This is a genomic window from Pseudomonas juntendi, from assembly GCF_009932375.1.
Lineage (GTDB): Bacteria > Pseudomonadota > Gammaproteobacteria > Pseudomonadales > Pseudomonadaceae > Aquipseudomonas > Aquipseudomonas juntendi.
This window is the reverse complement of record NZ_BLJG01000001.1, coordinates 1-56,009: the sequence shown is the minus strand read 5'-3', so window position 1 is coordinate 56,009 and position 56,009 is coordinate 1. Positions and strand designations below refer to the sequence as shown.

Below are 56,009 nucleotides of genomic sequence, written 5' to 3'. Positions count from 1 at the left end.
GCGGTGCACCAGCAAGCCAGCCGCCACCACACCAATGCTCAGCAGCGCCGTTGCGATAATCTCGGCACGGTGGTCCTCGCGCAGGGCCATCACCACCAGAATCGCCACGATGAAGGCAATGGTCGCCCAGGTCAGGCCCGGGAACAGCCACATCTTGAAGGTGATCTTCTCACCACGGGCCTCACGCTGTGCGCGCATGCGCAGTTGCGACACGGCAATCACCAAGTACACCAGCAGCGCAATCGCACCCGAACTTGCCAGCAGGAACTCGAACACCTGGGCCGGGGCCACGAAGTTGGCGAACACGCACAGGAACGCCGCAGCCGTGGACAGCAATACCGCCACATGCGGGGTAGCGGCCTTGGTGGTGCGCTGGGCAACAGCCGGGGCATCACCGCGCTTGCTCAACGAGAACAGCATGCGCGAAGAGGTGTACAGCGCCGAGTTCAGGCAACTGGTCACCGCAACCAGCACCACGATGTCGACGATCAACTTGGCATTCGGCACGCCGATGCGGCTGAGCACGGTCTGGTAGGAACCGGTTTCGGCCAGCGCCGGGTCGTTCCACGGCACCAGAGCCACCACCAGGAAGATCGAAACCAGGTAGAACAGGCAGATACGCCAGATCACCGAATTGGTCGCGCGGCTGATCTGCTTGCCCGGGTCTTTCGATTCGGCAGCGGCGATAGTGACGATTTCCGTACCCATGAACGAGAACATGGTGGTGAGCATGGCCGCCAGCACCGCACCCAGGCCGTTCGGCATGAAGCCTTGGGTATCGAACAGGTGGCTGGCACCGCTGACCTGGCTATTGGGCACAAAGCCGAACATGGCCGCGCAACCCACAGCAATGAAGCCGATGATGGCCAGCACTTTCAACAGGGCGAACCAGAACTCGAACTCACCATAGTTCTTTACGCTGCACAGGTTGGTCAGGGTCAGCGCCAGGGTGATGACCAGGGAGAACGCCCACAGGTCTACGGCAGGGAACCAGGCATGCAGAATGGCCGCAGCGGCGTTGGCCTCAAGCGGGATCACCAGCACCCAGAACCACCAGTACAGCCAGCCAATGGTGAAGCCGGCCCAGCGCCCGATGGCACGGTCGGCATAAGTAGAGAACGAACCGGTGTCAGGCGAGGCGACCGCCATTTCACCCAGCATGCGCATTACCAGCACCACCAGCGTACCGGCGGCGGCATAGGCCAGCAGCACGGCCGGGCCGGCGGCCGCGATGGCGTGGCCAGAGCCTACGAACAGGCCGGCACCGATGACGCCAGCGATGGACAGCATGGTCACATGCCGTTGTTTGAGCCCCTGAGCGAGGTCATTGGAATTGTTACCGCTCATTGAAACTACCTTTGTAAGGAGTGGACCACTGCGACTGCGGTTACGGAGCGCGCCTGGGGTTGGACTAGGCGTCGCTGCAATCGGCGGTTTCCTGCTGGCAATAAGCGCGCCAGGTGCGCACTGCATTCGTCAGAATGCTCGCAGGGCCTTGCACGGCGTGGTTTGGAGGGCATTCGGCCAGTAAGTGACCAAAAGGCCGTTAACAAGGCAGATTACTGAAATACCCACTTACAAACGCACCAAAGGTGCCCCTCGGTAACACCCGTGCACCGCTGCAATGCAAAAAAGTGCAACCCACAGGTACAACCAGGAATGCCGGATGGGTCTTCGCGGTCAAACCCGTGACTGCGAGGAGCGCGCAACCTGGAACGTCGGGTTTACCGGCGAATGGTCTAAAACCGCTTCCATGAGCTGCCCAAAGCTGGCACCATCGCGCCTTTTTTCATCAAGGCACTGGTGCTGGGCGACACCTTCGCAGACATCTGCGCGACGTTACGCTGTAGCGATGCGACAAACTGCCCCACCAGCGCCCACAGTCCCCGGCGACCCTGTTGGCCGTCATAATGCCGCTATGCTAGCTTGGCGCACGCCAGGAAGGCCGCCAACAGCTGGGAACGCACCCGTACACATGAGGACCGCACATGGCTCAGGCCACGCCCGCGCTGGAAATCCGCAATCTGCACAAACGCTACGGCGAGCAGGAAATTCTCAAGGGTATTTCGCTGACCGCTCGCGACGGTGACGTGATCTCCATCCTGGGGTCGTCAGGCTCCGGCAAGTCCACCCTGCTGCGCTGCATCAACCTGCTCGAAAACCCGCACCAGGGCGAAATCCTGGTCGCTGGCGAAAGCCTCAAGCTCAAGGCCGCCAAAAACGGCGACCTGATCGCCGCCGACAACCGCCAGATCAACCGCCTGCGCAGCGAAATCGGCTTTGTCTTCCAGAACTTCAACCTGTGGCCGCACATGTCGATCCTCGACAACATCATCGAGGCGCCACGCCGTGTACTCGGCCAAAGCAAGGCAGAGGCTGTAGAAGCCGCCGAAGCGCTGCTGAACAAGGTCGGCATCTACGACAAACGCCACAGCTACCCCGCCCAGCTTTCCGGTGGCCAGCAACAGCGCGCCGCCATTGCCCGTACCCTGGCCATGAAGCCCAAGGTCATCCTGTTCGACGAGCCAACCTCGGCGCTCGATCCGGAAATGGTCCAGGAAGTGCTTAACGTTATCCGCGCACTGGCCGAAGAAGGCCGTACCATGCTGCTGGTGACGCACGAGATGAGCTTCGCCCGCCATGTGTCCAGTGAAGTCGTCTTCCTGCACCAGGGCCTGGTAGAAGAACAGGGATCGCCGCAACAGGTCTTCGAAAACCCGACCTCGGCGCGTTGCAAGCAATTCATGTCCAGCCACCGCTAATGGAGCAATACATGCACACCTACAAGAAGTTTCTCCTGGCAGCTGCTGCCACGCTGGTGATGTCGGCGAACGCCATGGCCGCAGAAAAACTGCGCATGGGTATCGAAGCCGCCTACCCACCGTTCAACAACAAGGATGCCAGCGGTAATGTGGTCGGCTTCGACAAGGACATCGGCGACGCCCTGTGCGCCAAGATGAAGGTCGAGTGCTCGGTCGAGACCTCCGACTGGGACGGTATCATTCCGGCCCTCAACGCCAAGAAGTTCGACTTCCTGGTGTCGTCGTTGTCGATTACCGACGAGCGCAAGCAGGCTGTCGACTTCACCGACCCGTACTACTCCAACAAGCTGCAGTTCATCGCACCGAAGAACGTCGACTTCAAGACCGACGAGGCCTCGCTCAAGGGCAAAGTCATCGGCACCCAGCGCGCCACCCTGGCCGGCACCTACCTTGAAGACAACTACCCGGGCGTAGACGTCAAACTCTACGACACCCAGGAAAACGCCTACCTGGACCTGGTGTCCGGCCGCATCGACGGCATCCTGGCCGACAAGTACGTGCAGTACGAGTGGCTGAAAAGCAAAGACGGCTCCAACTTCGAGTTCAAGGGCGAGCCGGTCATGGACAGCGACAAGATCGGCATTGCCGTGCGCAAGGGTGACACCCAGCTGCGCGACAACCTGAACAAGGCCCTGGCAGAAATCAAGGCCGACGGCACGTACAAGAAGATCAACGACAAGTACTTCCCGTTCAGCATCGAATGATCCGCCCTGACCTGCGCGCCCCCGCGGCGCGCAAGTCCCTAGAATGACCTGCCCATGAATATCGACCTGCACGGATTCGGTCCGGCCATGATGGCCGGCACCCTGATGACCGTAAAACTGGCGCTATGCGCCTTGCTGCTGGGCCTGGTTTTGGGCCTGCTTGGCGCCCTGGCCAAGACCTCTTCGATCAAGCCGCTGCAATGGCTTGGCGGTTTCTACTCGACCCTGGTGCGCGGCGTGCCCGAGCTGCTGTGGGTACTGCTTATCTATTTCGGCACCGTCGGGCTGATGAACACCCTCGGCGAAGCCCTGAACATGCCGGGCCTTGAGCTCAGCGCCTTCGCTGCGGGGGTGATTGCCCTGGGCCTGTGCTTCGGCGCCTACGCCACCGAAGTGTTCCGCGGGGCGATCCTGGCGATCCCCAAGGGCCACCGTGAAGCCGGCCTGGCGCTGGGCCTGTCCAAGGGCCGCATCCTGTCGCGGATCATTCTGCCGCAGATGTGGCGCATCGCCCTGCCCGGCCTGGGCAACCTGTTCATGATCCTGATGAAAGACACTGCCCTGGTGTCGGTGATCGGCCTGGAAGAAATCATGCGCCACGCGCAAATCGGCGTGACCGTGACCAAGGCACCGTTCACCTTCTACATGGTCGCGGCCTGCATCTACCTGAGCTTGACGGTCATCGCCATGACCGGCATGTACTTCCTGGAAAAACGCGCCGCTCGCGGCTTTGCGAGGGCCGAATAATGAACTGGGAAGTCATCTTCAAATGGCTGCCACGCCTGGCTGAAGGCGCCGTGCTGACCTTGGAGCTGGTGGCCATTGCGGTGGTTGCCGGGTTGATCCTGGCCATCCCCCTGGGCATTGCCCGTTCCTCGCGCCGCTGGTATGTGCGCGCCGTGCCGTTCAGCTATATCTTCTTCTTCCGTGGCACGCCGCTGCTGGTACAGCTGTTCCTGGTGTACTACGGCCTGGCGCAGTTCGATGCCGTGCGCTCCAACGCGCTGTGGCCGTACCTGCGCGATCCGTTCTGGTGCACGGTGCTGACCATGACCCTGCACACGGCGGCCTACATTGCCGAGATCCTGCGTGGCGCCCTGCAATCGATACCCAAGGGCGAGATCGAGGCGGCACGGGCGCTGGGCATGTCGCGGGGCAAAACGCTGTTCTACATCATGCTGCCGCGCGCTGCGCGCATCGGCCTGCCGGCGTACAGCAACGAAGTGATCCTGATGCTCAAGGCCAGTGCCCTGGCCAGTACCGTGACCCTGCTGGAACTGACCGGCATGGCCCGCACCATCATCGCGCGCACCTACCTGCCAGTGGAGATTTTCTTCGCGGCCGGGGTGTTCTACCTGGCGATCTCGTTCTTGCTGGTGCAGGGCTTCAAGCTGCTGGAGCGCTGGCTGCGCGTGGATGCCAGCCAGGGCCGTTGATCGCTCACCGACTGCTTCGCGGGCACGCCCGCTCCCACAAGGTATAGCGCCATATTCAAGGCTGGCGCTGTACTTGTGGGAGCGGGCGTGCCCGCGAAGAGGCCCTTAAAACCTACACACATCTACCCATGGCCAACTACCTCCACAGCGACCAGCTAAGCACCCGCTTCCAGGCCCTCGACCAGTTCCTGATCGAGCACCAACAGCTGTGGAAACCGCGCCCCTTCACCACCCTGCAACTGGACTGGGAAACCACCCACCCCGAGCTCGCCGCCCACTTGCGCAAGTCCTCCTTGGCAGATGCAGAACACCCCGACGCTGCCGATGTGTTGCCGGCCCCGTTCCCGCAACTGGCCCGGCAAGCCGAACAGCTATCCGCCCTGGGCAACCTCCCGGCAACTGACCTGCCCCCCGCCGCCCACCGCTTGGACGTAGCGGTCCCCGGCCGCAAGTGGCAGCAGATCGAAGCCTTCGCCAGCCACCTGGCCTTCCGCAACCAGCCCCGCCACTGGCTGGACTGGTGCTCGGGCAAAGGCCACCTCGGCCGCCGCCTGCTGCAACCCGGCCAGCAACTGACCTGCCTGGAATACGATGCCGAGCTGGTCGCCGCTGGCCAAGCCCTGAGTGCGCACCATCACCTGCCAGCCATGCACGTACACCAGGACGTGATGGCCGGCGACAGCGCCCGCCACCTTGATGGTGCAAAAAGCGTGGTTGCCCTGCACGCCTGTGGCGACCTGCATTTACGCCTGTTGCAGCTGGCCAGCCAGCAAGGTTGTCGGCAACTGGCCGTGGCGCCGTGCTGCTACAACCGGATCGCGCAGCAGCAGTACCAGGCGTTATCCACAGCCGCGCAAGCCTCCCGCCTGCAACTGTCGCTGGACGACCTTGGCCTGCCCCTGAGCGAAACCGTGACAGCCGGCGCCCGCGTGCGGCGCCAGCGCGACGCCTCCATGGCCCGCCGCCTCGGTTTCGACTTGCTGCAACGCCAGCAACGGCAACATGACGAATACCTGCCCACACCTTCCCTGCCTGTGGCCTGGCTGGAGAAGCCCTTCGAGCACTACTGCCGTGACCTGGCGCAGCTCAAAAACCTGCCGCTAAGCGGCAACCCTGATTGGGCAGCGCTGGAAGCCGCAGGCTGGCAACGCCTGGCCGAGGTACGCAACCTGGAGCGGGTGCGTAACCTGTTCCGCCGGCCGTTGGAGCTGTGGCTGGTGCTCGATCGCGCCCTCTTCCTGAAAGAGCAGGGTTTCGACGTGCGGCTGGGGCTTTTCTGCGACTATCCACTGACCCCACGCAACCTGTTGATCCTTGCTGAACGCGACCGTTAGCCGCAGCACAACCTGTGGATAACTCTGTGAACAAGCTTGTGATTACCTGTTGGAGCCAAGCGCTATTTCAAACGCTTGGCTTATTCCGCCGCGCACCTGCAGCCCAGCAAAAACAGGCATTTGCGCAAAGACAGGCGGTGTTGCGATGCGGCATGGCTTTCGCTAAAGCTGCGAATGCCACTTGTGCATAAACATTTCTTGTGGTTAGCACAGAGAGCGTTTGCGGGGCCCTAGTGCGCCTTGTTCTTGGCGATCTCGATATCGTTCATCAGCGCCTTGGCCATGTCGCACAGGTAATCGGCAGCACCCAGGAATTTATGGTCGTCTTCCATATCGCCCTCACGGACCAAGTGCTTGATGTAGCCCATCAGGATGGAGACATGCTCATAGGCGGCATCGACCGGGATACCGGGCTCGACGCGGAGCAGATTGAGGGAGGGGTTGCCGGCGGGGAGGAAGGCTTCTACGCCTGCGGTGGTGATGGGGTCAGTAATTTCTTTCTTCATGGCAAAACCTTATTCGGGGAAAAGGGACTGCCAAAAATCTTTCTCACGGATTTCAGGTGGCAGCCGTACGCGGGGTGAGAAACCGGTCGAATAAGGAAGCCCGGCCAGACCGAAGTCTGCCCACGTACGGCCGCCATAAAGGGGTAGCGCATTATTCGAAGCAGGGTTCTCACACCCGGTCGCCTGAGCGACCCGGAAACGTTATCCGTGAGCCATTTTCCCGACAACAGCGATACTTCGGCGGCGCGCGTAGGATACGTCTGAAGCCTACAGATCCTGAAGCCTTCAGGTCCCAGGTTCAGAATTTTCGTACCTGCAGGCTAATCGATAAGTGTAGGAGCGGGTTCACCCGCGAAGAGGCCCTCCCAGGCAACCCCATGCTAAACCCACCCTCATCGGTGTATCATCCGCGCCCCAAATCATTAAAAAGTGAATCGCGCGCTGCCCAGCGGCCCTGCGATCTTCTGGCATTGCGCCAGATTCGACATTGGACCCACCCCATGCCACTAACCAAGCCCCTCGCCCTGCTCAGCTTCGCCCTGGCCCTGACGGCCTGCTCCCAACACCCAGCGTCGCACCCCAGCGACAACCTGGGCTGGAACCACCCCGGCATGCAGCTGGGCGGTGACAACGGCCTGCCCATGCGCACCGAAAGCCCCTGCCGCAAGCGCGGCTGCGACAACGACAAGCTGTTTTTCAACCCAGGTAAAAGCGAGCCAAGCGTCACCACCCTGCACCGCGGCTGGTAAGAAATTTCTTCTTTTAGGTCGGTGACTTAGCTCTTTTACGAACAATCGCAACGAAGTGGTTTACAGGCGCCAACCGATCGCTATAATGACGCCCCATTGCCGGTATAGCTCAGATGGTAGAGCAACTGACTTGTAATCAGTAGGTCCCGGGTTCGATTCCTGGTGCCGGCACCATAAAAATCAAGGGCTTGCAGCGATGCAGGCCCTTTTTTATGTGGCTTACGTAACAACCAGCGTAACAAGATGGCATAGCATTACCTTTCCAGCAGTGCAGGATGACTCAGCGATGGCAGGTAAAGAGGTCGAAGCTCCAGACTCCATTTTTTCCAAGAGGAACGGAGAGCTCTTCAAAAAGCATTTTCCTTCTGGGACTGATGAGGAGACCGCGGTGCTGAAAGGCCATCTCCTGGTTGAGTCCATGCTGAGAGACTTCTGCATGAACTCTGTTCCCAATCCTGCCCACCTGAAAGGGGCACGGCTGACGTTCAAGCAGATTACGCTGCTGGCAAGATCCTTGTGCAATCTGCCGGTACCGGGGCTCGAGTACATCTGGACGCTGGTATCGAAGCTGAACCAGCTCCGAAATTTGATGGCGCATGAGCTGGAACCAGATCAGGCGAAGAAAGACAGCCTCTGTAGCAGTCTGATCAAGACGGTAAATGAGCATAAGGGCAATTCCGAATACAGCTGCAACAGCCTTGAGAATGCGATCTGCTACATGTGCGACCTGCTGGATGCTTATCTGCAGATAGGTTTGGCGATTGAGCGTCCTGAATTCAAGCAGCCTGGACAGCAAGAGATCGAGTCAGAGTGAGTACGTGCTCATCAGGAGAAGGTAAAGCGTCATCCTCGACCACCCTTCCCTAGAGCGGGACCGCCGTTTGATGTTGACCCATCGGAAAAGGGTTAGGTCGGTTAGGTTTCATGCGAACAGGCTGCATCCCTCTCCATTTCTGGCCTCCAGAAGACCTCTAAAAGTTAGGTTTTGGTTAAGAAGTAGTAATTTCCTTACCTTTAACCATCGTCAGCTTCCAAAAAATAAATCCCTTTAAAATCAGGAACTTGAGAATAAATAACCTCAATCCTAACCCTTCCTAACCATCAAAAGTTAGCGACCAAGCCCAGTAAATCCGGGCTTCTGAGATCCCCAAGCCCCCTCCTCACGAGAACTTACCTTTTTCCGGCGGCTCCCCCAGATTCACAGAGCCCAATCCCCGTTCGCCACAGAAAACCTTGCCGCTGCAGGGATTCGCAGAACGCCGGCACCCCTCACCACCTGCCCAATCCCAGTTACTGGGCGGCTTGGCCCTGGCTGCAGGGGCGCAGAAATTCCAACACGTTTAGCCCGCAGGCGTGGCGGGGGGACGAGGGCGCGCGCCGGGACGCGACTGAAGAGGGTCACCATTTGTTTACTTTCGTGTATAGTTTGCATGGTAGGAATCCCCTTTATTTTCGGATCCAATCCAATGACGAAACGCACCGGCATCCTGTCTAAGTCGCCCTTAAAATACGTCCTCGCATCTGTACGCTTTGCGCCGTGGCCTTTAGTGGCCAAGAAAATGGATGAAATTCAAGACGAGCTGCGAGACGTGCTTCCGTTGATGCATCACATCAAAATGGAGGCGCCTGAAGGGCAGCAACAGGGGGCCGGGCAGACTCATGAAGCATGGATGTTGGCGGATGCCGATAAGGATTACTGTGTCCAGTTCTCGAAAGATCAAATAATATTTTTCACCACCACATACAGTAGTTATCAAGATTTCGCCGCAAAGAATAGTCGCGCCCTTAAAGTGCTCTATAAGTACATGAATTTTATAGATGTGCATAACGCTGGGGTTAGATACTTAGATCACATCAAGCCAAAGATTGGTGAGACGAAGTCTCAATATATTTCCGAGCGATATCTTTCTCCCACAGCCGAAGACTTATCAGCTGTCGGGGGGCATGTAATGTCCATATATAAATTTGGCGCACACAACCTTAGAGTTAACGTCTTGGCGCTTCCAGGCGCGTTTCCAATCCCACAAGAGATGGTGTCAATACCTCTAATATTGAATGGACCTGAAAAACAGTTTGAAGTTTCCCCTCTAGGGGCTGAGGAATTTATCGTAGACATGGACGCCGTGGCTATGTATGAAAATCCTAAACGTGTGAAACAAGAAGAGCTCGAACAAGTACTTAATGATCTTCACAATCTAGCAAACAAATTTTTCAGGCAAGCTGATATTTTTACTGAGCACGCGTTCAACGTTTGGAAAGGAGAATCCTAATGTTTGCCGCCGACGCAGTTGCAGCGCCATCTATTCAAGCACCCTTATATGGTTGCAAGGCAGGCCGATCATACTCTTCATCTGCGGCCTATATTGCGAAAGCCAGGTCTAGGTTTTTAGTTGGCGACACACAAAGAACCTTCATTGATAGTGAACCTTTTCAAACTAAAATTGGTGCTATCTTTGAAAACAGCTTGCCTCAAGACGTAACTGGATTGCTTCGCAAGACTCCAGCACTTATTATTACAGTGGACGGCAGCCCTACCGAGCTCACCAGAAACATAATTTCTGTAGCAAATACAGCTTCTAAAGAGGAAAGACCCGCAGCTATTTCCTTCAAAAATCAAATTGAATTTATTCAGTCTGAGCTTGGACTCTCAATCACCCAACTCGCCCAGCTGTTTGGTGTGACTCGTAAGTCTGTATATGATTGGCTTGATAACGCCGCACCAAGGGCGAATATCTCCAATCGAATGGAACTTATCTCAACATTAGTCAGACGCAATAATTCGAAGCTAGATCTGAAGCGTTTGAAAGGGGTCTGGCTGATGACTTTAGATGGCCGTTCCTTTCTTGACGTGATTCTCGATGATGCTCTAGATTATGACTCGCGTATGGCCGCTGCTATCGCGAAGCTGGATGAACTAGCCCCTCGACTTGGAGAAGGGCTTCCTAAATTGGGCAAAACCTACGTAGGTAATGCACACGCTAGTGACGTGGAGCGAGTAGCAGATCTTGGCTGAGAATGACGAGGCATTGGTTGAAGCAATTAAAAGGGCAGGATGGTGGCAAGGCTCCATTTTGCCTGCTTCCCGCTTTGACGATGACGTACAAGAGGATGTGGAGCCTACTTGGTGGGTAATCACTTCGCAAACTTGCAACCTTTACAATCTTGACTTTGAAAGAATTCCTGTCTTCGAAATGGTAGCCGCCAAGAAGATTGATATCATTGATATTGATCCGGCCGTTTCGAAAGGAAACAACCCAAGAATCTTGCACACTAAGGCTGAAGGGTCCGGCGAAACGGTCGCGTTTGAAATTGATATTCAGAAGCGAACTTGGATCAGTCGAAGGAAACTAGCAGACCTAGGGCAACCCGCGTACGAAATTTGTGATACTAATCGAGAAACCGCTGACTGGCTGAATAATCAATGGCTTGATAATTTTGCGGGCTGGCTCTCCAGAAGCTACACACGCGTAACGCTCCCAGATGACTTCAACGACATATTGAAACTCAGCAAAATCCAGTCATCTCTTGATAGCAAGCTGCGTAGCAATGGACTATATGGAATTTACTTCTCTCTCAGTTCAGCAGCAGAAGACGAATGGACAGGGGTGTTGGGGCTGATGCCTGCACCTTATTTCCTTGAGGTTCTCTTGGTCTCTGACGAAACCGTTGACCCTGCGCCTTTTGTACAAAAACTCAAGGGACAGTTATTCGAAAGTAAGATCACCGTCAAGATTGGTGAAAAAGAGCTAAACGGCAGTAGAGCGGAAATTGCTAAAAGCCTTGGCTTGACTATTGTATCCGCAGGGATAACGGGGAAGACCGTTGCCGACACTAATTTGTTAGAGATCAAATCGATGATCAGGTATACGCTCAACGACTACCTGTCTAGAGCCGGCGCGGAACATTAAAAAATTCTGACACTTAGACGGAACCCCACACATCACTGTGACGGCTACTATTAGGCAGCCATCACAGTTTTTTTCAAAAGGATGCAATTAAGCTTATTGTTGGATGAAGCGAACAACCTCGTCCCCTAGCCACTCGTTTACTTGTTGCAATCGTGTTTTGATTGGGTCGAGCTCGTTTTGCACCCACACTTCCGTTGCTTCTTTAATCGAGCCAAACCCTCCAGCATTTTGCGGCACTATACCCATCAGTTGTGGTGGTATGCGAAGAGCGGCCAGCAGGTCGTCGCGGCTAATGTTCTTGATCGCGCCGAAGTCGTCCTTCGCCGCCACCTCGCTGATCGGCAGCAACTGGATACCATCTTTCTTGCCACCTGGTGCGTACATGAACAGGTTGCGGAAGTTGCCCGGCCCTTTGCTGCTCCTCATAGCGTCCCGCAGGTCGTCGACAAACTTCTCGTTATGGGCCGGGTCGGTCATATACAGGATGAAGCCCGCATGGCTACCGTTCTGGTAGTACTTGCGCCGGAACAGGGTCGCGCTCTCGTTGAGCAGCGCGCTCTGTAAGGCAGCCATCCACTCGGGCAGACCGTAGATTTCCTGGTTGATGTCGGCCTCCCGCAGGTGGCAGACGGTGCCCATTTTGAATTCGTGCTCGTCCTTCCACCCCCGTACCTGGTAGTAAGTGTTCAGGTCGGTACCGCGGCGCATGTATTTGGCCAGGCAGGGCTGCAACCCCATCGCCCGGCCGAGCATGTTGTCGTGTTTTTCTAGGTAGAGGTTGCCGCACCAACCCCAGTCCATGACGATCTGCTCGAAGGCCTGCCGGCCCAGCAGTTTGTGGGGGATAAAGCTGCGGACCAGCATGTTCCGCTTGAAGGTGAGCCCAGACTGCAGATATACGCTCGCCCTAGTCGAGCGCGCCAGGCTGTCCAGGTTGACGGGCGGCTCGTACCAACGACCATTCGACCAGGCTTCCAGGTAGTCCAGGATCTCCCGCCCATCCAGTACCGGAACCGGATCGCCGAACGTGAAGGACGCGGCCTGTCCGCTATCTCCCTTGGCAATCAGCTCGCCTTGGGCGGCCTGCTGCACCAGGTCGCTGCGGTTAGTCCGGGTCTTGTGAGACTTGCTCATTGATAGATCTCCATGATGCCGGTGTTTGCCACGGTTTGGCCCTCAAGCGGCTCGTTGTGCAGTGCGTGGAAGAGCGCCCAGGCCAGGTCAGCGTGACCGGTGGTGTCGTTACGCCCTGCCGTGTAGGTGAACTGGCGACCGCCAGGTGTGATGGTTTTGCGGATGGCCATGAGTGACTGAGCGAGATCGGTCCAGCCAGCGTCGAACTCCAGCCGGCCGTTGGTGATGACGTCCCAGGCTTTCATGACCAGGCGCGTCTTGACCTCGGGGTTGTAGGTGAAGGTGCGCACCCCAGGGAAGAACTGGCGCACCAGCTGGGCTACGGCACTACCCATACCTGTCGTATCGATGCCGATGTAGGTGACCCAATAGCGCTGCGTTACCTTGCGGATCGTCTCGGCCTGACTGGCGAAGTCCATCCCGCGGAACTGGTGCCGCTCTAGTACACGGAATTTCCCTCCAGGCACCATGGGGGGCGCCACCACTATCAGGCCGGCTGTATCACCCGTTTCCGCGGGGTCGTAGCCCACCCATACCTGCCGATCAGCGAAGGGCCGAGCAGCGAAGGGCTTGTAATCGGCCCACTCGGTCCAGCTGTCGACCATGCACGGCTGCAGCACGGCCAGCGGGAAAATGCTCGCACCGTCGTCGACGAACTCGCACATGAGCAAGTTCTGGAATGCTGCCGCGTCGTACTCCAATCGCAGCTCGTCTAGGTCGAATAGGTCGCAGCCCCGCTCCTCGGCGTCCAGAATCGTGACGATCTGCCGCCAAATCCGATCCTCGCACAGCCGGCCCATCTGCAGCGCGTTATGGCCAACATCCAACTTGATGTGCTGGGCAGTCGGTTTGCCCTTGTTAAAACGCTCACCCGTCCAGAAACTGTAGGCCTCGTGCGCCATTGAGCTGGGGGTCGAGAAGTAGGTCCTGCGGTACTGCTTCTGCATCGCCATGCCCGAGGCGACCTTGTTGAGTTCCTTGAACTTGAAGGTCCAGAAGAATTCGTCAAAGTAGAAGTTGCCGTGGTAGCCCTGGGCGGTTCGAGCGTTGGTACCGAGGAAATGCAGTTCGGCGCCGTTGGCCAGGATGATCGGGTCGCCGGCCAGCTCGACACCGATGGTGTCGCGGGCGAATGCCTGAATGTAGGCCTTGAAGATATGCGCCTGGGCCTTGCTGGCCGACAGGAAAATCTGGTTGCGCCCGGTCGTGAGTGCATCGATCAAGGCTTCCCGGGCAAAGTAGAAGGTTGCGCCGATCTGCCGCGATTTGAGTATCGCCCTGGTGCGCTGGTTGCCAGCTCGGTACCAATCCTTCTGATAATCGAAACAACCATCCAGGAACGCCTCAAGCAGCTTCTCGACCTGCTCCTCATCTATCTCGTTACGCTTGGGCTTTCGCTTCGGTCCTTCGTTGCGCTTGGCCAGCTCCGGGTTGAGGTCTGTTTCGGTACCGCCACTCTTGTACCGCTCGATGCGCGCTTGGCGCTCCAGCTGGCGGTGCAGAAGGTCGATTTCCTTGAAATCCGTGCCGGTCTTCGGGTCCTTCAGCAGCAACTGGACCAACCGCGCTTCAGTCGCCGCCTGGATGCGCTCCAGTGGTGTGGCCCGGTCCCACTCGTCACGGGCTTTCCAGCTGTGCAGCGTTTTCTCTTTCTCGCCGATCAGCTCGGCGATCTCGCACACGCGATAGCCCTGCCAGTACAGATGCTTGGCATGGCGGCGGTGATCGGTTGGCAGTTCACATGTGGTGGCGTTCATGGCGCCGATGCTGCCGCCCGCGCGCGTGATCCCCTATCTCGGGGGGCTGTATGTCCCTGTCCTACAAGTCCAGTGCATTGCCCGCGCCACGCGCGATGCCGACCATGCCCTCATCGCCAGGCAGACCGCCAACGCTACGAGGAATTCCAGAATGGCCGGCAATACCGACAACTCCGCCAAGAAATACCGTTCCAAATGGACCCGAGTCGCTGTCGAGGGGGCGACCACCGATGGCCGCAACATCGAACGCAGCTGGATCGAGGACATGGCCAGCACCTACAGCCCGAACACCTACGGTGCCCGCATCAACTGCGAGCACATCAAGGGCTACTGGCCTGGCGGAGAGTTCGGCGCCTATGGCGACGTCCTGGCGTGCAAGGCTGAAGAGGTCGAGATCGCCGGCATCAAGAAACTGGCCCTGTTCGCCCAACTGCAGCCAAACGATGCATTGCTTGCCCTGAACAAGGCCGGCCAGAAGATCTATACCAGCATCGAGGTACAGCCGAAGTTCGCGGACAGCGGCAAGGCCTACCTGGTAGGCCTGGCCGTAACCGATACCCCTGCCAGCCTGGGCACCGAGGCGCTCTCGTTCCGCGCCGGCAACAAAAAGGACAAAGACAACATCTTCAGTACTGCCGAGGAGACGGCATTCGAATTCGAGGAGGTGACTGACAGCCCCGGCATGTTCGCCGAGCTTCGGGCCAAGGTCAGTGGCCTCATCAACAAGGGCAAGGAAAAGGATGGCAAGGATGCCGCCAACTTCGGCGCACTCGGCGAACTGATCGACCAGTTGGCCACTCACGGCGCCGAGCAGGCCGAGGCCCTGGAAAAGGGGCAACAGGCATTCACCGAGCTGGAAAGCAAGTTCTCCAAGCTCAGCACCGACTTTGATGCCTTGGTTAAGCGCCTGGGCAACACCAAAGACCACACCCAGAAGGATCGCCCGCCGGTTTCCGGCGGTGGCGGCAACGCAGCTGTCACCGACTGCTGATCCCACAGGACTTGAACCAGCCAAGGATTACCGGAGAAACCCATGCGTAACGAAACCCGCGCCCAGTACGGCGCTTATCTGGAACAGATCGCCAAGCTCAACGGCGTGAGCGATGCCACCAAGACCTTCACTGTGGCCCCTTCGGTCCAGCAGAAGCTTGAATCCCGCATGCAGGAGTCCAGCGACTTCCTGTCGAAAATCGGCATGATCGGTGTCGACGAACTGAAGGGCGAGAAAATCGGTGTAGGCGTCAGCAGCACGATCGCTAGCCGCACCGACACCACCGGTACCGGCGTCCGCATGCCGCGGGACGTATCCGGCCTGGACAAGCAAGGCTACGAAGCCCATCAAACCGACTTCGACACCGCCATCCGCTACGCCCAGCTCGACGCCTGGGCCCGCCACCCCGAGTTTCAGACCATGCTGCGCGACGCCATCCTGCGCCGCCAGGCCCTTGATCGCATCATGATCGGCATGAACGGCACTTCTGCTGCGGCCAATACCAACCGCGATGCCAACCCGTTGCTGCAGGACGTGAACATCGGCTGGCTGCAGCAGTATCGCGACAACGCACCGGCCCGCGTACTCAAAGACGGCAAAACCCCTGGCAAGATCGTGATCGGCACGGGGGCGAATGCCGACTACAACAACCTGGACGCCCTGATCTTCGACGCCGTCGCCAACCTGATCGACCCTTGGCACCGGAAGGACACCGGCATCGTCGTGATCCTGGGCAGCAACCTGGTGCACGACAAGTACTTCCCACTGGTGAACAAGGAACAGGCCGCGTCTGAAAAACTGGCTACCGACATGATCCTGTCGCAAAAGCGCATGGGCGGTAAGCAACCCATCGAAGTGCCCTACGTGCCGGACGGTGCGGCTCTCGTCACCAGCCTGGAAAACCTCGCGATCTACTGGCAGATCAATGGCCGCCGCCGTTACGCCCAGGAGAACCCGAGCAAGAACCGCATCGAAAACTTCGAGTCGAGCAACGACGCCTACGTCGTCGAAGACTACGGCCTCGGCTGCCTGATTGAAAACATCGAGCTGGAGGCGTAACCCATGGCTCTCAGCCCCGCAAAGCGCCACTTCATCAAGGCGACCGCAGCGCTCGACGCAGCGGCAGCCGCCCCGTCCGCACTCATGGCCGGGTTGAGCAGCTATGAAATGCAGCTCGCCCAGTTGCACCAGGACCAGCTGCGGCTTTCGAGCATTCAATCGATGGAGGTGCGTGCACAGCTCAAGCTTGGCCTGCTGCCGGCCTACGAGGACTACGTTGCCGGCGTGCTGAGTGCTGGTCGCGGCGCCCAGGACGATGTGCTCGTTACGGTCATGGTATGGCGCTTCGACGCGGGCAACTGGGCCAGTGGCCTGGACATCGCTGAGTACGTGCTGCAGCACGGGCTGAAGATGCCCGACCGTTTCAACCGAAAGCCCGGTTGCACGGTTGCTGAAGAGTTGGCTGAGGCCTCGTTCAAGGCGCTCAAGGCCGGAACCAGCATTCCGATCGAAATCCTGCAGCGGACGGAAGAAATCACCGCGGACGAGGATATGCCGGACCAGGTCCGCGCCAAGCTGAAGCTGGCTCTGGGCCGCACAACGCTGCTGGGCCTCGACGAAGGGAACCCTGGCCAACCGGGCGACGTACAGAAAGGCGTTGATCTGCTGAAGCGCGCCATCGAGCTGCACGACAGCTGCGGCGGCAAGAAAGATCTGGAGCGCGCTGAGCGCCTCCTCAAGAAAATCGCCGATCCAGTCGGCTAACCGAGCGTCCCGCGCAACCCCGGCGGCTCGGGGTGGATCAGCGGCCTATGGCTCAGCTGTGAAGCCCCGATCACCGCCGACCTATTCAGAGCACGACCATGAGCGGATTCATTGCCGGCGGCCAGGTGACAAGCAACTCTGCACCTGGGCCGCACATCAACAGCGACCCCTTTTGGCCGTCGATCGATCTGGACTCGCTGCGCGAAACACTGCGCATCGACTCTAGCGTCACCCTCGCCCGCCTCGAAACCGCTGTTATTGCAGCGGTCATCAGCGTCAACCGAGAGCTGGACAGTTGGGGAGAAGCCAAGCAGACCGAAGGCTTCGTCACGCTGAGCGACGTTCCCTGCGGCAAAATCAAGGACCTCTCGCAGCTGGTTCATCTTTACCTGCGCGCCGTCGAGTGCGCTGCCGGCGCCGAAGTATGCGAGCGGTACCGCAACTACGACACCACCGCGAGCGGCATCAAAAAAGCGGAAGAGACGGCCCCGACCATCGACGACTACCGGCGCGACCAGCGCTGGGCCATTCGCGATTTCCTGGGCACGTCACGCACCACCGTGGAGCTGCTCTGATGGCCGAGCAGAAGCGCACGCAGCAAAACGACACCGTCGATGCCCTCTGCTGGCGGCATTACGGCCGCACTGCCGGCGTGGTCGAGGCCGTGCTCGATGCCAACCCAGGCTTGGCCGACAAGGGGCCAACCCTCCCGGCCGGCCTGCTCGTCACCCTACCCGAACAGCAAACGGCCGCACCTGAACAACAGATGGTGAGCCTATGGGACTGACCGCCCGCCCCCACCCACAACCATGGAAGAGCACTCATGCCTGACCGCCCCGAGACTTGGGCCTGGTTCGCCGCCTGGCTCGAACACAACTGGCCCGCCGTTTACACCTGCGGCCTCGCGATCGTCATCGCCGCCCTGCGCGTGATCTACGGCGGTGGCGGGCTACGCCGCATGACGGTCGAAGCTCCGCTGTGCGGAGCCCTGGCCCTGGCGGTTAGCCACGGCCTGCCCTTGATCGGCATCCCGATCAGCGCGGCCCCGTTCTTCGGCGGCGTCATTGGCCTGCTGGGCGTCGAGTTCACCCGTGCCACCGCGAAGAAGTTCTTCACCCGAAAAGAGGAAACCGTCACATGACCACACTTCGACACGGCGACCGCTCCCAGGCGGTGCGCGACCTGCAGCGCAAGCTCAACGACCGCGGCGCCAAGCTGGTTGCCGATGGCGCCTTTGGGGACGCGACCGAGGCAGCGGTACGCGCCTACCAGGTGAAGGCAGGGCTTGTCTCTGACGGCATCGCCGGGCCGAAGACCCTGGCCGGCCTGCTGGGTCTGGACACTGGAAAGCTGCTCAAGCACGCGGACCTGGTTCAGGCCTCGCTGCGCCTGGGCGTGCCGGTGGCGGCTGTGTATGCGCTGAATGAGGTCGAATCGAAGGGGCAAGGCTTCCTCGACAACGGGAAGCCGGTGATCTTGTTCGAGCGACACGTCATGTTCGACAGGCTGCAGCTGATGCGATCGCCTGGCGACGACGAAGTGCAGCTGCAGCAGCGCGCACTCAAGCTGGCCAAGCAGGCTCCGGCCCTGGTCAACCCGAAAGCCGGCGGCTATATCGGCGGAACGGCCGAGCATCAGCGGCTGGCCCAAGCTCGCCAGCTGGACGAGGTGGCGGCGCTTGAATCGGCGAGCTGGGGTGCCTTCCAGGTCATGGGTTACCACTGGCAGCGGCTCGGCTACTCGAGTATTCACGACTTCGTGGCGGCGATGAACCGCAGTGAAGCGGACCACCTGGAGGCCTTCGTCCGCTACATAGAGGCGGACCCTAGCCTGCTCAAGGCCTTGAAGGCCCAGAAGTGGGCGATCGTGGCCAAGCTCTACAACGGCCCGAACTACCAGCGGAATCTGTACGACGTAAAGCTGGAGCGCGCTTTCGAGCGGCACCAGGACCGCGCCCTGGTGGCCGCGTAATGGACCTGCGCAGCGGACTGTTGCCGGTGGCCTTGGCTGCTGGCATCACCGTTGGCATATGGGGCTGGTGGCAGCGCACCCAACTGCTGATCGAGCAGAAGAGCACCGCAGACCTGGCGCACCAGCTGGCAACCGCCCAGGGCGATGCCCGCCGCAACCTGGACACCGCCACCAAACTGCAATCCACCTTGGAGCACCAGCGGGAGATCCAAACGCACTTGCTGAAGCTCCAGGGCACGCTGCGTAGCGGCCTGGCCGAACGTGAGCGCCTGATCGAGGACCTCAAACATGAGAATGAAGAACTGCGGAACTGGGCTGTTCAGCCTCTCCCTGATGCTGCTCGCCGGTTGCGCGACCGCCCCCCCATCACCGGCGCCGACGCTTATCGTCAATGGTTGTCCAGTGGTAGTGCCCTGCCAGCTGCCGGCCACGGCGCCGACGATCAACGGCCAGCTGCTCAGTGACCAGGAGCGCACCGAACTGGCCTGGGCAGAGTGCGCCGCCCAGGTCGATAGCGTCTACCAGTACCAGGTGACCCATGAACAAGCCCGATAGCCTGCGCGAGCACCTGCTCGCAGCCGTGCCAGGCCTCAAAGAAAACCCCGACAGGCTGCTCATGTTCATTGACCAGGGCGCGGTACGGTGCACCGCGGCTGCCGGCTTATCGTTCGAATATGCGTACAGCCTGCAGATCATCCTGACCGACTTTGCCGGTCACCCTGACAGCGTGATGCTGCCGATCCTGGGTTGGCTGCGGTCGAATCAGTCCGAGCTGCTGGTCAACCTGAACAAGTCCGCCGAAGGCCTGAAGTTCGAAGCGGACATTCTCGACCGGAGCAAGGTCGACCTCAGCATCACGCTGCCGCTGACAGAACGGGTGATCGTGACGCGCCAAGCCGATGGCACCCACTCGGTGACCCACGCAGCTGAGCCGCAGTACGAGGAGTATGCAGAGCACGGGGAAATCACGCTCATTGCGGACGGCCAGCCCATTGCGTCATGGCAACCGCCATCACCACCCGACGGCATGGCGCTGACCATGCCTCACCCAAAGCGCCCACGCCGTGGCTGACCTCGACGCCCTGGAAGACTGGGCCGGCCCGCTGCTGCGAAAACTTGAGCCTGCTGGTCGGGCGAAGCTTGCTCGCGCCGTCGCCCAGCAGCTGCGCCGCAGCCAGCAGCAGCGCATCCAGGCACAACGCAGCCCGGACGGCACACCATTCACGCCCCGCCGGGAGCACAAGCTCAGGGAAAAGCAGGGCCGCGTGAAGAAAAAGGCCAAGATGTTCCAGAAGCTGCGCACCTCCACATACCTCAAGGCCCAGGGCGATGCACGAGGCCTTTCCGTGGGGTTCGCTGGCCGCATTGCCCGTATTGCTCGCGTGCACCAGTACGGCCTGCGTGACCGCATTGCACCCCGCGGACCAGCGGCGCAGTACGAGAAACGCGAACTGCTCGGCTTCACACCTGCCGACCAGGATCAGTTGAAAGACCTGGTGCTCGCACACCTCGGCCTGTAGCGCCCGCCTCTACAAGTCCCGCGAAATGCACTCGCGCACGCGTAGCGCGACCATCCCCGGCATGAACTCCATCGCCGAAATCAACCGCCTGCTGGAAAACCTGATCCGCCTCGGCACTGTCGCGGCGGTGCAGCACCAGCCGCCCCGCGTCCAGGTACAGACCGGCGGGATCAAGACAACCTGGTTGCCCTGGCTCGCCGCGCGAGCTGGTGCCAACCGGGAATGGGACCCGCCTACGGTAGGCGAGCAGGTTCTGCTGTTCTCGCCCAGCGGCCAGCTGGCCAACGGCGTAGTGGTCACTGGCATTTTCAGTGACGCGATCCCCGCCAACGGGGACCGAGCCGACCTGCACCGCCGTACCTACAACGATGGTGCGGTAATCGAGTACGACAGCCAGGCCCATCACCTGCGCGCTGTTCTGCCTGGTGGCGGCACAACCCAGCTGATCAGCAGCGGCGGGATCACCATCGAGGGCGACATCACCATCACCGGCAACGTGACCGTCTCGAAGGACGTCGTCGCAAGCGGCATCAGCCTGATCCGCCACCTCCACGGCGAGGTAATGAAAGGTCAAGCACTGACGGGGGTCCCTACAAAGTGAATCGCAGCAACGGCTCAACCCTGACGACCGCCGAGCACATCGCTCAATCGGTCGAGGACATCCTCACCACCCGCATTGGCACCCGGATCGCCCGGCGCGAATACGGCAGCCTGCTGCCCGAGTTGATCGACCAGCCCCTCAACGGCGCAACGTGCCTGCGGTTGTATGCCACCACGGCAATGGCCCTGCTCACCTGGGAGCCGCGCATCAGCCTGACCCGCGTTCAGCTGGATATCCCCGATCTGAGTGGGCGTGCGGTCCTGGAGCTGACCGGTGTCGTGGTCGATAGCAACGAGCCGTTCAGCATGCGCATGCCTCTGCAACTGGGGGGTAGCGCATGAACACCTTCACGCCGATCGACCTCAGCCAACTGCCCGCGCCGGATGTGGTACAGCAGATCGACTTCGAGCAGATCCTCGCCGAGCGCAAGGCTTACGCCATTTCGCTGTGGCCCGCCGACGAACAAGCCGAAATTGCCGGTCGCTTGGCCCTGGAATCTGAGCCGATCACAAAGCTGCTGCAGGAGAACGCCTACCGCGAAATGGTGTGGCGACAGCGCGTGAATGAGGCGTCCCTCGCCTCGATGCTGGCCTACGCGAAAGGTTCGGACCTTGACCAGATCGCCGGCAACTTCAACGTGCAGCGCCTGGTTATCCAGGTGGCCAACCTCTCAGCGATCCCGCCTGTGCCTCTGGTGATGGAGAGCGACGATGCGCTGCGCGAACGTGCACAAATGGCTTTCGAGGGCCTGAGCACCGCCGGCCCTCGTAACGCCTACATCTTCCACGCCCGGTCGGCCGCGGGCCAAGTAGCAGATGCATCGGCGGAAAGTCCGACGCCTGCCGTCGCAGTGGTGACTATCCAATCCACCGAATCCAATGGCCTGGCAAGTGATGCGCTGATCGCCCAAGTTCGTGAGTACCTGAACGACCAGGACCGCCGCCCTGTCGGCGACCGGTTGATTGTCCAAAGCGCACAACCGCTGGCGTTTCAGATCAAGGCCACCCTCTACCTGCAGAGCCAAGGGCCTGAAGCAGAACCGATTTTGGCAGCCGCAGAGCAGAAGGTCTGGGCCTACGTGAGCCAGAGACGGCGGCTGGGTATGCAAGTCGCTGAATCGGCGGTCCACGCGGCTCTCCATGTGGAAGGCGTGCGCAAGGTCGTGCTGCAAAACTGGTCTGACATCAACGCCACCACCGCCCAGGCGCCTTACTGCACCGCCATCAACCTAGTGCTGGGGACCGAAGCGTGAGCCTGCTTCCCCATAACAGCACGGCCCTGGAACGCCAGGCGGCGGAGGCGCTTGCCCAGATCCAGCGCGTCCCGGTGCCGATCCGCGATCTGCTGAGCCCCGAACGCTGCCCGGCACCACTGCTGCCATACCTGGCCTGGGCGTTTTCAGTCGATCGCTGGGACAGCCAGTGGCCAGAGGCGGCGAAGCGCAAGGCAATCCGCTCCTCGTTCTTCATCCATTCGCGCAAGGGAACGATTGGCGCCCTGCGCCGGGTGGTGGAACCACTGGGCTACCTGATCGAGGTCCTGGAGTGGTTCGACGCTGTTCCCAAAGGCGAGCCTGGCACATTCGCCCTCAAGATCGGCGTCCTGGAAACCGGCATCACCGAGGAGATGTACCAGGAACTGACCTGGTTGATCGACGACGCCAAACCCCTCACCCGACATCTGATTGGCCTGGTCATCAGCCTTGAGACAAAGGGCCAGATCAACTTTGGCATTGGACTGCAGGAAGGCGACATCCTGGACGTTTACCCCCCTTCCCAACGCGACATCGAGGTCATCGGCGTAATAGGCCGCGGCGGTCGCGAAACCACCATCGACACACTGGAAATCAAGCATGGTTGATCAGAACTCGCAGTTTTTTGCGATTCTCACGAACGTGGGGACCGCGAAGCAGGCCAATGCCGATGCCTTGGGCATCGCCTGGAAAATCACGCAGATGGCGGTGGGCGACGCCAACGGCACCGATCCGGTGCCCAACCCAACGCAGAAGACGCTGATTAATGAGTGGCGCCGGGCGCCACTCAATCAACTCAAGGTCGACGACAACGATGCATCGATCATCGTCGCCGAGCAGGTCATTCCGGCCGATATCGGCGGCAAGTGGATCAGGGAAATTGGCCTGTACGATGCCGATGGCGACCTAGTAGCGGTGGCCAACTGCGCGCCGACCTACAAACCGGTGCTGTCGCAGGGCTCGGGCCGCACTCAGGTGCTGCGCATGAGCCTGGTGGTGAGTAACGCGGCGAACGTACAGCTCAAGATTGACCCCAGCGTGGTGCTGGCCACTCGTGAATGGGTCACCGAGGAACTGAGCCGGCAGGACTTCAAGCACTCGGTACTGGCGGCCACCACAGCGGCCATCAACCTGACCGGTCTGCAGACCATCGACGGCGTGACCCTGACCGCAGGCGCACGCGTGCTGGTGAAGAACCAAGCAACAGCCAAGGAAAACGGTATCTATACCGTGGTTTCGGGCGCCGCATGGAAGCGCTCCACCGATGCCGACAGCAGCGCCAAGGTAACCCCAGGCCTTCTGGTGCTGGTCGAGTCGGGCACGGTCAACGGTGACAGTGCCTGGCAGTTGGTGACCGATGCCCCGATTGCCCTGGGCGTAACGGCGCTGTCGTTTGAAATGGCCTTTGGCCGCACGGGCGTGAACGCCGGCACTTACAGAAGCGTGCAGGTCGACAAGTACGGCCGGGTGGTTGCCGCGACCAACCCTACCACCGTTGCGGGCTATGGCATTACCGACGTGTACACCAAGTCGGAAACCTACAGCCGAACCGAAATCGCCAAGGCTATTGCCGATTCGGTCACCAGCGCAGTGAATGGCCTGGTGGACTCGGCGCCGGGCGCCTTGGACACGCTCAAAGAGCTGGCCACCGCCATCGGCAATGATCCGAACTTCGCCGCTACTATGGTCAACGAGCTGGCCAAAAAGGCGCCGCTGCTGTCGCCTAAGTTCACGGGAACGCCTGAGACCCCAACGCCTGCGGCCAGTAGCACCGGGCTGCAGATCGCAAACATGAGCGCCCTGGCCACAGCGGTTGCCGCTGCCTGCCGTCAGTTCAAGACGGCTGTTATCGGGGTGAGCACGAACCTGACGTTGACTGCTGCGCAGATGGGCAACGCTGTGCAATTCAACGGTGGCGCCGTGACCCTGGCGCTGCCGTCGCTGACCGAAGTGGGCAATGGCGCATCGGTAATGCTGCGCAACCCATCGGCCACGGCCACGCAGACCATCGTGGTCGCGTCCTCGGGTTCAATTGTGGATGCCGGCACCACGGGCGGCTCGCTGGCTTTGAAACCGTTCGAATGGGCGGAACTGGCATCGTCCGGTACCGCCTGGTTTGTCGTGGGTCGCGGCAAGCTCAGAGAAGCGGCTGAGATTGACTCGCCAAGCTTCACCGGCACACCGACCGTGCCAACTGCGCCTGTCGGCGCGACCACCGCGCAGATTGCCAACATGGCGGCGGTGATGGCGGCATTTCAGGCTTTTGGCCTTGGGACAACAGTTGGAGTGCGAATCGGCGACTTTGACGCTGTTACGCAAACTGGATTGTACCGGGCGGATGGCAGTACGGAGCACACGCCATTTCCCAATGCATCCATGGCCTTGCTGCATATTCAGTTCAATGACTCCGGCTGTTTCCAGCTTGCTGCTGGCTGCAGTGGCAGCATCGTCAATGCGCGGCTGTTTTGGCGAAGCAGAGCGGCAGGCACCTGGGCCGACTGGCAGCAGGTAGCGCGCCTCGACTCGCCAGGCTTTACGGGAATTCCGACAGCACCCACTGCCGGCCTGGGTACCAACACCGCACAAATTGCGACCATGGCAGCGCTGCTGCAGGCTGTTAACGCCTTCAAACGTAGCTACAGCGGCAACGTGGTGGGCATCGGTGCGGATATCACGTTGACCGGTTCTCAGACTGGGTATGCGTTCAACGTGACCGGCCCGGTTACGGTAACCCTGCCCGCATCTGCCGATGCCGGTTCAGGCGGTACTTTCGTTATCCGTAACGTCAGCTCAGGGGGCGTAACCGTAGCCGTAGGTAGCGGCAAGATTTACGAGAAGAACAACGCGGTTTCGTCGCTGGTGATTCAGCCTGGTGAGTGGATCGAGCTGCAAGCGTCGACCTCGAACTACTTTATCAACCAGCGCGGCACGCTGAACGAGATTGGTAAGGTCATCTCGGATGCCTTGGCGTCATTCAGCGATAGCATGATCGCTGCGATTAACAACAACTCGCGCAGCTATCGGACCCAGCCGGCCGTGGGTTTGGCCACGAGCGTAACGCTGAATACTACAACCCATTTGGGGGCCTTACTGCAGTTCAACGCCGATGCGTTGACAGTGACGCTGCCGTCAGCGGCTGACGTGCCCAATGGTTCGGTAGTGACCTTGCGCAACCCCAGGGCCTCCGCGCAGACGCTCGCCGTTTCGGCTGGGACGATTGTTGAAGAGGGTGCGTCAGTCGCCAAGGTGACGCTGCAGGGCTATGAGTGGATCGAGCTTTCTGCGTCCGGTAGCCAGTGGTTCGTCAGCACCTGCGGAAAGCTCAAGGAAACGGTCACGGTCGACCAGCTGCAGGAGGCATGTGCACCGCTTGCACCACTAAATAATCCAGGCTTCACCGGCAAGCCGACAGTGCCTACTCCCGCCGCGTCCGATAATTCGCAGACTGCGGTCAACTCCGCATTTGTGCAGCGGGCCGTGAGCGGACTGGCCCCAGTCAACAGCCCAGCCTTTACTGGTACGCCAACCGGGCCGACGCAGAAAGTCAACGACGCGACCAAGAACTTGGCCACGACTGAGTTTGTCGAGTTGTCCAAGCGCAACTATTCGGGGCCTGTGTTGGGTTTCTCTTCCAGCATGACCTTGACTGCATCGCAGTCGGGCCGGCTGTATCAGGCAAACGCGAATAACCTGACCGTTACCCTGCCGGCAGCGGCAGACGCGCCAGGGGGCACGGCCTACGCGTTCCGTAACCCGACCGGGTCAACTCTATCCATCACCGCTAGCAGCGGCAGCATTGTGGCAGGCGTCACGCTGGCCACCCTGGTACTGCAAAGTGGCGAATACGTGGAGCTGGTGAGCAACAGCAATACCGGCTGGTTTGTGTCCAGCCGGGGCAAACTGGCAGAGACGCCGACCGTCGACGCGATGAATGCCGCCTTAACGGCTGCCGCGCCGCCTGGCGAGGTATCGCACTTTGCGCTGAGTAGCGCGCCAACGGGTTGGCTGCCGCGTAACGGTGCGGCCTACTCGCGCACCGCCTATGCCGCGTTGTTTGCGGCCATCGGGACGAAGTTTGGCGCCGGCGACGGATCTACCACGTTCAACGTGCCGGACGACCGCGAGTTGATCGACCGCGCCTGGACTGACGGCCTTAACGCGGCCGATTCGGGCCGGGTGTTGTTCTCTACCCAGGCGGGCCAGAACGAAGCGCACGTGCACGATGGTACTGCCAACAGTGGTGGAGCTCATGCGCACGCTACGGTATTTACGCGTGAGCGAATCGCGGCCGAGTTTTTAACCACTGGGGGGAATGCCGTCTTTGGCGATCAGATGAGTGACGGTACGCAAACCCTTACCACCACCACGGCCCCCGCCCATACGCACGGACTGACCATCAACCCCGCAGGGGGTAATGAAACGCGCATGGCTAACCGGGCCTATCTGGCCTGCATCAAGTATTGAGGGATTTATGAGCGAAGACGTCACCGAGCTGCAAGACCTGCAGGAGCTGACAGAGTTGCAGGAGTTCATTGAACTGCCCGAACTGCCCTGGTGGCAGTTGCCTGGCGTCGACGCGCCGAAGGTGTGTTGCGTGCATCGCGGCACCGGCGAGTATCTGGGCATCGGGGAAGCTACCCCGAGCCCGCTAGAGCCTGGCGTATGGGCATTACCGGGGCACAGTTACCTGATTGAGGCGCCTGCAGTAGAGCCTGGCTTTGCTGCCTTGCTGAATCGTGAGGCTGACGGGTGGGTGCAGGTGGCCGACCATCGCGGTGCAACGGTGTACAGCACCGACACGGGCGAGCCCCGCCAGTGGCAGGCCCTGGGCGACCTGCCCGAGGGCTACACCCTGCAGGCGCCCGAAACGCCATTCGACACCTGGGAGGATGACAAGTGGGTGCCGGACGAGGCGGCCATTGCTGAGGCGGCGCGCCGGGAGGCCTACCGCAAGCAACAGCTGGCCAACCAGTACGCCACCGGGCGCATAAGCATCCTGCAGGACGCTGTCGATCTGGAGATGGCCAGCCAGGCCGAAACCGAAGCGTTGAAAGCGTGGAAGGTCTACCGCATTGAGCTGGGGCGCCTGGATGTTACTAACACGGCCCCAGCTGAGAACGACTGGCCAGCCAGCCCCAACGACGCAGCCCTTGCGGCTTGGTTGGAGTCACAGCAAGGCGCATGACTGAGACGGGCGGCTTGTAAAGGCCGTCCCGACAAGCCCGGTAACTCGATCAAGCCCCGCGCGCGCGGCAGCCTGTGTAGCGTCATCCACCTGCACAGGCACTCATCATGGCCGACGAATACCATCACGGCGTGCGCGTCGTAGAAATCAACGAGGGCACCCGCCCAATCCGCACCGTCTCCACCGCGATCGTCGGCATGGTCTGCACCGCAGACGACGCTGATCCCGTCGCATTCCCGCTCGATACCCCTGTCCTGATCACTCGCGTGCAAAGCGCCATCGGAAAAGCAGGCAAGACCGGTACCCTGGCAGCCAGCCTTCAAGCGATCGCCGATCAGACCCAGCCGCTCACCGTAGTGGTGCGCGTGAAGACCGGCGCCACTGATGCCGAGACCACCAGCAACATCATCGGCACCACCACCGAGAACGGCAAATACACCGGCATGAAGGCCTTGCTGGCTGCCAAGACCCGCCTCAAGGTCACGCCACGCATCCTGGGCGTTCCTGGTCTGGACTCGCTGGAGGTGGCCACCGCACTGGTGGCGGTCGCCCAGCAGCTGCGTGCCTTCGCGTACGTCAGCGCCGCAGGCTGCAAGACCAAAGAGGAAGCCGTCGCCTACCGCGAGAACTTCGGCGCCCGCGAGGTAATGGTCATCTGGCCAGATTTCGAGTATTGGAACACCGAATCCGACGCTACGGCCGTTGCGCCGGCAGTGGCTCGCGCTCTTGGCCTGCGCGCCAAGATCGACCAGGAAACCGGGTGGCATAAGACCATTTCCAACATCCCAGTCAACGGCGTGACCGGGATCAGCGCCGATGTGTTCTGGGATCTGCAGAACCCGGCGACCGATGCCAACTACCTGAACAGTAACGAGGTCACCACCCTCATCAACGCCGACGGCTACCGCTTCTGGGGTAGCCGGACCTGCACCGAGGATCCGCTGTTCGCCTTCGAGAACTACACCCGCACCGCACAGGTGCTGGCCGACACCATGGCAGAAGCCCATATGTGGGCCATGGACAAGCCGATGCATCCATCGCTGATCCGCGACCTCATCGAGGGCATCAACGCCAAGTTCCGCGAGCTGGTGTCCGGCGGCTACCTGATCGGCGGCGAGGCCTGGTACGACGAGGAGGCGAACACCGAAGCCACCCTCAGCACCGGCAAGCTCTTCATCGATTACGACTACACCCCGGTACCACCGCTGGAAGACCTGAACTTCCGCCAGCGCATCACCGACCGATACCTGGCGGACTTCGCCACCCGCATCAATAGCTGACGGAGGCCTCAACCATGGCACTGCCACGCAAGCTCAAGAACATGAACACCTTCCACGACGGTACCAGCTACATGGGTATCACCAAGTCCATGACCCTGCCGGTGCTGGCCCGGAAGATGGAGTCCTACCGCGGTGGCGGCATGAACGGCCCAGTCAAAGCCGACCTGGGCTTCTCCGACGACGGCCTGCAGGCCGAGTGGAAAATCGGCGGCATCGATGACCAGGTCATCAAGCAATTCGGTAACACCAGCGCGTCGGGACTGATGATCCGCTTCGCCGGCTCGTACCAGCGCGATGACTCCAGCCAGGTCAGCGCGGTTGAGGTGGTCATCCGCGGCCGCCACGAAACCATCGACATGGGCGAAGCCACCCCCGGGGAGGACACCGAGCACACCATCACCACCACCTGCAGCTACTACAAGCTGACCATGGACGGTGTAGTCCTGGTGGAGATCGATCTCCTCAACTTCATCGAAAACGTCAATGGCGTGGACATGCTGGCAGCCCAGCGCCGCGCAATCGGCCTCTAACCCCATCACCTACAGGGAACACCCATGAACACCGAGAAAAAAGAGAACACCGTCGAGCTGGACACCCCGGTTAAACGCGGCGAGCAGGAAATCACCGAAGTCGAGCTGCGCAAGCCATCCTCCGGCGAGCTGCGCGGCATCCAGCTCGCTGACCTGCTGCAGATGGACGTTGGCGCCCTGATCAAGCTGCTGCCGCGCATCACCCCGCTCACCGAGGCCGAGGTACGTGCCCTGGATCCAGCCGACCTGGTCGCCCTGGGCGTGAAGGTCACCGGTTTTTTGCTGCAGAAGCGGACGATGACGGACGCCTCCCTGGCTGCGTAGACGACGCCATGGCCGACCTGGCCGTGGTTTTCCACTGGGCGCCGGCCGACATGGACCGGCTTGGCGTCCGGGACCTGATGGACTGGCGCGAGCGTGCGCGTGTAAGGAGTAGTGGCGATGGCGGCAAATGATCTACGGCTCAAGGTACTTCTGGACACCGTGGACAAAGCCACCGCTCCGCTGCGCCAGATCAACCAGAGCGGGCAGGACACTGCCCGCGCACTGAAGCAAACCCGCGAGCGCCTCAAGGAGCTGAGCGCGCAGCAGAAGGACGTCAGCGCCTGGCGGCAGCAGCACGCCCAGGCACGTGAAACCGCCAAAGCCCTGGAAGAAGCCAGGGCCAAGGTGAAAGACATGGGGCGCGCCATGTCACAGGTGGACGCGCCCACCAAGCAGATGACAGCCGAGTTTCAGGCCGCCATCAGGGCAACCAATGCCCTCAAACAGCAGACCAAGGACGAGCAGGATGCGCTGCGGGGCCTGCAGCGGCGGCTCAGTGACGCCGGCATCGACACCCGCAAGCTCAACCAGCACAACGCCGCCCTGCGCCAGGAGATGGCGCAGACCAATCATACGATCGAACAGCAAGAGACCAGGCTGAAGCAGCTGGCGGCCACCCAGCGCAAGGCGGCGCAGGCTAAGGCACGCCTGGAGAAAACCCAGGACCGGGCGGGCAAGATGGCCGGCGCAGGGGCTGCAGGCATCGCAGGCGGCATCGGCGCCGGCATGGCGGGAGCGGCCCTACTGGCACCGCAGCTGGAGGTGGCACATCAGGGATCGATGATTGCCGCCCAGTCCGGCGAATCTCCTGCTCGAGCAGAGCAGTACTCGACGATCGTCCGCAACATCCGCACGGACGGCCAAAGCACCGATGTGGCGCAGATCGGCGAGGCAGTGGCTGCGGCGAAGAGCACGCTGGGTGCCTTGGGTAAAGTTGGCGACAAGGAGCTGGACGTTGCAGCCCGGCGCGCACTCGATCTCTCGCAGATCATGGGCATCGATGTGGCCGAGAGCATCCAGATGGTCGGCATCCTGATGAAGAACGGCCTGGCCGGCAGCAGCGAAGAAGCTTTCGACCTGGTCGCGGCCGGCCTGCAGAAGGTATCGACGCAGATGCGCGGCGAGATCCCCGAAATCCTGCACGAGTACTCGACGCACTTCCGCGGTATGGGCTTCAGCGGTGAGGAGGCCATGGGCCTGCTGGTCAACATGGCCAAGCAAGGCAAGTTCGCCCTGGACAAAACCGGTGACGCCATCAAGGAATTCTCCATCCGCGGCTCGGACATGTCCAAGTCAAGCAAGGAGGCCTACGCCTCGATCGGGCTCAACGCCCAGAAAATGTCCTCGGCCATCGCCAAGGGAGGCACGGACGCCCGCCAGGCGCTGACCAAGACCGCAAACGCCCTGCTCCGCATCAAGAACCCAGCCGAGCGGGCAAACGCAGCCATTGCGCTGTTCGGTACTCCAGTGGAAGACCTTGCCGTCGACCAGATCCCCGACTTCCTGAAAGCCCTGGCCGGCGGTACTGCCAGCCTGGGCGACATCAGCGGGGCCGCCGAGAAGATGGGTAATACCTTCCGCGACAACCTGGGCGGCGACCTGGACAAACTCACCGGTACCTGGAGTGCGCTGATCGGCTCGCTGATGGACGGCGAGCGGGGGCCGCTGCGCGAGCTGGTACAGACGGTGAAGGAGATCGTCGGCGCAGCGAAGACCTGGATTGATGCCAACCCTGAGCTGGCCGCCGGCATCGCCAAAGGCGCTGCAATTGTCGCGGTACTGGTCGCCGGCATGGGCGCGCTGACCGTGGCTCTGGCCAGCGTCCTCGGTCCATTCGCGCTGGCTCAGTACGGCATGTCGCTCTTCGCACTGAAAGGCGCCGCGATGCTGCCTGTGGTTGGCAAGCTCATAGGCGTGCTATCAGGCGGACTGATGAGCGCCATTCGGCTGGTGGCGGGGGCTATGTGGACGCTGGCCGCCAACCCGGTGGTCTTGGCCATCGCAGCGGCTGTCGCCGTCATCGCCGGTGCTGCGTACCTGATCTATCAGAACTGGGACCAGGTGAAGATCTACTTCGCCAGCGCCTGGGCGGAGATCAAAGCCGGGTTCAGCGGTGGTGTGGCTGGCATCCTCACCGTATTGGCAAACTTCAGCCCTATTGGCTTGATCTACCAGGCTTTTTCCGCAGTGCTGAACTACTTGGGCGTGGAGATGCCCACCCGCTTCACCGAGTTCGGCGGGATGCTCATCAGCGGCCTGGTCAACGGGCTGACTGCCGGGCTCGGGTTGGTCAAGGACACCATCAGCAGCCTGGGCGAGTCTACCATCGGCTGGTTCAAGGAAAAGCTGGGAATCCACAGCCCATCGCGGGTGTTTGCGGAACTGGGCGGATTCACCACTGAGGGCCTGGCAATGGGGCTCGATGCAGGCGCTAAGGCGCCGCTCGATGCCGTCGCGAGAATGGGCCAAGACCTGATCAAAGCTGGCCAGTTCGAAATCACCCCCAACGCGCCAGAGGTCCAAGCCGCAAGAGGTCTCGCTACCAGCTCCAGCAGCCTCAGTGCGCAACTTGGCCAGGCGGGCCAGCTCGACGGCACGCTTGCATCCTCGCTCTCGCGAGCTGATCAGCCGATCAATGCCGATATTGTCAGCCTCAATAAACAGCTGGCGAAGTCCGGCCGGTTGGATATGCGGACAGCGGCGCCCGAGGTCAGAGCCGGCCATAATGTCGCAGGCGAAGTAATGAGCCGAGGGCAGCAGCTGGCCAATTCGGTACCGCCGGACGTCAAGGTGGTGGCGCCGCAGGCTCCTACTGCCAAGTCCGGTACCGCCGAGATCTTGAGCCTCAGCAAGCAGCTGGCCAACTTCGCACCGCCGAGCGTCAACGTCATGCCGCCGCAAGTCGCTACGGCCAAGTCCGGTACCGCCGAGATCTTGAGCCTCAGCAAGCAGCTGGCCAACGTCGCACCGCCGAACGTCAACGTCATGCCGCCGCAAGTCGCTACGGCCAAGTCCGGTACCGCCGAGATCTTGAGCCTCAGCAAGCAACTGGCCAATGTTGCCCCGCCGAAGGTCAACGTCATGCCGCCGCAAGTCGCTACGGCCAAGTCCGGTACCGCCGAGATCTTGAGCCTCAGCAAGCAACTGGCCAATGTTGCCCCGCCGAACGTCAGCGTCGTAACGCCGCAGGCTCCTACCGCCAAGGTCGGTACCGCCGAGATCCTGAGCCTGAGCAAGCAGCTGGCCCGCGCCGTGCCTCCAGGCGTGAGCCCGCTACAGACCGGCTCGGCCGAGATCCTGGACATTACCCGGCAGCTCACCAACGTCCAGCGACCTGAGATCAGGCCGTTGGCGCCTCAGCTCAACAGTGGCAAAGCGCTCGCTGCTGACGTTGCACCAGGTATCACCCTGGATAAGCGACCACCTGTAGCTGCAGCGGCGCCAAGCGTCAGCGACAGCCACGACATCATCAACATCAACATTCATCCCACCCCTGGCATGGACCCACAAGCCATCGCCCAGGCCGTACGCGCTGAGCTTGATCGCCGTGAACGCGAAAAGTCTGCCCGCCAGCGCAGCCGCCTTTCTGACCTGGAGTAACTCAAGATGATGCTCGCCCTGGGCATGTTCGTTTTCAGTGTGAACACTCTCGCCTACCAGGAGCTGCAACGCCAAACCGATTGGCGCTTCGCCAGCAGCAATCGGGTCGGCGCTCAGCCGGCACGCCAGTTCGTAGGCCGGGGCGAGGACCAGATCACCCTGCCCGGCGTGATCCTGCCCGAGCTGGCCGGCGATGTAGTCAGCCTGGATGAGTTGCGCGGCATGGCCAACACTGGCCGCGGCTGGCCCATGGTGGACGGCACAGGGCGGATGCGCGGCCTGTATGTGATCGAAAGCCTGAGCGAGACGCAGACCCTGTTCTTCTCCGACGGCATGCCCAGACGCATCGAGTTCAGCCTCTCTCTGAAGCGAATTGACGCCGGCAGGATCGACCTCATGTCCGGCACGGCAAACCGGAACTCGACGATTCTGAGGGACGTGCTGTGATCGGGTTGACGGATGAGGAGCTACGGGTAGCCGCCTACATGCAGGACGCCCGGGAAGAAATGCGCCGAGATGCGCGGCAGTCGATACCGGCGTACCGGCTGACCGTCGCTGGCAAGGACATGGCACGAGAGATCAGCCCAAGGCTGATCAGCCTGCAGCTGACCGACAACCGCGGCCTCGAGGCGGACCAGTTGAGCCTGAGCCTCTCCGACTATGACGGCCTGCTGGAGATCCCGCCCAGGGGCGCCGTGGTGCAGCTGTGGCTGGGCTGGACCGACACAGGCCTGGTGTACAAAGGCTCGTACACCGTTGATGAAACTGAGCACAGCGGGTCACCCGACATGCTGAACATCCGCGCTCGATCGGCGGACCTGCGCAAAGGCTTAAAGACCAAGCGCGAACGCAGTTGGAGCGGCACCACCCTTGGGCAGGTGCTCAGCGATATCGCAGGCGCGAACGACCTCAAGACCAGCATTGCCGAAGCCGTTGCCGCGCGCGCCGTAAAGCACCTGGACCAGGCCAACGAATCCGACGCCAACCTGCTGACCCGCCTGGGCGAGCTGCACGACGCAGTGGTCACGGTCAAAGCCGGCTGCCTGGTTTGCCTGCCGGCCGGCGGCGGCAAGACCGCCAAGGGCACCGCCCTACCCCATGTCACGCTGACCCGGCGCGACGGCGACGGCCACCGTTTCCTGCAGGCCGACCGCGACAGCTATGACGGGGTGAAGGCCTACTACTACGACGTGGGCAGCACGAAGAAACAGGAGGCGATTGCCGGCGGTGGCGACAAGCTGAAAGACTTACGGCACACCTTCAGCGACCGCGACTCGGCACTGCGAGCTGCCCGATCGGAGCTGAACCGTCTGCAGCGCGGCAGTGCGACCCTAAGCTACAACCTGGCCAAGGGCCGGGCCGATCTGATCCCGGAGCTGACCTACAGCCTTCGGGGGGTGAAGAATGAAATCGACGCCATCGTCTGGTACGGCGGCAATGTGCAGCACAGCCTCACCGCCGACGCCGGCTTCACCACCAGCCTGGAACTGGAAAGCAAGCTGCCGGAGGACAGCGTCGATTCCTTGTTCGAGGAGCCGAAGAATGGCACCTACACCGGAGTGGTGGCGTTCTACAGAGACAAAGCGACGGGCAAGGAGACGTCAGTGGTGGCGGGACAATCGACGGTGCCGAAGCGCATTAAGCGGGTGTACGACAGCAAGGAGGCTGCGCAGAAGGCAGCCGATCGGGAATGGAAGAAGCTTCAGGATAAGAAATACTGAGCAAAAAGAAGCCCGGCAAAGTGCCAGGCTTCCCCTACTGCTCCGTTACTCAGCCGACTGCGAGAGCACCTCCAACATCCTCATCAAATCTTCTTTTCCCTGCTCGTCCAGGTCGCGCAGAAGTTCGATAAAGAGGCGTTCCAACTGGGTAAGGTTTTCCATCATAGGTACTCCATTTCCATAAGACATATGCGGCATCGGAGATGCCGCACAAAAACAAATGGAAAGTCGAAGAAACCGAAAATTTCACCGATGGACTATATAGGGGCAGCCATAAACCAGGTGCCCATCATGTCTGTTGGCTTGACGCTCAACTTGACCTGTCCATAGGTTTGATCGCTCCCTTTCAGCATGTCCGGAAGCTTCTTGAAAACTTCGCGATAATCCGCATCCGGCGCAGCTGCGGCGAGGGCCGCGCTGGCGATCAGCATGATTTCGATCCCTGACATAGGCTTGCCATCACCTGCGCCAATCAGGGTCACGTCAACCAGTTCACCAGTCTCTTTCGACACAGCCGCAATAAGTGATGTGTATGGACCTAGGCTAGTTTTCAGAATGTCCTGGACTTCGCCTTTGGTAATTTCAGTTGGATCAACTCGGTATGGCTTTTCATACCTCTCCAGCAACGGGTTAATGCGTTCCGCATAGGCAGCCGGCGTCATTCCCAAAGTTTTCAGTTCAACTTTGTCGGGAGTGGCATGTTGCTCCGTAACGGCCTGAACCTTTGATTGCTCTGGTGCTTTGCTTTCCACCATCCCCGTTGAAACTGCAATTCCGGCAACGACCACCGCCATAAAGCAACATGCGAAGCTGCCTGCAACCTGCCTGGTCAGCCAGCCACTGCCGCGTTTCTTCATACGCCCCGCGAGCCACCACCAGGTGCCCGCGCCAACGGCGAGGCACATGACCCCAACCACGTTATCCATACATCGTCCTCGACAATCGACCGGCCCCCATGGCCGGCAACAGCAATCCATTTCGACTGACTAGCGCCAGCCGCATGTCACTTCAAAGCGCTGGCTTTTGCGAAGGCCCTGGCCGTCCGACTCATCACAGCCCGGTCGGTCTCATCCAGAGATCTCAAGATCTCCACAAACTCCGTCTCCTCTGCTGTGAAGCTGGAGGAGGCTTGCGGCGTTCTCACGCCTGTAATCACGTACAGGACATCCACTCCCTGCACTGCAGCTGCGGCCATGTAGTTGGCATCCGGGCTCCGCTCACCCTTTTCGTAGTTGTACTGGGTGTTTTTCGACGCCCCTGCGAGCGCGGCAAAGTCCGTCTGGTTTAAACCCAGCCGCTCTCGTTCTTCTTTCAGGCGTTCGCCAATTCCCACAAATGTCTCCATAGGCAATTGACATTCCCTCAAACGAGGGAAATAATCGCCACAGCATCACACGAAACCACACGAAATCACACGAACCGAGACTATGCCCAACAGCTACCCCACCGAGCAAGCATGCCAAGAGGCACGCGCTCGAATCGCGCGACAAGGAATCTCAGCGAAGCAATGGGCCGAGCAGCATGGGCTCACCCCCTCCACCGTCTACGCCGTCCTCAATGGGCAAAAGAAGTGCCTTCGAGGCGAATCTCACCGGGCAGCTGTCCTGCTCGGCATCAAAGACGGCGACACCGAAAACTAGCCACCCTGGCCCAAGGAAGAAACCAGAACATGAAGACCCCCGTTCTAGAAAGCCTGCGCCAGGTAGTAAGCGCCATTGTGTGCGCATACCCAGGCGGTCGTGAGTGTGCGGCAGCACGCCTCGGCTACCAGCTGAAGCAGTTCGATAACCGCATTTACGAGAACGCCGGCAGCCGCCCATTGAGCTACGACCAGATCCACCAACTGGAGCAGGACGCCAGAACGACACATCTGCCGGAGTTCATTGCCAGGCTGTACGGCGGCATGTTCGTGCCACTGACGAAAACCGAGGACCTGGACAACGTCGAGCTCTTCAAGCGCTCTTTGAGAACCGACGCAAAGCTGGGACAGATCGACCAGCTTATCGCGGCCTCGATCGAGGACGGTGTCATCGAAGCCTGCGAAGCGCTGGCCATCATCCAGGCACTGACACGCTACTTCGCGGCTCGTACCGCAGAGGTGGCCGCAACCATCCAGCTTTACAGTGCTGCGAATGTCAGGGGGTCGATGTGAGCAGCGCCTACAAGCTCGTATGCCCGCATTGCAGCAGCAAGATGCGAATCCGCACCAGTGAGGGAACCCATATTTTCTTACGCATTGCCTACCTGCAGTGCGTGAACGAGGCCTGCGGCTGGTCTGTGCGTGCCCAGTTTGAAATGACCCATGAGATGAGCCCAAGCGGCATGCCGAACCCTTCTGTTCGCCTGCCGGTGGCACCTGCCGCTCTCCGGCGCCAAGCCATGAAATCTGCTGCAACTGATGATCAACCCGACCTGCTGGACCAGTTGGACATGGAGGAAGCACTCGCATGAACGCCGTTGCCCTGATCACCAACCACGAAACCGACTACCGGGCCGCTATGCAGCAAGCCGCAGTGGCTTACCTGTTCCGCCGCGAAGGCCTGCATCTGTCAGGCGATCACCAGGTCCTGCAGAGCTGCAGCCAATACCTGTCGCATTCACTGGAAGTGCCGGCGCACCTGGTGCAGCGGATTGCCGAGCTGGCCGTCGCTGAATTCGAAAGCAAGACCACCAAGCGCCTGCAAATGATCGGCGTGTGTGCATCCAGCGGGATCTTCAGGCCCAGCCTGATCTTGTTGGACACGGTTACACAGCACCGCTACCAGGTGCCCGCACGCTATCTACCCCGCCGCATGCGTTACAACTGCAACGCCTGAAACACCCCGAATAAACCCCTTCCCGATGCCCCGTACCGCGTGGGTAAGGGGAAACTGCATCCTACTGGTGGCCGAAATGAGCAACATCACCATCCAACTCACCCTGGACGAGCAGCAGGCTAAGCAATACCTGCAGTGGCTCGCCGGCCAGTACACCCATGCCATGTCGGAGGTTTGGTACTCCGATCGGTACCGCAACGTCCCGAGCGGCAAACGCGGCCGCAAAGTGCTGGAGGACCTGCCCCACCTGCGTGGCATCAGCCGCACTCACAAGGCCCTGGAAGCACAGTTGAATGCTGCAGCGACGGAGCGTGCGCGGTGATTCGACAGCCAATGGAACACCAGCTGCGCGCCGATGTGCTGCAGCGCCTTGAGAGCGACTACGGCCTGCAGCATATGGCCGGTACCGAGTACATGCGAAAGGGCACCTGCCCTCAGTGCAACCAACGCCGGCTGTTCTCGCGTCACGACAACCCCTGGTTCATTAGGTGCGGCCGCGAGGAAAAGTGTCGATACATGGCGCCGGTAAAGGAAATCTACCCTGACCTGTTCGACGACTGGAGCAAGCGCGCCCCAGCAACCGACAAGGCTCCAGCGGCCAGTGCCATGGCGTACTTGTCATTTGCCCGGGGCTTCAATACTGGCCTGATCCACGGCTGGTACACCCAAGAGAACTACTTCGATCGCGACCTGGGCATCGGGTCGGCAACGGTGCGCTTTCCGCTCGATCACGGCGGCTACTGGGAGCGCCTCATCGACCAGCCGGCCCGCTTCGGCAAGAAGAAGGCGCGCTTCCAACCTGGCCAGAGCTACAAGGGCTACTGGTGGTGCCCGCCATGCCTCGACCTGCAGGAGGTCAAGGAGCTGTGGATCGTTGAGGGCATCTTCGACGCCATTGCCTTGCTGCATAACGGCATCGCCGCCGTGGCCGCGCTGTCTTCCAACGCCTACCCAGAGGAATCACTCAAGGCGCTGATCACCACCTGTGAAGGTAAGACGCCCAAGCTGATCTGGGCGCTCGACAACGAACCAGGTGCGCATAAGTACACCAAGGCCTGGGTCAAGCAGGCCCGCGCCCTCGGCTTCACTTGCGAGGCAGCCCAGATCCCCCAGCCAGATGCCCGCAAGGTCGACTGGAACGATCTGCACCAGCGCTGGGCCTTCATGGATGACGACGAGGCACGGGCCGAGCGCATCAAGAACGAGCTGGACGAGGCGAAGCACCACGGGGCGCTACTCATCGCGGAGAGCGCGGTGGAAAAGGCGCTGCTGATGTACCAGTGGCGAGAGCGCGAGGAATTCCACTTTGGCTTCGACTCCCGCCTCTACTGGTGGCGCCTCGACATTTCCAAGTTCAACAGCGCCATGCAGGCCCTGGACTCAAGCGAGAGCCAGGAAGACCAGCAACTTAACGACAAAGCTCGGCGCGCCAAGGCGCTGCGCATGTCCGGCTGTGTGGTCGAGATCGCGAACTGCTACCCCAAGGCCCTGTATTACCAGCGAAACGAGATCACTGACGAGTCCTGGTACTTCTTCCGCGTCGACTTCCCACACGACGGCGCCGCTGTGAAGAACACCTTCACCGGTAGCCAGGTTGCCACCGCGAGCGAATTCAAGAAAAGACTTCTCGGCATGGGTGCCGGAGCCGTGTTCACCGGCAGTGGACAGCAGTTGGACAAGATCATGAAAGACCAGCTTTTCGGTATCAAAACCGTTCAGACAATCGACTACCTCGGCTACAGCCGCGAGTACGGCTGTTATGTGTTCAATGATGTGGCCGTCCGTGATGGCCAGATCGTCGGCGTCAACGAGGAGGAGTTCTTCGAGATGGGCAAGCTCAAGCTCAAGAGCTTGCAAAAGGGCGTGAAAATGGCCCTGCAGCGCGACGATAAACGCTATAGCCCGGAATGGCTGGACCTGCTGTGGACTTGCTTCGGCGCACAGGGCATCGTCGCCCTGAACTTCTGGTTCGGCTCACTCTTTGCTGAGCAGATCCGGCACAAGTACCAGTCGTTCCCGTTCCTGGAGGCAACCGGCGAGGCCGGCGCCGGCAAGACAACTCTGCTCACCTTGCTGTGGAAGCTGTTCGGCCGCGAAGGGTACGAAGGCTTCGACCCGGCCAAGTCCACCAAGGCGGGCCGCAGCCGCTTGATGGGCCAGGTATCTGGCATGCCGGTGGTGCTGCTCGAATCCGACCGCAGCGGCGACGATAAGAGTCACGCGAAAACCTTCGAGTGGGACGAACTCAAGGACTACTTCGGCGGCGGCACGCTGGCGACCAAGGGCGTAAAGACCGCCGGCAACGAAACCTATGAACCGCCGTTTCGCGGGACGATCGCGATCAGCCAAAACGCGCCTGTAGTGGCGTCCGAAGCAATCATGACCCGGATCGTGAAGCTGCACTTCGTGCGCCCACAGGTGACGGTCGAAAGCCGCGCAGCCGCCGATCGGCTGAACAGCCTAGACGGCGCCTTGCTGAGCAACTTCCTGCTGCGAGCTGTGCGCAAGGAGGCTGAGGTCCTGGAGCTGTTCGCCCAGCGCCTGCCGGTGTACGAGGCCAAGCTCCGCGCCTTGCACTCGCACTGCTTCGTCTGCCAGACCCCGTTCCAGGGCGAGGAAAACCACTGCCACCACTGCGGCAACAAGCTCAGCGGTTACATCCGCGTAGAGCGGATCATCTTCAACCACGCGCAAATGATGGCCCTGCTCGACTGCCTGAGCCTGGTGCTACCACTCAGCGATGACCAGGTGAGCCACACCCGCGCTCAGCTCGTACGGATGGCGATCGAGCGCCAGGCCTCGATCAGCTCGGACCATCCGGTAGTAGCGGAATTCTGGGAGGTCTACGAGTACCTGCAGGGCCTCGACGCCGATGGTCCGGTGGTGAACCACAGCAAGAAAGACCACGTGATCGCCATCAACCTCAACGACTTCGTCAAATGCGCGGCCGAGCACCGCCAGAAGCTGGCCGACATCAACGAGTTGCGCGATCGGCTCAAGGATTCCCGCTCCCACAAGCTCATCGAGGTCAACAAGGCCGTCGACAGTGCCGTGCGTTCCCACCAGGCCAAGAGCAGCAATTACACGATCACCAAACAACCCATCGTCAAGTGCTGGATCTTCCAGGCCTGAACAAGGAGCCACCATGCTGATTCACGTTTTGATGGGCAATGCTGGCGGCTGCGGGCAGAGCCAACTGCAGCAAGAGCGGGATCGTCTGGCCCAGGCCGGCAAGGACCATTCCATCGTCAACGCAGGTGCCTATGCCGGCGACGGCTTGCTCTCGATCCTGGAAGTGCGATTCCACGCCGGGCAGCGGGAGATTCTGGTCGACGACTGCACCAGGGAGCAGATCCTTGAAGTTCTGGCCTGGCAGAGCTGTGGGGAAGACGACGACAGGTTCGACGGCCTGGTCGTCCACCTCGCCCGTCGTGACTGAATTCGAAAGAAGTGGTGCCAAGGAGTTGCAGCTCCCCGGCACCCGCCAAAACCCAAGGAGAAACAACATGCAAGCAGAAACCCCCGAAGTCGGCACGCCGAAGGCTAACACAATGCGTTATGACACCCTGGTAATCCGCGGCGCCTCTGGCAAGACAGTCCCACCGGAAGTGGACGGCGGCGAGGTTGTAGCCTGGAGCATGGGCCATGGCCTTGCGGCCATGGATGCGCTGGAGGCATTCGTAGATGACCTGGCAGACGGCAGATATCACGGGCTGGCGAAGGGCGCTACCGATGCCCTCAATCTGATGCGCCGGCGCCGAGCCACTGGCTGGGACGCCGACGTTGTTGCGGAGGAACCACCTGCAGACTGGCAATCGGCTGTTTCCCGCGCCGAAGCGATGGCCCGCGAGGTGTTCGGCGAGGAAGACGACAACGCCATGCAAGCCATTGATTACATGGCCGGGCTGCTTCTGGCATTTGAGCCGGCCCGCACCTCTGCACATCCTGGAAGAGCTCCGGTTGATCAGCTGGAACAGGCAGGCCGATAAGATCAAGGTTACCGCCAAAGGGCGCCACTACATTTGGCTCGCCTTCAAATGCCGGCCAAACACATGACGTAACTGCCCTAGAAAATTTGCTCACAACTTCTAATAACCACCCCGCCGGCTCTCAAGCACAATGCCGGCGGGCACATCTGCGAGACACAGCATGGGGACCACCACCAGCGACGTTCTGAGCTTTGAGGATCTTCAGCGAATCACTGGCTACCAACGCCGATCGGACGTTGAGCGAACCTTGATCCAGCAGGGTATACGCATGTTTCGTGGCAAGTCCGGGCCCTGGACTACCATTGACCTTATCAACCGTGCCGGCGGCGTAAGCCCTGGCCACCCGGAGCGATACGACGCCGACATCCTATGAAGAAGGCCCGCAAGCGGAAGCATAATCCGCACATCCCAAGCCACATCGACCAAGCCGCGCTCCCCGCGGCTATTTACTTTGACCAACGCGGCTCAGGGATCTGGTACACCTCGCACCGTGACGAAAACGGTAAACAGTGCCGGCGAAACGTGGCACCGGCGGACGCCACCCTGGCCGAGCTGCACCGCATCATGGACGAGTTCGGCAATACCGATCGCGAAACCCTGCGCTACCTGTGCCAGCAGTTTCACGAAAGCCCCAAGTTCAAGGATGAACTCTCGGCCCGCACCAAGGAAGACTACGACTATTGCCGCAATGTCCTGGTAAACCAGGACACCAGGATGGGCAAGCCTTTGGGCGACCTAGCCGTGCGCCGGTTTTCCCCCGCCCTGGTGCAACGGCTGGTAGACAAGATCGCCGCCGAGGGTACCCCGTCGAAAGCCGCTCATGTGCTTCGCTACCTGCGCCGCGTCCTGCAATGGGGCCGGAACCGGGGCTATGTGGATAGCAACCCCGCCCAAGGCGTTGAGGCGCCAGCCGAACGTAAGCAGCGGCGCCTGCCGTCCGTGGCGGTAATGGAAGACATGATCGATCGGGCCAAGGCGCTCGGCCGACTGCATCGCAATGAGCCAGGCAGTTGCCCGGCATACCTGAGTATTGCGATGGAGCTGGCTTACCTGTGCCGGCTCCGTGGCATTGAGGTTGTCACCCTGACCGACGCGAACGAGCTGGAGGAAGGGGTTCAGACCAACCGCCGGAAAGGCAGCCGGGACAATATTGTCCGTTGGACTCCACGCCTGCGCGCTGTGTGGGACGAGGCCAAGGCCTGTCGGTTGCAGATCTGGACTGCTCGCAAGTTCCCCACTCCCCTGCGTCCTGAGCGGCGGCCGCTGATCGTCGGCAGCCAGGGCATGGCCCTGAGCAAGTCGGGGCTGGACACCGCCTGGCAACGCTTCATGACGAAGGCAGTTGAAGCGGGTGTGCTCCTTGAAGAGGAGCGCTATGGCCTGCACGATCTTAAACGTCGGGGCATCACCGACACCCCAGGCACACGGGCGGAGAAGCAGCAGGCCAGCGGCCACCGCGACGAAGCCATGCTCGACATCTACGACCTCAGCCTGCCGCTTGTAGACCCTTCCGATACACCAAAACCACCTCGCACCCTCGCGTAACAAGCCCTCATATCCCCCTGAAAACATTGGCGTTCCAGGCGCCTGCGCGTAACAAGGAAGTCTCCTAAGTCATTGATTTCCTTGTTGTGTGCAGGTGCCTTGTAATCAGTAGGTCCCGGGTTCGATTCCTGGTGCCGGCACCATACGCAGTACTCAAAAGGCTCACCGAAAGGTGGGCCTTTTTTGTTTCCAGCCCACGCCCCAGAGCCCCGCTCAACTCGCTCGATGTAGGAGCGGCTTCAGCCGCGAATGCGGTGGTGGCTGCAACGTTGAATACCCAGGAAATCTCGCCAGCAGGCCCCCTCCGCGGATGAACCCGCTCCGTCGCGTGGACCAATGCAGGACCCTTGCCTTGCGATGGGCTGCGCAGCATCCCCAGCAATCTCAAATGGCGCATTCTCTGACCATCAAGAAAAGTCCCCACACACAAACGCTTTGACTTGCCCATCGAGCCCACCTAAGATTTTATCGTAAATTTTAGATATTTCTGCTGAGGCAAGCCCATGCCGCTTCAATTCCATGAAAGCCCCTTCCACGCCACCCACGATGCAGAAACGGCCAGCAAAATGGCCTTGAAAATGGACCTTTCCATCTTCATTACCGACTGCATCAAAAAAATGGGCCTCAAACAACACGAGGCGGCCGCCAGGCTGAACGTAACCCAGTCCCGGGTATCCGAGTTGGCTAATGGCAAAATCGAGAAATTCACTTTGGACGCCATGATGGACATGCTGGACAAGCTTGGCTTTCGCACCAGCCTGAACCTTCCCACAGACGATGGCAGTTCACCTCCCCAGATTGTGATCACTCAAGCGCCGGGCGGCTAAATCCTGTACCCCATCTTGCGCAACTCGTGCTTGAGCTCCTTCATACGCTCTTGGGCGACCTGCATCGCGTGCCGGTCGGACCTGTTGGTCGTTTTTACGAACGAATGCAGCACAACGACCATGTCCGCGAACTTGGCCACATACACGCATCGGAATGCCGGGCTGCCGTTTATGATGAGCTCGATCGCCCCCGCCCCTACTGATTCCGTCAATGACTTGAACGGCCGAACAGGGTCCTGGCCATACTGAATGCGCCGCAGGTCCTTGCCGAAATCGTCCTGAACGTCCTTGGGCAGTTCTTTGTACTCACGCTCCGCGGCTGCACTTACAAAGGCAAATTTTTTCAATGGTCTACCCACGGCGAGATAGTGCGTTTGGGGGCGGCATCGTTGCCAGAGGGTGGGGAATTTAGCGCAGTCGCTTGCAGTTGGTGGGAATAGAAATGTTGCGCGGTTTAAGCTTGAAATATCGTGTTGCGTCCTACCTGCTGAAACGAGTTCGATCTCTAACTCGGCAACTTGAGGTGACCTGAATGTGGCGTTCGTACAGGATGCCAAACTGTGAAAACGATTTCCGCGAACCGGGTGAATGCGGCATACGGGGCGATGGGCTACGACACCTAAGTGGATATCTGCGGCCACGGGTTCCGAGCCATGGCGTGCAGTGCGCTGGTCGAGTCCGGGCTGTGGTCGGAGACGGCTATCGAACTGCAGATGAGCCACAAGGAACGCAACAACGTGCGCGCCGCCTATACCCACAAGGCCGAGTTCCTCGAAGAGCGCCGGATGATCATGACCTGGTGGAGCCGGTTTCTGGAGGCGAACCGCGACGACCATGTGACGCCGCATGAGTTTGCTAAGCAAACGGGCAAGAACGTCACGCGCCTACGCAGCGCCAAGAGGACCGAGTAGCCCGCCGCACCACCATCTCAAACTCGCTGTGAAGTTACCCACAGCACCGCATGAAGCTCCTCCGCGCGGGTCCTTTCAAACGGGGCTGCAAAGCCGCCCCGTTTGAAAGGACCATACCTAAGAAAAAAACCGCTGGCACAGCGTACGTCTGTGGAAAACCAGTGATGTCCACCGGGGGATAGTTTTATCCACAGGCGCTAAATCCCTGAAATCGCTTTGCTTGACGAACATTGTCCACAGGCGTAGACCGGAAGTTGCAAGCGCTGTCGATGACAGCACCCCAGGTGACCCGAACCTTAAAGGTCACGCCGCTCTGGCGGAGGTTCTCCCCAAGGGCGATTCGCATCCGGCAGCTCGCCCGGTCACTACTCATGTGATGGATGCTCTTACACACATAGCGCTCGTGCGCCAGATACACCGTACCTCGCTGCCCTGCAGCAACCTATCCGTTTGGCCGAATATTGCGCCAACCTGTGCCCGTCTCTTTCTTCTGGAAAGAGACGGGCACTTCTACCACTGCTGCAGCCCTGATCGCACAAGGCTTTGCGGCATTCCCCCTCGTGACAATCGGCGTGACAAACGCCGATGTCACCAGCAACAGCGCTGTAGATGATGGTGCCGCAGACCAAGGAATGGACTGCACCTGACTGACAGTCAGGGATGCCCCGGTCATCGCACCGCTGCGTTCTCCCGGCTCAGGATCTCGCGGCACTGGTCTCGTCAGCCAATGCAGCCTCTACCCGCCCACCGGTAACGGTGCTCAGGAGGCCAGATCATGAGATGCCCTCGCTCCCGGACGTAAGGAGCCGCCAGTCCCGCGTTAGAGGACATCCCCACAGGTCGCAGAGGCCTTGATCCCTGATAACACTCAGCATTCTTGGCGGGATGACGTGGGGCGAGCATCGGAGAACGGCAGATGAGGTGACCGACATGGCATTGGTGGGTAGACGCGATGGTCGCAATTTCGGTTATGGCAGGCAATTGAGCTACACAGGGCCGCAGGCGCTTAAGGACATGTTCGGCGGTGGCCACTACGGTACGGTCAAAGCGCACAGTGATCGCTGGCAGGCATTCGTGAAGTGGTGCCGCTCCGAACAGGGGGCCGGTATCAATGATGCGCGCCAAATTGATCGAAAGGTGTTGGCCGACTATGCGGCGTATCTGCGCGACGCGATTGGGCGCGGTGACCTGGCCGTCAGCACCGCACAAAATCGGCTATCCAGCGTTAACAGGACCATGGCAGCGCTTCGCGGTGATCAGTACGTGAAGTTGCCCAGCCCGAGCAAGGCATTGGGCATCCAGCGCACCGGTGTTCGACAGTCGGTGCCGCAAGGCCAAGACCGCAAACAGGTTAAGCAGATCGTCAATGCACTTTGCAACCGTGGTCAGAGACGGTCCGCAGCGATCGTCCTGTTGGCGCGAGCGACCGGAATGCGGTTGAGAGAGGCTATCTTGGCTGACCTGCCACGGCTAAACCGTGAAGCTAACGAGCTAGGCAGGATTAACATTCAAGATGGCACTAAAGGCGGCCGCGCCGGCGCCTCGGCACATCGCTGGATTACGGTGGACGACCATATCCGTGGCGCGCTTGAGTTTGCGAAGCAAGCGTCGCCTGCTGATAGCCGAACCCTCATTGCTTCGAACGAAAGCTACTTGAGCATTCTTCAGGAGATCATCTGTCCTGCACGCTACACCATTCATGCACATAATCTCAAAGGCTTACATGAGCTACGAGCGGCGTATGCATGTGAGCGCTACAAGCAAATCACCCAACATCCAGCACCTATAAACGGTGGTGAATGCTACAGGCTAAATCAGCGCCTTGATCGAGCGGCCCGGGTACAAATCGGCTATGAGCTGGGGCATGGTCGGATCGATGTGGTAGCTGCCTACATCGGAGGGCGGATATGAGTCAGTCCTTCGATATGGAACTGTTCTTGGCTGGCGTGCTGACCGGGTCGCGCGCAACGCGGGAACGTCATGTGCGCCAAGCGAAGATCATTCAGGCTGCAATCGCTGACCGCTGGCAGCGGGAAAACCCTTGGACTTGGAAAAAGAAGCATGTAGTGTGGTTTCTTGAGACTCGCTTGAGCGAACACAGTCAGGCAACGCAGTATTACTACATGCTGACGGTCCGGCTGCTAGCTCGACGTTTAGAAACGTCATGGGTTTTCAAGCTCTGATGGGGACCTGGTCCTGATGCTTGGGCTGAAACGTGGCGGTGCTTAGTCTGATCTAAACATTTGGATAAGTAAGGAAAAAAGTTGCCTCAAGTTCCTAGGCTTTGAGACGCCTCTAATATCTTTGATGTCGCGCGGGTTGTCACCTAGTGCGACTAACTATATTCATGAAGAAAAACCACCGAGCTTTATCGACTCTACTAGCAAGTCTCTTGCCAACGAAATTCGCGAACAGTAGACTTATATTCTTATACCTTGACAACGGGTGTAGTCCGTCGCTACCAGGAGCACAGGCGAGTTAGTTTCAGCGCAGAGCGACGACAGGCCGGGGTCAGCATGAAAAGCTACTGTGAGCAGAAGGCGCGTGCACTTGGGAGACGGTACCTTATTATGTCGAAATTGAGGAAGAGATCTGAGTCATGTGGTCTGAGAACACTAACAAGGTGGCGGCCGATCAATCTTCGAATTAATGCACCACTGATTTAATGCATACAGATGTTTGAAACTAACCCGAGCGTCAGACTCGCAATCAATGTAATTTTAAACTTGGCTTAGCCTAGACGCACTCAAATGCTTGACGCAAAGCATCCAACGCATTCATTTGTTTATTAGCTATATGACAGCAGATTAAGGCGAAAAAAAGTAATCATCACATAAAAATGGCAAAGATCGGTTTTGCATACTAGATGGATCATCTTTGCCCACGGATTTCTCAGCTGTTTCAACCCGCTTAAAAATTTATTCTTAAGGTGAACACAGTGCTTTCACTAATCCGGTCAATCTGTTCCCTGTTGCGTTTGAATTCTGCGCAGTGGCTGCGAGCATTTCAAACATTGGCTTTTTGAGAAAACCATAGTCATTAATCGCTGGACATATTGAGGCCCATTTCGCCAGTGCTTCACTCGCCTCTTGATTGTTAGTTACAGCTATGTTGCTTTCTTGCGCCCACTGCGCAAAGTCATCAAGCCATGTTTTGTATTCAGCATCTAGCAAACTCTCTTTATATCTAAAACGTATCTTGAAAACATCATCCCAAGTTTTAAATTCCGGGTCATTGGGTACGAAGTCAATCCGCCAGTTAGGTAGTTGACCGTTCTGGCCGCTTCCAAATGGAGCGCTATTTAGAAGGGATATGCGAGCGGTTTTCTGGCCATAGGGATAAACGCATGCTCTTGCGACGCCCTGCGGAGTTTTAAGCATGTCAATAGCTAGTTTGAAACTACTATTGCATCTGCCGCACATCGGCACTAAATTTGGCAGGTGGGCGCCAAAGATTGGATATAGTGATATGGCCAAATAGTGATCCAAGGCATGGCGCGGCATATCCGGATGCGGGGCATCAAATCGGTCTATACCGCAAAATGGACATAGGTGGCCAGGCATTGATCTGTATACGTCTTTATATAGTTTGTCGCGGATCTTTTCACTACTTGGGTCATCTGGGTCGTGCTGCAGTTCACTTAAAAGACCAAAACCGAATTCATATAAAATCTTTAATGCGCCTTTATATTCATCCGTTACATTAAGGTTATAGAGGGATATACTGGAAACTGTATTATTATAAGTGGATGCATTCGCTATTATGCTGAGCGCATTGTTGGCTTGAGCCGTCGTAAGATTTAGTGAGGCTAGCGTTAAAGATTGATAACGTGTTCTGATACCGTGCCTTTTTTTTAACTGCGCAGAGTATTTTGCCGGCATCAATGCTGTCCAGCTCCTTGCCTGAACTTGGGCTACTCTGGAAGAAAGCGTTTCTTTGACCAACTCAGTTAAAAAGTCTTGTAGCCAGTTTAGTTTATTATCTGGCGGCGAGTAATTATAGAGCAACTACTTTTCTCCATCCTTGATTTGATTAAGGTGATCGATCAAAAACGCTTTCTCAACGGATGAGCCAATTCGATTAAGTGCGCTTTCAATTTCTTCAGCCTCGCCATGATCCATTAGCCGAGTGATTTCGTTGTGTGCCATCGCTGATATTGGGGGATCAATTCCAAAGCAGTCTTTTAATATTCGGTCAAACGTGGCGCCAAATGTTTCATTCTTAGGGCTGCCGGTCTCAATTCCGTATGATGTTCTTTTGAAGATAATTACCTCTTCTCGCCTCATATCTGACGGCACGAAGGGTGCGTGAGAGGTTAAGACTACTTCCCTAGAAGATGTCTGTGGTACAGGTATAGATGTTAGGCGATTGATGAATTTAACACGCCATTGAGGATTGAAGTGCGACTCAGGCTCGTCTAGTAAAAATAACGCATTGGGGTCGGTGATCATAGAGAATACCCCAAATATCTGTGCTTGCTGATGCTCTCCGTCAGAAAGCGCAACATAGTCAACAGGGTCATCTCCAGATTTACGCGAATGGAAGCGAACTTCTTCAAATCTGAAAACTTTATTTTCATCCTGCGGTTCAGGAAGCCGTGTAGCGAATCGCCCTCTAGATATCTGACGAACTAATCGGGAACGAACCTTTTTTTGAATAGCCAGGTCATTCAACATTGCAAATTTATGGAACGATTTGTATAGATCCGAAGCACTTTTCCAATGTGAACGAAAGGCCGCACGGGTTTCGTCGTCGACCAGAAAGTCTAGTGTATATGTATCTGTAGAAGAATCATGGTTTTGACAGGTCGAGCAGGATCTCAACTTCGTTAAGATGTCCTCGAGCTCCTGCGTCAGCTTAACACCACGGCGACCATTAATAGGCTTCGTGCGAGTTATGGTCGATGGTTCCAGCTGGATGATACAGCGCCAAGATGCAAGACCATTAAGCGCGGCATGTTCCAAAATCTTGTTGCAAAGAATTTCTGAGCCAAGCATCAGATTGGCTATCAAAACCTCTAAGTTAGTTCCGTAGTCGATAAGAAGCAAACGGTTGTCTGGGACTTTTGTCTCTCGCCTTTCCAAACTCAAGGCAGCAGATGTAACATCTTTAGCGTATGCTGCTCGGCTCTTGAAGAATGGTAGACTTAGAGTTTCATTATCCCCCGATGTGTAACCAACAATGATCGGAGGAAGCAGCTCCCCATAGAGTGGAGTAGTATGGATCACATCAACCCAACCCTCAGTCGAGAGCATCTCCATGCGTACTGCTGAACGACGTTTCTGAGATGCAGCTCTAGACAGCCTAACTCTGCGACTATTAGATTCGCCAACATCTAAGTCATAAACTATTTTGAATGCTAGCCCCCTGTTGGGTTCTGCTCTCTCTTCATGAGGAGCATGGTAATGCCAAGCATCTTGAAATATTTCAGCAATTGTTTGTAGAAGCTGAGATTTTCCGGACCCGTTGGGGCCAACCAAGCACAAAGTTGAGAAGTTTTGTCTGTCATCTGTAACTTCGCGCTCTAGCGACAATCTTAATCCATTAAGTAAGTTGCCGCATGCCTCCGCCTCATAAATTTTCAAGTAAATAATTTTCATTTTGCGCGCCTAAGAACAATCGAGCGACTTTGCTTGTCAAACTCTTGAGATAACATCTTAGGATTTCCTGTGAGCAATTTAAAAACTGCATCCCTTAGAGGCTCGTATTCAACTCTCATTTTACTTGAAAGCACTTCAAATCCGACACCCTGGGGCTGCATAAGATCAATATGCTCTAGAATAGAGCTTTCAATATCTTCAATAGAGTCCCAGTCCATTTGTAAAGTAAGATCCTCGAGGTTATTTTCTTTTGTTGGTCGAGTAGACTGAGCTAAAACGCTGTGAGATGCCGAGTTACCAAGCCACACGTCCCTTATCTTTTCTCTAAGAGCCTTGGCATTGAATTTTGCTTTCTCAAGATACTCGGAGGACAGAAAAACTTCAGCCTGTAATTTTTCAAGCGTATCAACAATGGTTTTTTGCTTTTCGATTGAGGCCAGTGGGACAATGAATTTTTTTAACCTAGCTGCACTAAGGTTGTTAATCCCTGTACTAGATCTAGCAGCCTTCTCTACCATTTTTAGAAATGGTCCACTTTTTACCAGCTGCAATAAATAACCACCCAGTACTCCCTGCTTTGGACGAAGACGAAGCAGATAACCTGCAAAAGCATATGTTGCGTGTAGTTCATAGACTAAGGCTGCCCGCCCTACGAGTGAAAGGCTGCCGTTAGATCTGATCATTAGTACATCACCATCACTAAGCTGGTACTTTTCAATATCTGATTTTTCTATTGGTGTGTACTTAAGATCAGAAGTGTCGATGTCACCATTTGAACTAATGTTAGGAATTCTAAGCGTTGGGACGCCTATTCCGCCGTAGCTGCTTTTTTGAGTTGTGCCGTAGTCGATGGATTCTAGCAATTGGTCTAACGAGGTTTTAACCTCGCAGTTTTTCCAAATCAACCTTGTTCTTAATGCATTTGTCAAATCTGATGCCGCATTTCTGTGCGTATCTACTGCATGCTCTACGCTTGCAACGGCCAAGGCAAGCTTCTCGTCGCGATCACAGATTTCCGTTTGCACCTCAATGGGCGGCAGATCAATTTGATAACCTGCCACTGTATCGTATGAGGTCCTAGGTCTATCACCTTTAACTCTATTGCTTATATACTTAGAAAAGTCTTCGCTTAACAATATCATCAATAGATATCTAGACAGTATGCGCGATGAACAGCGCATAACAAGAAATTCAGCGGATGCTGAACCATTGAATTCTGCGATTGCTGACTTTCTTAGGTAAGGGCGAAGACGACCGTATAGAACATCACCCGTCTCAAATTTTGAAACTCGACTTTTTACACTGGTGATTTGAGATACTTTACCCAAGACACCCTCGTGAGGAATGATGTCCTCCAGCCCAATAAAATGAGAGTCCGTAGGTAATTCTCCTGGCAAAGCAGATTCTCGGACTTGATCTATTAAGTCGCCAAGACGAACCTTCACCTTGGCCTCGGTTTTAGGGTGTGACATCTAAGTCTCGATTACTAATTATTGAATCTATCGATATATCAGTTCCACTTATAATAGTACTGATTTCAGAAAGTGCAACGCGTGCGTCGGTGAGGGCATCATCCATTTGGGCTAGTAAATCTGCTAAATCTGGGTCGTCTTCGCTGGTTTCTTCCTCCGCCCATCGGATATCAAGATCGTACTTCCTTGCGCGGACGTCATCCTTCGAAAAAGATTTAAACCGCACAGATTCCGTTCTAGGTGAACGACCGTAAGAGTCATCGCCAAAGGATTTGATGAAATCTTTGAAGTCATCATCTTGGAGTGCCTTTCTTTTACTGAAGACGGGCATTCCTGTACGTAAGTCATAAATCCACAGCTTGTCAGAAACGGGCTGCTCCGATGTTGGCTTGTTAAAAAACAAAACGTGTGTGCGTACGCCTGGAGCGTAAAAGATGCCCGTCGGCAGGCGCAATATTGTGTGTAAGTCGAGTTTCTCGATCAAATACTGTCTAACTTGAGTCCCAACTCCTGGCTCGAACAGAACATTATCAGGGACAACTACCGCAGCGCGGCCGCCGGGAGCAATTGCTAAACTAATGTACTGCAAAAAGGCAAGTTGTTTATTGCCGGTCGGGTGCGGTAGATCCTCGCGGCGTTTTCGTGCTCCGCCTGTACTGACACCGAAGGGCGGGTTGGCCAAGATTAAATCGGCCTCTGGCAGTCCTTCAGAATCTATTGTTAAAGCATCACCATGTATTACTCTGCCATTCATTCCATGAAGATAGAGGTTCATTAAGCAAAGTCGGAAGGTATCTCTTTCAATCTCAATACCCTGATACCGCCGATGCTGTAGGGATTGTTGGCTCGAGTAACGGTGTGCCGCGATTAAAAACCCACCAGTACCGACCGCAGGATCTTGAATGATTTCTTTGTCCTGAGGTTTCATAACTGAAACCATGGTGTTGACAAGGGGTCTTGGTGTGAAATATTGGCCTGATCCTGACCTTGCTTCAGTTGCATTTCGCTCTAACAAGCTTTCATAAATGAGGCCGAGTGCATCCCTATCGCAAACATGCCAGTTTATCGCTTGAATCCCATTGACTACTTTATTGAGATTTTCATCGTGAGAAAAAACTGTAGTTGGGAAAGAAAAAATACTTCTCAGATTTTCATCGGAAACGTCTTCCCCGAGACGGGTGAGTAACTTCCTATAGAACCCAAGCATGCCTGCCCCGCGTGCATCTAGCAGATCGTCCCATCTGCAACCCTTGGGAATTTCTGCTTCTACGCCTAATTGCTTGGCATTCTTTAAAAATAGAAGATAGGTAAGTTCGGACAGATACTTATGGTATACAATCCCATCGTCCCGCAAAACGTGGCATAAGCTCCAGAGTCGTCCAGCAAGATCTTCTTGATCAGTCACGGCCACGGCACATCCCCCTCACGAGGTTTTTCGTAAATTCTTCATATTACCTCATTGGATACATTCCAGCGATCCTTGATGCCCCAAGGTTTTAATCTCGCGAATGGGCTGGAAAGGCAACGCCAAAATGCATCAGAAACCCACGCTCCTTGCGCCTTCAGGCCGTGAGCTGGAGCTAGCCACCTAGGAATGGGGGCTGTGGAGGCTGCAGGGGCGTTATAGGCATGAATTTTGGCGCTAGCATGGGCGAAATGTGACTGCTCGGCCGGGCTCGTTCTACGACCGGCGCGCGCAAAAGCTTCGCGAGAAGAGGCCTAGCTCTCTTTTCCTCAGAAGCAGGCTCGCCTTACAAACGATTTTTTACTTTTGGTGATCTTGAGACCATTGACAGGGTTCGCTCGGAAAATGAAGCTAATGTCTGGTTAAGTCTTGAAGGCGCTCCTCGAAATCATGCTGCTTTGCCCCGGCCAGCAGCGTAACATGCCTTGTGAGGACTTGATTTAAACCTCTTTCGAGGCTCTTTGGCCATAACAAGATGGATGACATAGCATGGATTCGCAGAACGAAATTGAAGAGTTTACCCGTCGCGACCGAATCAAGGTAAATATGCGATTGACTCCTGAACAAGTTGAACTCTTCAGGGAGTGGGCAGCAAGTGTTCCAACTTTATATTTTTTGGATATTTGTGTGGTTGGCGCAACAAAACTATCCAGTGATCAACTTGTAAAGAGCGAGCGTAAAGCCAAAATTGTCAACCACCTTCGGTCTATAGACAAACCTCAAAATGGCATCTCTTATCTTTTTGCTTTGATGGAAAAAGTAAGTGATTCACGTGGAATAGCTTCAGACATCGAATTAGAAGAACGCATACTAGGCGACCTATCTGCAATGCGGGCATTCTTCAAGCATGCCCATGTGTACGAGCCCGACGACTTCGTGATTCAGTTCCTTCGAGAGTTGAGGCGCACTGCAATCGAACTTGAGCGGCCAAACTACGTTAAATTTCTTGAGACAATCAACGATAGAATTGGTATTAGAGAGCCAGTCGCCAAAACTCTCAGGCTTGATAAATCAGAGGAAATTGTCTCTCTTGCGTGTTCTTTAAATGTATACCCTCAGCATCCTATTGTTACCATAGTATTGGCCTGTCTATATGGAAATAGGGCTGCTAAAAAATTACTGAAGCTCAAAGCAGATCCTGCCAAATTTAATGCTGAAAATGTGTTAGCTGATATCATGGCGATCACCAGATTCGCTAAGCAAAAGCTCCACATCGATAAGGCTAGCCATCCAGATGGTGGAAGATACAAGAATACGTCATTCATCACTGATGATGACGGTCTCATTGGCATTATTGGTTGCTTTCAGCCTGAGCATATGACAGTCCAAGCCACGAGCGAAGGTGCCACTACGCGCTATACCCTGACCGTTGAGCTACAAAAACTTTTGACCGAAATTGAAGCTGATGAGTACGAGAAGATTTGCCACCTTCTGACAAGTAGCCTTCCTGCTGTGTCGGAAGAATAGTTCTTCACCGCCAAAGTGCCTATAACTAATTTCGGATATAGGCACGCGCTCGCGCGCCTCCGAGCATGAAGCTTCATAACTAACCCAGCAGCAATTTTTCCTGTAAAGTGATTGGGTGACGGTTCCCTGAGTGTGCCTGCGGCGCAGGCTGGGGCGTAGGCTTACTTTGACCATTTTTTAGTTTGCGAGAGCCTGAGTTCAACATGTAGCTTTAAATGGCTAAGTCGTGCTTCAGTGTACTTTCTCAAGATAAGTAGAAAACTTCTTTTGTGCCGGGGAGAGAAGACTCATTATCTTGCTGGTATAGCCAAGCACTGTGCTCGAAAAACTTGTAGATTGTTGCTATTACAGACGTCCTACGCTTTGTGAGATCTTGGACGCCGAGGGCAATCGATCCCACCATAGCCATCCCCCTGTACCAATTCTTAGAAAGCGCCGAGGTCCCAGGATAGTTTTAGAGATAGACGGTTTATTAATTAAGAATAAAATATATATAAATTAGATATTTAAAATTTTTTTCGACTCCTGGTGCCGCACCATACGCAGTACTCAAAAGACTCACCGCAAGGTGGGCCTTTTTTGTTTTCAGCCCACGCCCCAGAGCCCTGCTCAACTCGCTTGATGCAGGTGCAACTGTCTTTCTCAAAATTTGAAAAGCCTGTGCGATTCATTGTGGGAGCGGGCTTGCCCGCGAAGCAGGCGACGCGGTGTCTGGCACCGGCTGCGCCGGTGTTCGCGGGCACGCCCGCTCCCACAGGAACCGTGTAATCTTCGAGTCCTGCATTTTGGCTGTTGATATACGCCCTCTTCGGCTGAGGTTGCACCAGA

At 58.0% G+C, this 56,009-nt stretch carries 59 protein-coding genes, 1 tRNA gene and 3 pseudogenes (1 of these 63 running past the window's edge); 51 read left to right on the top strand and 12 right to left on the bottom strand.

The genetic code is table 11. The features are described from left to right. Positions 1-1,347, bottom strand: the 5' portion of a protein-coding gene (gabP, locus tag GYA94_RS00300) for a GABA permease (RefSeq protein WP_029887657.1). Its footprint begins 39 nt before the window's first position; only the first 1,347 of its 1,386 coding nucleotides appear in the window; it begins with the start codon at positions 1,345-1,347; the stop codon falls past the left edge of the window. Positions 1,348-1,988: 641 nt separating this feature from the next. Between gabP and GYA94_RS00295 the strand changes: the two genes are divergently transcribed. The 5 genes from GYA94_RS00295 (at position 1,989) to GYA94_RS00275 (ending at position 6,296) form a co-directional block, all read left to right on the top strand. Next, complete coding sequence (locus tag GYA94_RS00295) at positions 1,989-2,762, top strand: ABC transporter ATP-binding protein (RefSeq protein WP_009682872.1); 774 nt, start codon at positions 1,989-1,991, stop codon at positions 2,760-2,762. Between the two features lie 11 nt (positions 2,763-2,773). Then, the gene (locus tag GYA94_RS00290; protein ID WP_110678165.1) at positions 2,774-3,526 is read left to right on the top strand and encodes an ABC transporter substrate-binding protein; all 753 of its coding nucleotides are present in this window, start codon (positions 2,774-2,776) and stop codon (positions 3,524-3,526) included. Between the two features lie 54 nt (positions 3,527-3,580). Beyond that, positions 3,581-4,273 (top strand): ABC transporter permease, encoded by a 693-nt coding sequence (locus GYA94_RS00285; protein WP_009682870.1) that lies wholly within the window; start codon positions 3,581-3,583, stop codon positions 4,271-4,273. Continuing rightward, positions 4,273-4,962: an ABC transporter permease gene (locus GYA94_RS00280; RefSeq protein WP_161891596.1), complete on the top strand. Its 690-nt coding sequence runs from the start codon at positions 4,273-4,275 to the stop codon at positions 4,960-4,962. Before GYA94_RS00285 ends, GYA94_RS00280 begins: the two co-directional genes overlap by 1 nt. 128 nt (positions 4,963-5,090) lie before the next feature. Further along, positions 5,091-6,296, top strand: a complete 1,206-nt coding sequence (locus tag GYA94_RS00275; RefSeq protein ID WP_110678167.1) for a methyltransferase — start codon at positions 5,091-5,093, stop codon at positions 6,294-6,296. Positions 6,297-6,526: 230 nt separating this feature from the next. On the opposite strand, the gene GYA94_RS00270 is transcribed toward GYA94_RS00275, so the two are convergent. Further along, positions 6,527-6,802, bottom strand: coding sequence for a DUF3077 domain-containing protein (locus GYA94_RS00270; RefSeq protein WP_161891595.1), 276 nt, complete (start codon positions 6,800-6,802; stop codon positions 6,527-6,529). Between the two features lie 500 nt (positions 6,803-7,302). Here GYA94_RS00270 and GYA94_RS00265 point away from each other — a divergent pair, with 500 nt between their 5' ends. From GYA94_RS00265 to GYA94_RS00240, 6 genes are all read left to right on the top strand, one after another. After that, entirely contained in the window at positions 7,303-7,551 is a 249-nt protein-coding gene (locus tag GYA94_RS00265) for a hypothetical protein (protein WP_009682865.1), read from the top strand. Between the two features lie 98 nt (positions 7,552-7,649). Continuing rightward, positions 7,650-7,725 (top strand) — tRNA-Thr (locus GYA94_RS00260). Positions 7,726-7,837: 112 nt separating this feature from the next. Next, positions 7,838-8,365, top strand: a complete 528-nt coding sequence (locus tag GYA94_RS00255; RefSeq protein WP_161891594.1) for a hypothetical protein — start codon at positions 7,838-7,840, stop codon at positions 8,363-8,365. A 652-nt stretch (positions 8,366-9,017) separates the two neighbouring features. Further along, positions 9,018-9,821 carry a TIGR04255 family protein gene (locus GYA94_RS00250; protein ID WP_161891593.1) on the top strand — a complete coding sequence of 268 codons (804 nt, stop codon included), beginning with the start codon at positions 9,018-9,020 and terminating at the stop codon, positions 9,819-9,821. Next, a complete protein-coding gene (locus tag GYA94_RS00245) occupies positions 9,821-10,564 on the top strand; it encodes a hypothetical protein (protein ID WP_161891592.1) in 744 nt (247 codons plus the stop codon). Before GYA94_RS00250 ends, GYA94_RS00245 begins: the two co-directional genes overlap by 1 nt. Continuing rightward, entirely contained in the window at positions 10,557-11,459 is a 903-nt protein-coding gene (locus GYA94_RS00240; protein WP_161891591.1) for a hypothetical protein, read from the top strand. The genes GYA94_RS00245 and GYA94_RS00240 overlap by 8 nt, the downstream gene beginning before the upstream one ends. A 93-nt stretch (positions 11,460-11,552) precedes the next feature. On the opposite strand, the gene GYA94_RS00235 is transcribed toward GYA94_RS00240, so the two are convergent. Both GYA94_RS00235 and GYA94_RS00230 read right to left on the bottom strand, forming a co-directional pair. Continuing rightward, on the bottom strand, positions 11,553-12,593 hold the full coding sequence (locus tag GYA94_RS00235; RefSeq protein ID WP_161891590.1) for a phage portal protein: 1,041 nt from the start codon (positions 12,591-12,593) through the stop codon (positions 11,553-11,555). Continuing rightward, positions 12,590-14,350 carry a terminase ATPase subunit family protein gene (locus tag GYA94_RS00230; protein ID WP_161891589.1) on the bottom strand — a complete coding sequence of 587 codons (1,761 nt, stop codon included), beginning with the start codon at positions 14,348-14,350 and terminating at the stop codon, positions 12,590-12,592. Before GYA94_RS00230 ends, GYA94_RS00235 begins: the two co-directional genes overlap by 4 nt. 151 nt (positions 14,351-14,501) lie before the next feature. Between GYA94_RS00230 and GYA94_RS00225 the strand changes: the two genes are divergently transcribed. The 25 genes and pseudogenes from GYA94_RS00225 (at position 14,502) to GYA94_RS00110 (ending at position 35,089) form a co-directional block, all read left to right on the top strand. Further along, entirely contained in the window at positions 14,502-15,341 is an 840-nt protein-coding gene (locus GYA94_RS00225) for a GPO family capsid scaffolding protein (RefSeq protein ID WP_161891588.1), read from the top strand. Positions 15,342-15,383: 42 nt separating this feature from the next. Continuing rightward, complete coding sequence (locus GYA94_RS00220; protein WP_161891587.1) at positions 15,384-16,400, top strand: phage major capsid protein, P2 family; 1,017 nt, start codon at positions 15,384-15,386, stop codon at positions 16,398-16,400. 3 nt (positions 16,401-16,403) lie between these two features. Next, positions 16,404-17,105 carry a phage terminase small subunit gene (gene gpM, locus GYA94_RS00215; protein ID WP_161891586.1) on the top strand — a complete coding sequence of 234 codons (702 nt, stop codon included), beginning with the start codon at positions 16,404-16,406 and terminating at the stop codon, positions 17,103-17,105. A gap of 98 nt (positions 17,106-17,203) precedes the next feature. Continuing rightward, entirely contained in the window at positions 17,204-17,680 is a 477-nt protein-coding gene (locus GYA94_RS00210) for a head completion/stabilization protein (RefSeq protein ID WP_161891585.1), read from the top strand. Beyond that, the gene (locus tag GYA94_RS00205; RefSeq protein WP_161891584.1) at positions 17,680-17,892 is read left to right on the top strand and encodes a tail protein X; all 213 of its coding nucleotides are present in this window, start codon (positions 17,680-17,682) and stop codon (positions 17,890-17,892) included. Before GYA94_RS00210 ends, GYA94_RS00205 begins: the two co-directional genes overlap by 1 nt. 36 nt (positions 17,893-17,928) lie before the next feature. Beyond that, the gene (locus tag GYA94_RS00200) at positions 17,929-18,246 is read left to right on the top strand and encodes a phage holin, lambda family (RefSeq protein ID WP_161891583.1); all 318 of its coding nucleotides are present in this window, start codon (positions 17,929-17,931) and stop codon (positions 18,244-18,246) included. Further along, entirely contained in the window at positions 18,243-19,076 is an 834-nt protein-coding gene (locus GYA94_RS00195) for an N-acetylmuramidase domain-containing protein (protein ID WP_161891582.1), read from the top strand. Before GYA94_RS00200 ends, GYA94_RS00195 begins: the two co-directional genes overlap by 4 nt. Beyond that, a pseudogene (locus GYA94_RS00190) lies at positions 19,076-19,444 on the top strand (Rz-like lysis system protein LysB); the annotation flags it as partial. The gene GYA94_RS00195 and the pseudogene GYA94_RS00190, both read left to right, overlap by 1 nt. After that, positions 19,365-19,631: an Rz1-like lysis system protein LysC gene (gene lysC, locus GYA94_RS27870; RefSeq protein ID WP_218031585.1), complete on the top strand. Its 267-nt coding sequence runs from the start codon at positions 19,365-19,367 to the stop codon at positions 19,629-19,631. The pseudogene GYA94_RS00190 and the gene lysC, both read left to right, overlap by 80 nt. Then, entirely contained in the window at positions 19,615-20,148 is a 534-nt protein-coding gene (locus tag GYA94_RS00185) for a phage tail protein (protein WP_161891580.1), read from the top strand. The genes lysC and GYA94_RS00185 overlap by 17 nt, the downstream gene beginning before the upstream one ends. Continuing rightward, on the top strand, positions 20,141-20,596 hold the full coding sequence (locus tag GYA94_RS00180; RefSeq protein ID WP_161891579.1) for a phage virion morphogenesis protein: 456 nt from the start codon (positions 20,141-20,143) through the stop codon (positions 20,594-20,596). The genes GYA94_RS00185 and GYA94_RS00180 overlap by 8 nt, the downstream gene beginning before the upstream one ends. 61 nt (positions 20,597-20,657) lie before the next feature. Continuing rightward, the gene (locus tag GYA94_RS00175; protein ID WP_161891600.1) at positions 20,658-21,197 is read left to right on the top strand and encodes a phage baseplate assembly protein V; all 540 of its coding nucleotides are present in this window, start codon (positions 20,658-20,660) and stop codon (positions 21,195-21,197) included. Further along, a complete protein-coding gene (locus GYA94_RS00170; RefSeq protein ID WP_161891578.1) occupies positions 21,194-21,538 on the top strand; it encodes a GPW/gp25 family protein in 345 nt (114 codons plus the stop codon). Before GYA94_RS00175 ends, GYA94_RS00170 begins: the two co-directional genes overlap by 4 nt. Then, positions 21,535-22,449: a baseplate J/gp47 family protein gene (locus GYA94_RS00165; RefSeq protein WP_161891577.1), complete on the top strand. Its 915-nt coding sequence runs from the start codon at positions 21,535-21,537 to the stop codon at positions 22,447-22,449. The genes GYA94_RS00170 and GYA94_RS00165 overlap by 4 nt, the downstream gene beginning before the upstream one ends. Further along, a complete protein-coding gene (locus tag GYA94_RS00160; RefSeq protein ID WP_161891576.1) occupies positions 22,446-23,057 on the top strand; it encodes a phage tail protein I in 612 nt (203 codons plus the stop codon). Before GYA94_RS00165 ends, GYA94_RS00160 begins: the two co-directional genes overlap by 4 nt. After that, a pseudogene (locus GYA94_RS28005) lies at positions 23,050-23,847 on the top strand (phage tail protein); the annotation flags it as partial. The gene GYA94_RS00160 and the pseudogene GYA94_RS28005, both read left to right, overlap by 8 nt. Beyond that, positions 23,848-26,913, top strand: coding sequence for a tail fiber protein (locus tag GYA94_RS28510; RefSeq protein WP_308936444.1), 3,066 nt, complete (start codon positions 23,848-23,850; stop codon positions 26,911-26,913). 7 nt (positions 26,914-26,920) lie between these two features. After that, positions 26,921-27,634 carry a tail fiber assembly protein gene (locus tag GYA94_RS00145; RefSeq protein ID WP_161891575.1) on the top strand — a complete coding sequence of 238 codons (714 nt, stop codon included), beginning with the start codon at positions 26,921-26,923 and terminating at the stop codon, positions 27,632-27,634. Positions 27,635-27,741: 107 nt separating this feature from the next. Next, positions 27,742-28,914: a phage tail sheath protein gene (locus tag GYA94_RS00140; protein WP_161891574.1), complete on the top strand. Its 1,173-nt coding sequence runs from the start codon at positions 27,742-27,744 to the stop codon at positions 28,912-28,914. Positions 28,915-28,928: 14 nt separating this feature from the next. After that, complete coding sequence (locus GYA94_RS00135) at positions 28,929-29,444, top strand: phage major tail tube protein (protein WP_161891573.1); 516 nt, start codon at positions 28,929-28,931, stop codon at positions 29,442-29,444. A gap of 24 nt (positions 29,445-29,468) precedes the next feature. Continuing rightward, positions 29,469-29,768, top strand: coding sequence for a phage tail assembly protein (locus GYA94_RS00130; RefSeq protein WP_161891572.1), 300 nt, complete (start codon positions 29,469-29,471; stop codon positions 29,766-29,768). Between the two features lie 8 nt (positions 29,769-29,776). After that, positions 29,777-29,899 (top strand): GpE family phage tail protein, encoded by a 123-nt coding sequence (locus GYA94_RS00125; RefSeq protein WP_161891571.1) that lies wholly within the window; start codon positions 29,777-29,779, stop codon positions 29,897-29,899. Next, entirely contained in the window at positions 29,886-33,368 is a 3,483-nt protein-coding gene (locus GYA94_RS00120; RefSeq protein ID WP_161891570.1) for a phage tail tape measure protein, read from the top strand. The genes GYA94_RS00125 and GYA94_RS00120 overlap by 14 nt, the downstream gene beginning before the upstream one ends. A 6-nt stretch (positions 33,369-33,374) precedes the next feature. Beyond that, positions 33,375-33,815: a phage tail protein gene (locus tag GYA94_RS00115; RefSeq protein ID WP_161891569.1), complete on the top strand. Its 441-nt coding sequence runs from the start codon at positions 33,375-33,377 to the stop codon at positions 33,813-33,815. Positions 33,816-33,853: 38 nt separating this feature from the next. Further along, positions 33,854-35,089 carry a phage late control D family protein gene (locus GYA94_RS00110; protein ID WP_438826223.1) on the top strand — a complete coding sequence of 412 codons (1,236 nt, stop codon included), beginning with the start codon at positions 33,854-33,856 and terminating at the stop codon, positions 35,087-35,089. Between the two features lie 257 nt (positions 35,090-35,346). On the opposite strand, the gene GYA94_RS00105 is transcribed toward GYA94_RS00110, so the two are convergent. Together GYA94_RS00105 and GYA94_RS00100 are read right to left on the bottom strand one after the other, a co-directional pair. After that, a complete protein-coding gene (locus GYA94_RS00105; protein WP_161891568.1) occupies positions 35,347-36,015 on the bottom strand; it encodes a hypothetical protein in 669 nt (222 codons plus the stop codon). A 77-nt stretch (positions 36,016-36,092) separates the two neighbouring features. Beyond that, on the bottom strand, positions 36,093-36,434 hold the full coding sequence (locus GYA94_RS00100) for a helix-turn-helix domain-containing protein (RefSeq protein WP_161891567.1): 342 nt from the start codon (positions 36,432-36,434) through the stop codon (positions 36,093-36,095). Positions 36,435-36,516: 82 nt separating this feature from the next. Here GYA94_RS00100 and GYA94_RS00095 point away from each other — a divergent pair, with 82 nt between their 5' ends. The 11 genes from GYA94_RS00095 to GYA94_RS00050 all read left to right on the top strand — a co-directional run bounded on the left by GYA94_RS00095 (position 36,517) and on the right by GYA94_RS00050 (position 44,266). Further along, on the top strand, positions 36,517-36,729 hold the full coding sequence (locus GYA94_RS00095) for a DNA-binding protein (RefSeq protein WP_161891566.1): 213 nt from the start codon (positions 36,517-36,519) through the stop codon (positions 36,727-36,729). 29 nt (positions 36,730-36,758) lie between these two features. Beyond that, on the top strand, positions 36,759-37,241 hold the full coding sequence (locus GYA94_RS00090) for a YmfL family putative regulatory protein (RefSeq protein WP_161891565.1): 483 nt from the start codon (positions 36,759-36,761) through the stop codon (positions 37,239-37,241). Beyond that, the gene (locus tag GYA94_RS00085; protein ID WP_161891564.1) at positions 37,238-37,540 is read left to right on the top strand and encodes an Ogr/Delta-like zinc finger protein; all 303 of its coding nucleotides are present in this window, start codon (positions 37,238-37,240) and stop codon (positions 37,538-37,540) included. Before GYA94_RS00090 ends, GYA94_RS00085 begins: the two co-directional genes overlap by 4 nt. After that, the gene (locus GYA94_RS00080; RefSeq protein ID WP_161891563.1) at positions 37,537-37,905 is read left to right on the top strand and encodes a hypothetical protein; all 369 of its coding nucleotides are present in this window, start codon (positions 37,537-37,539) and stop codon (positions 37,903-37,905) included. Before GYA94_RS00085 ends, GYA94_RS00080 begins: the two co-directional genes overlap by 4 nt. A 76-nt stretch (positions 37,906-37,981) precedes the next feature. Next, entirely contained in the window at positions 37,982-38,227 is a 246-nt protein-coding gene (locus GYA94_RS00075; RefSeq protein WP_054888407.1) for a hypothetical protein, read from the top strand. Positions 38,228-38,238: 11 nt separating this feature from the next. Further along, positions 38,239-41,037: a toprim domain-containing protein gene (locus GYA94_RS00070; RefSeq protein WP_174824165.1), complete on the top strand. Its 2,799-nt coding sequence runs from the start codon at positions 38,239-38,241 to the stop codon at positions 41,035-41,037. Between the two features lie 13 nt (positions 41,038-41,050). Then, entirely contained in the window at positions 41,051-41,344 is a 294-nt protein-coding gene (locus GYA94_RS00065) for a hypothetical protein (protein WP_161891561.1), read from the top strand. Between the two features lie 67 nt (positions 41,345-41,411). Further along, entirely contained in the window at positions 41,412-41,894 is a 483-nt protein-coding gene (locus GYA94_RS00060) for a hypothetical protein (protein WP_161891560.1), read from the top strand. A gap of 160 nt (positions 41,895-42,054) precedes the next feature. Beyond that, positions 42,055-42,267: a DUF4224 domain-containing protein gene (locus tag GYA94_RS27995; RefSeq protein ID WP_054888470.1), complete on the top strand. Its 213-nt coding sequence runs from the start codon at positions 42,055-42,057 to the stop codon at positions 42,265-42,267. Next, positions 42,264-43,439 carry a site-specific integrase gene (locus tag GYA94_RS00055; protein WP_161891559.1) on the top strand — a complete coding sequence of 392 codons (1,176 nt, stop codon included), beginning with the start codon at positions 42,264-42,266 and terminating at the stop codon, positions 43,437-43,439. The genes GYA94_RS27995 and GYA94_RS00055 overlap by 4 nt, the downstream gene beginning before the upstream one ends. A gap of 503 nt (positions 43,440-43,942) precedes the next feature. Continuing rightward, on the top strand, positions 43,943-44,266 hold the full coding sequence (locus GYA94_RS00050) for a helix-turn-helix domain-containing protein (RefSeq protein WP_009682074.1): 324 nt from the start codon (positions 43,943-43,945) through the stop codon (positions 44,264-44,266). Here GYA94_RS00050 and GYA94_RS00045 read toward each other — a convergent pair. Further along, entirely contained in the window at positions 44,263-44,613 is a 351-nt protein-coding gene (locus GYA94_RS00045; RefSeq protein WP_115293252.1) for a type II toxin-antitoxin system RelE/ParE family toxin, read from the bottom strand. The two genes, GYA94_RS00050 and GYA94_RS00045, sit on opposite strands and share 4 nt — an antisense overlap. Before the next feature lie 216 nt (positions 44,614-44,829). Between GYA94_RS00045 and GYA94_RS00040 the strand changes: the two are divergent. The 3 genes and pseudogenes from GYA94_RS00040 to GYA94_RS00030 form a co-directional block, all read left to right on the top strand. Beyond that, positions 44,830-45,177, top strand: a pseudogene (locus GYA94_RS00040) (tyrosine-type recombinase/integrase); the annotation flags it as partial. A gap of 930 nt (positions 45,178-46,107) precedes the next feature. Further along, complete coding sequence (locus tag GYA94_RS00035) at positions 46,108-47,088, top strand: integrase domain-containing protein (protein ID WP_161891558.1); 981 nt, start codon at positions 46,108-46,110, stop codon at positions 47,086-47,088. Next, positions 47,085-47,360 carry a hypothetical protein gene (locus GYA94_RS00030; protein WP_161891557.1) on the top strand — a complete coding sequence of 92 codons (276 nt, stop codon included), beginning with the start codon at positions 47,085-47,087 and terminating at the stop codon, positions 47,358-47,360. Before GYA94_RS00035 ends, GYA94_RS00030 begins: the two co-directional genes overlap by 4 nt. A gap of 741 nt (positions 47,361-48,101) precedes the next feature. Here GYA94_RS00030 and GYA94_RS00025 read toward each other — a convergent pair. From GYA94_RS00025 to GYA94_RS00010, 4 genes are read right to left on the bottom strand one after another with little or no spacing between them, the layout of a single operon-like run. Beyond that, complete coding sequence (locus GYA94_RS00025) at positions 48,102-49,184, bottom strand: hypothetical protein (protein ID WP_161891556.1); 1,083 nt, start codon at positions 49,182-49,184, stop codon at positions 48,102-48,104. Further along, positions 49,185-50,777, bottom strand: coding sequence for a restriction system-associated AAA family ATPase (locus GYA94_RS00020; protein ID WP_161891555.1), 1,593 nt, complete (start codon positions 50,775-50,777; stop codon positions 49,185-49,187). Further along, complete coding sequence (locus GYA94_RS00015) at positions 50,774-52,249, bottom strand: restriction endonuclease subunit S (RefSeq protein ID WP_161891554.1); 1,476 nt, start codon at positions 52,247-52,249, stop codon at positions 50,774-50,776. The genes GYA94_RS00020 and GYA94_RS00015 overlap by 4 nt, the downstream gene beginning before the upstream one ends. After that, positions 52,236-53,654 carry an HsdM family class I SAM-dependent methyltransferase gene (locus tag GYA94_RS00010; protein ID WP_161891553.1) on the bottom strand — a complete coding sequence of 473 codons (1,419 nt, stop codon included), beginning with the start codon at positions 53,652-53,654 and terminating at the stop codon, positions 52,236-52,238. The genes GYA94_RS00015 and GYA94_RS00010 overlap by 14 nt, the downstream gene beginning before the upstream one ends. A gap of 549 nt (positions 53,655-54,203) precedes the next feature. Here GYA94_RS00010 and GYA94_RS00005 point away from each other — a divergent pair. Beyond that, on the top strand, positions 54,204-55,181 hold the full coding sequence (locus GYA94_RS00005; RefSeq protein ID WP_161891552.1) for a hypothetical protein: 978 nt from the start codon (positions 54,204-54,206) through the stop codon (positions 55,179-55,181). A 506-nt stretch (positions 55,182-55,687) separates the two neighbouring features. Here GYA94_RS00005 and GYA94_RS27860 read toward each other — a convergent pair. Further along, positions 55,688-56,009: hypothetical protein (locus GYA94_RS27860; RefSeq protein ID WP_218031583.1), on the bottom strand; the 322-nt coding region annotated here is incomplete at its 5' end.

Excerpts from the sequence above, each read along its gene's own strand:
- GYA94_RS00295 (WP_009682872.1), top strand. The coding sequence starts at position 1,989 with ATGGCTCAGGCCACGCCCGCGCTGGAAATCCGCAATCTGCACAAACGC.
- GYA94_RS00290 (WP_110678165.1), top strand. The coding sequence starts at position 2,774 with ATGCACACCTACAAGAAGTTTCTCCTGGCAGCTGCTGCCACGCTGGTG.
- GYA94_RS00285 (WP_009682870.1), top strand. The coding sequence starts at position 3,581 with ATGAATATCGACCTGCACGGATTCGGTCCGGCCATGATGGCCGGCACC.
- GYA94_RS00280 (WP_161891596.1), top strand. The coding sequence starts at position 4,273 with ATGAACTGGGAAGTCATCTTCAAATGGCTGCCACGCCTGGCTGAAGGC.
- GYA94_RS00275 (WP_110678167.1), top strand. The coding sequence starts at position 5,091 with ATGGCCAACTACCTCCACAGCGACCAGCTAAGCACCCGCTTCCAGGCC.
- GYA94_RS00270 (WP_161891595.1), bottom strand. The coding sequence starts at position 6,802 with ATGAAGAAAGAAATTACTGACCCCATCACCACCGCAGGCGTAGAAGCC.
- GYA94_RS00265 (WP_009682865.1), top strand. The coding sequence starts at position 7,303 with ATGCCACTAACCAAGCCCCTCGCCCTGCTCAGCTTCGCCCTGGCCCTG.
- GYA94_RS00255 (WP_161891594.1), top strand. The coding sequence starts at position 7,838 with ATGGCAGGTAAAGAGGTCGAAGCTCCAGACTCCATTTTTTCCAAGAGG.
- GYA94_RS00250 (WP_161891593.1), top strand. The coding sequence starts at position 9,018 with ATGACGAAACGCACCGGCATCCTGTCTAAGTCGCCCTTAAAATACGTC.
- GYA94_RS00245 (WP_161891592.1), top strand. The coding sequence starts at position 9,821 with ATGTTTGCCGCCGACGCAGTTGCAGCGCCATCTATTCAAGCACCCTTA.
- GYA94_RS00235 (WP_161891590.1), bottom strand. The coding sequence starts at position 12,593 with ATGAGCAAGTCTCACAAGACCCGGACTAACCGCAGCGACCTGGTGCAG.
- GYA94_RS00230 (WP_161891589.1), bottom strand. The coding sequence starts at position 14,350 with ATGAACGCCACCACATGTGAACTGCCAACCGATCACCGCCGCCATGCC.
- GYA94_RS00225 (WP_161891588.1), top strand. The coding sequence starts at position 14,502 with ATGGCCGGCAATACCGACAACTCCGCCAAGAAATACCGTTCCAAATGG.
- GYA94_RS00220 (WP_161891587.1), top strand. The coding sequence starts at position 15,384 with ATGCGTAACGAAACCCGCGCCCAGTACGGCGCTTATCTGGAACAGATC.
- gpM (WP_161891586.1), top strand. The coding sequence starts at position 16,404 with ATGGCTCTCAGCCCCGCAAAGCGCCACTTCATCAAGGCGACCGCAGCG.
- GYA94_RS00210 (WP_161891585.1), top strand. The coding sequence starts at position 17,204 with ATGAGCGGATTCATTGCCGGCGGCCAGGTGACAAGCAACTCTGCACCT.
- GYA94_RS00205 (WP_161891584.1), top strand. The coding sequence starts at position 17,680 with ATGGCCGAGCAGAAGCGCACGCAGCAAAACGACACCGTCGATGCCCTC.
- GYA94_RS00200 (WP_161891583.1), top strand. The coding sequence starts at position 17,929 with ATGCCTGACCGCCCCGAGACTTGGGCCTGGTTCGCCGCCTGGCTCGAA.
- GYA94_RS00195 (WP_161891582.1), top strand. The coding sequence starts at position 18,243 with ATGACCACACTTCGACACGGCGACCGCTCCCAGGCGGTGCGCGACCTG.
- lysC (WP_218031585.1), top strand. The coding sequence starts at position 19,365 with ATGAGAATGAAGAACTGCGGAACTGGGCTGTTCAGCCTCTCCCTGATG.
- GYA94_RS00185 (WP_161891580.1), top strand. The coding sequence starts at position 19,615 with ATGAACAAGCCCGATAGCCTGCGCGAGCACCTGCTCGCAGCCGTGCCA.
- GYA94_RS00175 (WP_161891600.1), top strand. The coding sequence starts at position 20,658 with ATGAACTCCATCGCCGAAATCAACCGCCTGCTGGAAAACCTGATCCGC.
- GYA94_RS00165 (WP_161891577.1), top strand. The coding sequence starts at position 21,535 with ATGAACACCTTCACGCCGATCGACCTCAGCCAACTGCCCGCGCCGGAT.
- GYA94_RS28510 (WP_308936444.1), top strand. The coding sequence starts at position 23,848 with ATGGCCTTTGGCCGCACGGGCGTGAACGCCGGCACTTACAGAAGCGTG.
- GYA94_RS00145 (WP_161891575.1), top strand. The coding sequence starts at position 26,921 with ATGAGCGAAGACGTCACCGAGCTGCAAGACCTGCAGGAGCTGACAGAG.
- GYA94_RS00140 (WP_161891574.1), top strand. The coding sequence starts at position 27,742 with ATGGCCGACGAATACCATCACGGCGTGCGCGTCGTAGAAATCAACGAG.
- GYA94_RS00135 (WP_161891573.1), top strand. The coding sequence starts at position 28,929 with ATGGCACTGCCACGCAAGCTCAAGAACATGAACACCTTCCACGACGGT.
- GYA94_RS00130 (WP_161891572.1), top strand. The coding sequence starts at position 29,469 with ATGAACACCGAGAAAAAAGAGAACACCGTCGAGCTGGACACCCCGGTT.
- GYA94_RS00125 (WP_161891571.1), top strand. The coding sequence starts at position 29,777 with ATGGCCGACCTGGCCGTGGTTTTCCACTGGGCGCCGGCCGACATGGAC.
- GYA94_RS00120 (WP_161891570.1), top strand. The coding sequence starts at position 29,886 with ATGGCGGCAAATGATCTACGGCTCAAGGTACTTCTGGACACCGTGGAC.
- GYA94_RS00115 (WP_161891569.1), top strand. The coding sequence starts at position 33,375 with ATGATGCTCGCCCTGGGCATGTTCGTTTTCAGTGTGAACACTCTCGCC.
- GYA94_RS00110 (WP_438826223.1), top strand. The coding sequence starts at position 33,854 with ATGCAGGACGCCCGGGAAGAAATGCGCCGAGATGCGCGGCAGTCGATA.
- GYA94_RS00105 (WP_161891568.1), bottom strand. The coding sequence starts at position 36,015 with ATGGATAACGTGGTTGGGGTCATGTGCCTCGCCGTTGGCGCGGGCACC.
- GYA94_RS00100 (WP_161891567.1), bottom strand. The coding sequence starts at position 36,434 with ATGGAGACATTTGTGGGAATTGGCGAACGCCTGAAAGAAGAACGAGAG.
- GYA94_RS00095 (WP_161891566.1), top strand. The coding sequence starts at position 36,517 with ATGCCCAACAGCTACCCCACCGAGCAAGCATGCCAAGAGGCACGCGCT.
- GYA94_RS00090 (WP_161891565.1), top strand. The coding sequence starts at position 36,759 with ATGAAGACCCCCGTTCTAGAAAGCCTGCGCCAGGTAGTAAGCGCCATT.
- GYA94_RS00080 (WP_161891563.1), top strand. The coding sequence starts at position 37,537 with ATGAACGCCGTTGCCCTGATCACCAACCACGAAACCGACTACCGGGCC.
- GYA94_RS00075 (WP_054888407.1), top strand. The coding sequence starts at position 37,982 with ATGAGCAACATCACCATCCAACTCACCCTGGACGAGCAGCAGGCTAAG.
- GYA94_RS00070 (WP_174824165.1), top strand. The coding sequence starts at position 38,239 with ATGGAACACCAGCTGCGCGCCGATGTGCTGCAGCGCCTTGAGAGCGAC.
- GYA94_RS00065 (WP_161891561.1), top strand. The coding sequence starts at position 41,051 with ATGCTGATTCACGTTTTGATGGGCAATGCTGGCGGCTGCGGGCAGAGC.
- GYA94_RS00060 (WP_161891560.1), top strand. The coding sequence starts at position 41,412 with ATGCAAGCAGAAACCCCCGAAGTCGGCACGCCGAAGGCTAACACAATG.
- GYA94_RS27995 (WP_054888470.1), top strand. The coding sequence starts at position 42,055 with ATGGGGACCACCACCAGCGACGTTCTGAGCTTTGAGGATCTTCAGCGA.
- GYA94_RS00055 (WP_161891559.1), top strand. The coding sequence starts at position 42,264 with ATGAAGAAGGCCCGCAAGCGGAAGCATAATCCGCACATCCCAAGCCAC.
- GYA94_RS00050 (WP_009682074.1), top strand. The coding sequence starts at position 43,943 with ATGCCGCTTCAATTCCATGAAAGCCCCTTCCACGCCACCCACGATGCA.
- GYA94_RS00035 (WP_161891558.1), top strand. The coding sequence starts at position 46,108 with ATGGCATTGGTGGGTAGACGCGATGGTCGCAATTTCGGTTATGGCAGG.
- GYA94_RS00030 (WP_161891557.1), top strand. The coding sequence starts at position 47,085 with ATGAGTCAGTCCTTCGATATGGAACTGTTCTTGGCTGGCGTGCTGACC.
- GYA94_RS00020 (WP_161891555.1), bottom strand. The coding sequence starts at position 50,777 with ATGAAAATTATTTACTTGAAAATTTATGAGGCGGAGGCATGCGGCAAC.
- GYA94_RS00015 (WP_161891554.1), bottom strand. The coding sequence starts at position 52,249 with ATGTCACACCCTAAAACCGAGGCCAAGGTGAAGGTTCGTCTTGGCGAC.
- GYA94_RS00005 (WP_161891552.1), top strand. The coding sequence starts at position 54,204 with ATGGATTCGCAGAACGAAATTGAAGAGTTTACCCGTCGCGACCGAATC.